General features: G+C 69.5%; 49 protein-coding genes and 3 pseudogenes (1 of these 52 cut by a window edge). 35 read left to right on the top strand and 17 right to left on the bottom strand.

Going from position 1 to position 55,072, the window contains the following annotated elements; all coding sequences use genetic code 11:
- Positions 1 to 1,062: the 5' portion of a DUF5666 domain-containing protein gene (locus tag AVAK2825_RS10185; protein ID WP_284397459.1), read on the bottom strand. It extends 177 nt beyond the left edge of the window; the window shows 1,062 of its 1,239 coding nt (coding positions 1-1,062); its start codon is at positions 1,060 to 1,062; its stop codon lies beyond the left edge, outside the window.
- A 487-nt stretch (positions 1,063 to 1,549) separates the two neighbouring features.
- Between AVAK2825_RS10185 and AVAK2825_RS10180 the strand changes: the two genes are divergently transcribed.
- Positions 1,550 to 1,855 (top strand): flagellar basal body rod protein FlgC, encoded by a 306-nt coding sequence (locus tag AVAK2825_RS10180; RefSeq protein ID WP_272566450.1) that lies wholly within the window; start codon positions 1,550 to 1,552, stop codon positions 1,853 to 1,855.
- A gap of 197 nt (positions 1,856 to 2,052) precedes the next feature.
- On the opposite strand, the gene AVAK2825_RS10175 is transcribed toward AVAK2825_RS10180, so the two are convergent.
- The gene (locus AVAK2825_RS10175) at positions 2,053 to 2,304 is read right to left on the bottom strand and encodes a DUF2061 domain-containing protein (RefSeq protein WP_272566451.1); all 252 of its coding nucleotides are present in this window, start codon (positions 2,302 to 2,304) and stop codon (positions 2,053 to 2,055) included.
- A 175-nt stretch (positions 2,305 to 2,479) separates the two neighbouring features.
- On the opposite strand from AVAK2825_RS10175, the gene AVAK2825_RS10170 reads away from it, so the two are divergent.
- The 6 genes from AVAK2825_RS10170 to AVAK2825_RS10145 all read left to right on the top strand — a co-directional run bounded on the left by AVAK2825_RS10170 (position 2,480) and on the right by AVAK2825_RS10145 (position 11,097).
- Positions 2,480 to 3,541, top strand: a complete 1,062-nt coding sequence (locus tag AVAK2825_RS10170) for an SPFH domain-containing protein (RefSeq protein WP_284397663.1) — start codon at positions 2,480 to 2,482, stop codon at positions 3,539 to 3,541.
- Positions 3,542 to 3,613: 72 nt separating this feature from the next.
- Entirely contained in the window at positions 3,614 to 5,110 is a 1,497-nt protein-coding gene (locus tag AVAK2825_RS10165) for a DUF4178 domain-containing protein (RefSeq protein ID WP_284397451.1), read from the top strand.
- Between the two features lie 64 nt (positions 5,111 to 5,174).
- Positions 5,175 to 5,399, top strand: a complete 225-nt coding sequence (locus tag AVAK2825_RS10160; RefSeq protein WP_284397450.1) for a DUF350 domain-containing protein — start codon at positions 5,175 to 5,177, stop codon at positions 5,397 to 5,399.
- A gap of 150 nt (positions 5,400 to 5,549) precedes the next feature.
- Positions 5,550 to 7,721: a TonB-dependent receptor gene (locus AVAK2825_RS10155; RefSeq protein WP_284397449.1), complete on the top strand. Its 2,172-nt coding sequence runs from the start codon at positions 5,550 to 5,552 to the stop codon at positions 7,719 to 7,721.
- A 97-nt stretch (positions 7,722 to 7,818) separates the two neighbouring features.
- A complete protein-coding gene (locus AVAK2825_RS10150; protein WP_284397446.1) occupies positions 7,819 to 9,396 on the top strand; it encodes a polyamine aminopropyltransferase in 1,578 nt (525 codons plus the stop codon).
- Between the two features lie 30 nt (positions 9,397 to 9,426).
- Positions 9,427 to 11,097, top strand: a complete 1,671-nt coding sequence (locus AVAK2825_RS10145; RefSeq protein WP_284397443.1) for an NAD(P)-binding protein — start codon at positions 9,427 to 9,429, stop codon at positions 11,095 to 11,097.
- 27 nt (positions 11,098 to 11,124) lie between these two features.
- Here the strand turns inward: AVAK2825_RS10145 and AVAK2825_RS10140 are convergent, their stop codons facing one another.
- Positions 11,125 to 11,883, bottom strand: coding sequence for a M91 family zinc metallopeptidase (locus tag AVAK2825_RS10140; protein ID WP_284397440.1), 759 nt, complete (start codon positions 11,881 to 11,883; stop codon positions 11,125 to 11,127).
- A 232-nt stretch (positions 11,884 to 12,115) separates the two neighbouring features.
- Here AVAK2825_RS10140 and AVAK2825_RS10135 point away from each other — a divergent pair, with 232 nt between their 5' ends.
- A complete protein-coding gene (locus AVAK2825_RS10135) occupies positions 12,116 to 12,634 on the top strand; it encodes a PadR family transcriptional regulator (RefSeq protein WP_284397437.1) in 519 nt (172 codons plus the stop codon).
- Positions 12,635 to 12,762: 128 nt separating this feature from the next.
- Positions 12,763 to 13,644 carry a siderophore-interacting protein gene (locus AVAK2825_RS10130; RefSeq protein WP_502870522.1) on the top strand — a complete coding sequence of 294 codons (882 nt, stop codon included), beginning with the start codon at positions 12,763 to 12,765 and terminating at the stop codon, positions 13,642 to 13,644.
- Between the two features lie 33 nt (positions 13,645 to 13,677).
- Here AVAK2825_RS10130 and AVAK2825_RS10125 read toward each other — a convergent pair whose 3' ends face one another.
- Positions 13,678 to 14,634: a LysR family transcriptional regulator gene (locus AVAK2825_RS10125; RefSeq protein WP_284397434.1), complete on the bottom strand. Its 957-nt coding sequence runs from the start codon at positions 14,632 to 14,634 to the stop codon at positions 13,678 to 13,680.
- Between the two features lie 65 nt (positions 14,635 to 14,699).
- Here AVAK2825_RS10125 and AVAK2825_RS10120 point away from each other — a divergent pair, with 65 nt between their 5' ends.
- From AVAK2825_RS10120 to AVAK2825_RS10105, 4 genes are all read left to right on the top strand, one after another.
- Positions 14,700 to 15,602: a DMT family transporter gene (locus AVAK2825_RS10120; protein WP_284397432.1), complete on the top strand. Its 903-nt coding sequence runs from the start codon at positions 14,700 to 14,702 to the stop codon at positions 15,600 to 15,602.
- A gap of 111 nt (positions 15,603 to 15,713) precedes the next feature.
- Positions 15,714 to 15,953, top strand: coding sequence for a hypothetical protein (locus tag AVAK2825_RS10115; RefSeq protein ID WP_284397429.1), 240 nt, complete (start codon positions 15,714 to 15,716; stop codon positions 15,951 to 15,953).
- A 75-nt stretch (positions 15,954 to 16,028) separates the two neighbouring features.
- Positions 16,029 to 17,390: an esterase-like activity of phytase family protein gene (locus AVAK2825_RS10110; RefSeq protein ID WP_284397426.1), complete on the top strand. Its 1,362-nt coding sequence runs from the start codon at positions 16,029 to 16,031 to the stop codon at positions 17,388 to 17,390.
- Between the two features lie 115 nt (positions 17,391 to 17,505).
- Positions 17,506 to 18,210 carry a riboflavin synthase subunit alpha gene (locus tag AVAK2825_RS10105; RefSeq protein ID WP_284397422.1) on the top strand — a complete coding sequence of 235 codons (705 nt, stop codon included), beginning with the start codon at positions 17,506 to 17,508 and terminating at the stop codon, positions 18,208 to 18,210.
- A gap of 105 nt (positions 18,211 to 18,315) precedes the next feature.
- Here the strand turns inward: AVAK2825_RS10105 and AVAK2825_RS10100 are convergent, their stop codons facing one another.
- The gene (locus tag AVAK2825_RS10100) at positions 18,316 to 20,091 is read right to left on the bottom strand and encodes a diguanylate cyclase (protein WP_284397418.1); all 1,776 of its coding nucleotides are present in this window, start codon (positions 20,089 to 20,091) and stop codon (positions 18,316 to 18,318) included.
- 219 nt (positions 20,092 to 20,310) lie between these two features.
- Between AVAK2825_RS10100 and AVAK2825_RS10095 the strand changes: the two genes are divergently transcribed.
- Positions 20,311 to 20,856, top strand: coding sequence for a GNAT family N-acetyltransferase (locus tag AVAK2825_RS10095; protein WP_284397415.1), 546 nt, complete (start codon positions 20,311 to 20,313; stop codon positions 20,854 to 20,856).
- 21 nt (positions 20,857 to 20,877) lie between these two features.
- Here the strand turns inward: AVAK2825_RS10095 and gcvA are convergent, their stop codons facing one another.
- On the bottom strand, positions 20,878 to 21,768 hold the full coding sequence (gcvA, locus tag AVAK2825_RS10090) for a transcriptional regulator GcvA (protein WP_284397412.1): 891 nt from the start codon (positions 21,766 to 21,768) through the stop codon (positions 20,878 to 20,880).
- A 181-nt stretch (positions 21,769 to 21,949) separates the two neighbouring features.
- On the opposite strand from gcvA, the gene AVAK2825_RS10085 reads away from it, so the two are divergent.
- Positions 21,950 to 22,861 carry a DMT family transporter gene (locus AVAK2825_RS10085; RefSeq protein WP_284397409.1) on the top strand — a complete coding sequence of 304 codons (912 nt, stop codon included), beginning with the start codon at positions 21,950 to 21,952 and terminating at the stop codon, positions 22,859 to 22,861.
- Here the strand turns inward: AVAK2825_RS10085 and AVAK2825_RS10080 are convergent.
- The gene (locus tag AVAK2825_RS10080) at positions 22,858 to 23,778 is read right to left on the bottom strand and encodes a LysR substrate-binding domain-containing protein (RefSeq protein ID WP_284397406.1); all 921 of its coding nucleotides are present in this window, start codon (positions 23,776 to 23,778) and stop codon (positions 22,858 to 22,860) included. The two genes, AVAK2825_RS10085 and AVAK2825_RS10080, sit on opposite strands and share 4 nt — an antisense overlap.
- A gap of 115 nt (positions 23,779 to 23,893) precedes the next feature.
- Here AVAK2825_RS10080 and AVAK2825_RS10075 point away from each other — a divergent pair, with 115 nt between their 5' ends.
- Together AVAK2825_RS10075 and chrA are read left to right on the top strand one after the other, a co-directional pair.
- Positions 23,894 to 24,598: an SDR family oxidoreductase gene (locus tag AVAK2825_RS10075; protein WP_284397403.1), complete on the top strand. Its 705-nt coding sequence runs from the start codon at positions 23,894 to 23,896 to the stop codon at positions 24,596 to 24,598.
- 114 nt (positions 24,599 to 24,712) lie between these two features.
- Positions 24,713 to 26,083, top strand: a complete 1,371-nt coding sequence (gene chrA, locus AVAK2825_RS10070; RefSeq protein ID WP_502870521.1) for a chromate efflux transporter — start codon at positions 24,713 to 24,715, stop codon at positions 26,081 to 26,083.
- 23 nt (positions 26,084 to 26,106) lie between these two features.
- Here the strand turns inward: chrA and AVAK2825_RS10065 are convergent, their stop codons facing one another.
- Positions 26,107 to 26,544, bottom strand: coding sequence for a winged helix-turn-helix transcriptional regulator (locus AVAK2825_RS10065; protein ID WP_272566480.1), 438 nt, complete (start codon positions 26,542 to 26,544; stop codon positions 26,107 to 26,109).
- 63 nt (positions 26,545 to 26,607) lie between these two features.
- Here AVAK2825_RS10065 and AVAK2825_RS10060 point away from each other — a divergent pair, with 63 nt between their 5' ends.
- The gene (locus AVAK2825_RS10060; protein WP_284397394.1) at positions 26,608 to 26,991 is read left to right on the top strand and encodes a DUF4148 domain-containing protein; all 384 of its coding nucleotides are present in this window, start codon (positions 26,608 to 26,610) and stop codon (positions 26,989 to 26,991) included.
- A gap of 46 nt (positions 26,992 to 27,037) precedes the next feature.
- Here the strand turns inward: AVAK2825_RS10060 and AVAK2825_RS10055 are convergent, their stop codons facing one another.
- Genes AVAK2825_RS10055 through paoA form a run of 4 tightly spaced genes read right to left on the bottom strand, consistent with a single transcriptional unit; the run spans position 27,038 to position 31,898 of the window.
- Positions 27,038 to 28,051, bottom strand: coding sequence for an XdhC family protein (locus tag AVAK2825_RS10055; protein WP_284397391.1), 1,014 nt, complete (start codon positions 28,049 to 28,051; stop codon positions 27,038 to 27,040).
- An 18-nt stretch (positions 28,052 to 28,069) separates the two neighbouring features.
- Positions 28,070 to 30,268, bottom strand: coding sequence for an aldehyde oxidoreductase molybdenum-binding subunit PaoC (gene paoC, locus AVAK2825_RS10050; RefSeq protein WP_284397390.1), 2,199 nt, complete (start codon positions 30,266 to 30,268; stop codon positions 28,070 to 28,072).
- Positions 30,265 to 31,221, bottom strand: a complete 957-nt coding sequence (locus tag AVAK2825_RS10045; RefSeq protein WP_284397388.1) for an FAD binding domain-containing protein — start codon at positions 31,219 to 31,221, stop codon at positions 30,265 to 30,267. The genes paoC and AVAK2825_RS10045 overlap by 4 nt, the downstream gene beginning before the upstream one ends.
- Entirely contained in the window at positions 31,218 to 31,898 is a 681-nt protein-coding gene (gene paoA, locus AVAK2825_RS10040; RefSeq protein ID WP_284397385.1) for an aldehyde dehydrogenase iron-sulfur subunit PaoA, read from the bottom strand. Before paoA ends, AVAK2825_RS10045 begins: the two co-directional genes overlap by 4 nt.
- Positions 31,899 to 32,276: 378 nt before the next feature.
- On the opposite strand from paoA, the gene AVAK2825_RS10035 reads away from it, so the two are divergent.
- From AVAK2825_RS10035 to AVAK2825_RS10010, 6 genes are all read left to right on the top strand, one after another.
- Positions 32,277 to 33,092, top strand: coding sequence for a type 1 glutamine amidotransferase domain-containing protein (locus AVAK2825_RS10035; RefSeq protein WP_284397383.1), 816 nt, complete (start codon positions 32,277 to 32,279; stop codon positions 33,090 to 33,092).
- A 119-nt stretch (positions 33,093 to 33,211) separates the two neighbouring features.
- On the top strand, positions 33,212 to 34,150 hold the full coding sequence (locus AVAK2825_RS10030; RefSeq protein WP_284397380.1) for a LysR substrate-binding domain-containing protein: 939 nt from the start codon (positions 33,212 to 33,214) through the stop codon (positions 34,148 to 34,150).
- A gap of 78 nt (positions 34,151 to 34,228) precedes the next feature.
- Positions 34,229 to 34,711, top strand: a complete 483-nt coding sequence (locus AVAK2825_RS10025) for an NUDIX hydrolase (RefSeq protein ID WP_272566313.1) — start codon at positions 34,229 to 34,231, stop codon at positions 34,709 to 34,711.
- 193 nt (positions 34,712 to 34,904) lie between these two features.
- Positions 34,905 to 36,032 carry a tRNA 2-thiouridine(34) synthase MnmA gene (mnmA, locus tag AVAK2825_RS10020; RefSeq protein ID WP_284397375.1) on the top strand — a complete coding sequence of 376 codons (1,128 nt, stop codon included), beginning with the start codon at positions 34,905 to 34,907 and terminating at the stop codon, positions 36,030 to 36,032.
- A gap of 16 nt (positions 36,033 to 36,048) precedes the next feature.
- Positions 36,049 to 36,939, top strand: coding sequence for a LysR substrate-binding domain-containing protein (locus tag AVAK2825_RS10015; RefSeq protein WP_284397372.1), 891 nt, complete (start codon positions 36,049 to 36,051; stop codon positions 36,937 to 36,939).
- 217 nt (positions 36,940 to 37,156) lie between these two features.
- Entirely contained in the window at positions 37,157 to 38,818 is a 1,662-nt protein-coding gene (locus tag AVAK2825_RS10010) for an L-lactate permease (RefSeq protein WP_284397369.1), read from the top strand.
- 159 nt (positions 38,819 to 38,977) lie between these two features.
- Here the strand turns inward: AVAK2825_RS10010 and AVAK2825_RS10005 are convergent, their stop codons facing one another.
- Positions 38,978 to 39,316, bottom strand: coding sequence for a serine/threonine protein kinase (locus tag AVAK2825_RS10005; protein WP_284397368.1), 339 nt, complete (start codon positions 39,314 to 39,316; stop codon positions 38,978 to 38,980).
- A gap of 150 nt (positions 39,317 to 39,466) precedes the next feature.
- On the bottom strand, positions 39,467 to 40,348 hold the full coding sequence (locus AVAK2825_RS10000) for an MBL fold metallo-hydrolase (protein WP_284397366.1): 882 nt from the start codon (positions 40,346 to 40,348) through the stop codon (positions 39,467 to 39,469).
- Positions 40,349 to 40,472: 124 nt separating this feature from the next.
- Between AVAK2825_RS10000 and AVAK2825_RS09995 the strand changes: the two genes are divergently transcribed.
- From AVAK2825_RS09995 to AVAK2825_RS09975, 5 genes are all read left to right on the top strand, one after another.
- Positions 40,473 to 40,787: an ArsR/SmtB family transcription factor gene (locus AVAK2825_RS09995; protein ID WP_284397363.1), complete on the top strand. Its 315-nt coding sequence runs from the start codon at positions 40,473 to 40,475 to the stop codon at positions 40,785 to 40,787.
- Between the two features lie 5 nt (positions 40,788 to 40,792).
- A complete protein-coding gene (locus AVAK2825_RS09990; RefSeq protein WP_284397362.1) occupies positions 40,793 to 41,221 on the top strand; it encodes a YeeE/YedE family protein in 429 nt (142 codons plus the stop codon).
- Positions 41,222 to 41,237: 16 nt separating this feature from the next.
- Positions 41,238 to 41,660, top strand: a complete 423-nt coding sequence (locus tag AVAK2825_RS09985) for a DUF6691 family protein (protein ID WP_284397360.1) — start codon at positions 41,238 to 41,240, stop codon at positions 41,658 to 41,660.
- A gap of 102 nt (positions 41,661 to 41,762) precedes the next feature.
- Positions 41,763 to 42,311, top strand: a complete 549-nt coding sequence (locus AVAK2825_RS09980; protein WP_284397355.1) for a type 1 glutamine amidotransferase domain-containing protein — start codon at positions 41,763 to 41,765, stop codon at positions 42,309 to 42,311.
- Positions 42,312 to 42,316: 5 nt separating this feature from the next.
- Complete coding sequence (locus AVAK2825_RS09975) at positions 42,317 to 42,589, top strand: hypothetical protein (protein ID WP_272566324.1); 273 nt, start codon at positions 42,317 to 42,319, stop codon at positions 42,587 to 42,589.
- A 106-nt stretch (positions 42,590 to 42,695) separates the two neighbouring features.
- Here the strand turns inward: AVAK2825_RS09975 and ssb are convergent, their stop codons facing one another.
- Positions 42,696 to 43,271, bottom strand: coding sequence for a single-stranded DNA-binding protein (gene ssb, locus AVAK2825_RS09970; protein WP_284397352.1), 576 nt, complete (start codon positions 43,269 to 43,271; stop codon positions 42,696 to 42,698).
- Between the two features lie 175 nt (positions 43,272 to 43,446).
- Here ssb and AVAK2825_RS09965 point away from each other — a divergent pair.
- The 3 genes and pseudogenes from AVAK2825_RS09965 to AVAK2825_RS09955 all read left to right on the top strand — a co-directional run.
- A pseudogene (locus tag AVAK2825_RS09965) lies at positions 43,447 to 44,793 on the top strand (chloride channel protein).
- A gap of 50 nt (positions 44,794 to 44,843) precedes the next feature.
- Positions 44,844 to 45,326, top strand: a complete 483-nt coding sequence (locus AVAK2825_RS09960) for a C40 family peptidase (RefSeq protein ID WP_284397350.1) — start codon at positions 44,844 to 44,846, stop codon at positions 45,324 to 45,326.
- A gap of 45 nt (positions 45,327 to 45,371) precedes the next feature.
- Positions 45,372 to 45,719, top strand: a pseudogene (locus AVAK2825_RS09955) (3-deoxy-7-phosphoheptulonate synthase); the annotation flags it as partial.
- A 3-nt stretch (positions 45,720 to 45,722) separates the two neighbouring features.
- On the opposite strand, the gene AVAK2825_RS09950 reads toward AVAK2825_RS09955, so the two are convergent.
- Complete coding sequence (locus tag AVAK2825_RS09950) at positions 45,723 to 46,982, bottom strand: S1 family peptidase (protein ID WP_284397347.1); 1,260 nt, start codon at positions 46,980 to 46,982, stop codon at positions 45,723 to 45,725.
- A gap of 364 nt (positions 46,983 to 47,346) precedes the next feature.
- Here AVAK2825_RS09950 and AVAK2825_RS09945 point away from each other — a divergent pair.
- The 3 genes and pseudogenes from AVAK2825_RS09945 to AVAK2825_RS09935 all read left to right on the top strand — a co-directional run.
- Positions 47,347 to 47,622, top strand: a pseudogene (locus AVAK2825_RS09945) (C40 family peptidase); the annotation flags it as partial.
- A 45-nt stretch (positions 47,623 to 47,667) separates the two neighbouring features.
- Positions 47,668 to 48,783: a 3-deoxy-7-phosphoheptulonate synthase gene (locus AVAK2825_RS09940; protein WP_284397344.1), complete on the top strand. Its 1,116-nt coding sequence runs from the start codon at positions 47,668 to 47,670 to the stop codon at positions 48,781 to 48,783.
- A gap of 123 nt (positions 48,784 to 48,906) precedes the next feature.
- Positions 48,907 to 53,409: an EAL domain-containing protein gene (locus AVAK2825_RS09935; RefSeq protein WP_284397341.1), complete on the top strand. Its 4,503-nt coding sequence runs from the start codon at positions 48,907 to 48,909 to the stop codon at positions 53,407 to 53,409.
- A gap of 962 nt (positions 53,410 to 54,371) precedes the next feature.
- On the opposite strand, the gene AVAK2825_RS09930 is transcribed toward AVAK2825_RS09935, so the two are convergent.
- Positions 54,372 to 54,953 (bottom strand): acyloxyacyl hydrolase, encoded by a 582-nt coding sequence (locus AVAK2825_RS09930; RefSeq protein ID WP_284397338.1) that lies wholly within the window; start codon positions 54,951 to 54,953, stop codon positions 54,372 to 54,374.
- Positions 54,954 to 55,072 lie beyond the last annotated feature (119 nt).

Genomic DNA, 55,072 nt, shown 5'->3' with positions numbered 1-55,072 from the left:
GCGCTGGATCGATCCCTTCACGTCGAAGCTGCGGCTGGCCAGGCTGCCGGCCTCTTCCAGCGCGATCTCGCTCGCGTTGAACTGCCCGCTCACGAACACGCCCTTCACGTCCACGCGCCGGCCCAGCGCCAGGCCCGCAGGCGGGTTGGCCACGCCGCTGGCGTTCACCGGCACGCCGTTCACGCTGAAGGCCGTGTTGCTGGTGAACGCGGTGATGTAGCCCTTGAGTTCGACCGCCACGTTGTTGCCGCTGGGCAGCGTCACGCTGCTGGCGGTGGTGCGCAGGGCCGAGGCCACCCAGCGGCCGGACGCGTCGGGCGCCGTCTGCAGCTCCACGCGGGCGTACTGCCCGTTGGCGATGCCGGGGGCCTGCGACGCGACGGCGCCGTAGGCGATCACCGCGCCGCCGATGCGGAAGGTCTGCGCCGTGCCGTCCAGCGCGGCGACCACGCCGCGCAGCTTGTAGCGGGTGGGCACGGGCTCGTCGCGCACCACCAGCGTGGCGCTGTACAGCCCGTCGGGGTTGCGCAGGCCGAACACCTGCACCACCTGGCCCACCGCCAGGCTGGCCGCGCCATTGGGCAGGTTGTCGCTGTAGAGCGTGGCATCGGCCCACTGCACGCTCTGGCCCAGCACGGCGAAGGTGCGGGCGGCGGTGTCGATGGCGGTGATGGGCCCCTCGATCTCGCTGCGCAGGCTGATGGTCGAGGCCACGGAGCGGCGCAGCCCGCTGGCGTCCACCGCGATGCCCGAGCCGTTCACCTCCACCACCATGCCCAGCCGCAGGGCGGCGGTGGTGACGGCCTGGCCGGCATCGTCCAGGATGCGCGCGGCGGTGTCGTCGTAACGCAGGTTGTTGACGATGATGGAGCCGAAGCCGCTGATGGGGCCGCTGGAGAACGACGCATCGGCCGTGCTGCCGACGCCGGAGACATCGCCACCGCCGCCGCCGCCTCCGCCGCAACCGAACAGCACCAGGGTGGCGGAAGCCGCGCCACCGGCCAGCAGGCGGCGGCGCGCGGGGGATGACGGGTGGACGGCGGGGAGCAAGGTGGACTGCATGGAAACCTCCGAAGGCGATGGGAATGTTGAAACGGCGAGGCCGGGCGGCGCTGGCGGGTGCGCGGCCAGAACCGATGCCGCACGCCACGCCAGCGCCTGAGGGCATCTTGGAATCACCGGTCGCGCCGATGATTTCAATATGTGTACTTGCGTGTTCAGTTTTAGAAGGGATTCGGCCACCACGCCGACCGGGCGTTGGCGGGGCGCCTGTCTCGATACCGCGCCTGGCATGCGCTGCGGCACGCAGCCGAACGCCGAGCCAGCCGTGCGGCCAACACCATTTCATTTCGAAACACTTGTGTACGCTTTAGCGTTTCGCGCCACGCCGGGCCTTGCGTGCCGTGGTGAAAAAACCAACGCCTCAGCCATGCCGAGGCCAGCGCAGGGGCCTGCGATCGTTCCAAGCCGTTTGCACGGCCGGGCTGGTCATTCGTGCACCTGCGGCGGATAATCCAGCCACTTCCTCGCCCTCCACCGGAGCATTCCCATGGCCTCTGTTTCCTCGATCGCCGCCTCCGGCCTGCGCGCCGCCCAGGTGCGCATGGATGTCTCCGCCAACAACGTCGCCAACATGAACACGCCCGGGTTCAAGCGCCAGACGGTGGACCAGGAGGCCGTGGCCTCGCAAGGCGGCGTGGCCACCACCAATGTGGGCCGTGCGGCGCAGGAAGGCGCCTCGCTCGAGGCCGATGCGGTCGACCAGATCTCGGCCACCTATGCGTTCAAGGCCAATCTGCAGGTGTTGCGCACCGAAGACCGCATGATGGGCTCGCTGCTCGACACGCGGGCCTGACCCGCCGACGACGCCTCTTACCCGTCGCTGGGCCACCCTGGGCCGACGGCAGCCCGGCGGCCCCCTTTCCTTTCCCTTCCTCGCTCAGACCATCACAGCGCGCCGGCCAGACCGGCCAGCCGCTCGATCAGCCAGTGATGAAACGGCCCGCCCGTCTGCCGGGCGCGTGAATCCGAGGTGGTACTCATGGCCGTGCCTCAAGCCGCCAGGGGCGCATCGCCGGCCGCTGCCGCGCGGCGGCGGGCCGCCCGCTCCCAGGCCTTTTCGTGGAAGAAGAACGCCACCGCCTGCACCGTGGGCTCCAGCAGGCTCAGCGTGATCGAGGCGATCAGGTTGCCGGTGACCGCGTAGGCCACCAGGGCCGCCACGCAGATGTGGATGAGGTAGTAGCTGCCCGTCTTCATGAGGGTGGGCAGGTTGCGGAGCGTGGCTTGGCGGATGCGGGACATGGCGGACTCCTGTGGGGCGATCTCGGATGGGGAACGAACGACTGCACGAATGCTAGTGATTCGCATTGGCGAGCGCCAATTGATCGTGTCCAACGCCGCGATAGCCAAGCCCCGGGGCGCCGCTATGATGGCCGCACTTTCCAACCCCTCCGCACACCTCGAACGGGAGCACCGCATGGCCCTCATGGACTTCATCAAGAAACAGTTCATCGACATCATCCAGTGGACCGAGGACAGCGACGGCACGCTGGCCTGGCGCTTCCCGATGCGGGACATGGAAATCCAGAACGGCGGCACGCTCGTGGTGCGCGAGTCGCAGATGGCGGTCTTCGTGAACGAAGGCCAGGTGGCCGACGTGTTCGGCCCCGGCACCTACAAGCTCACCACGCAGACGCTGCCGGTACTCACTTACCTGAAGAACTGGGACAAGCTCTTCGAGTCCCCGTTCAAGAGCGACGTGTACTTCTTCAGCACGCGCCAGCAGGTGGACCAGAAGTGGGGCACGCCGCAGCCCATCACCATCCGCGACAAGGATTTCGGCGCCGTGCGCCTGCGCGCCTTCGGCAACTACGCCTTCCGCGTGGCCGACCCCAAGCTGTTCCACACCGAGATCTCGGGCACGCGCGCCGAGTACACCGTCTCCGAGATCGACGGCCAGCTGCGCGGCCTGGTGTTGCAGAACATCAGCAACGCCATCGCGGGCAGCGGCCTGCCGTTCCTCGACCTGGCGGCCAACCAGGTGATGTTCGCCGAGGCCCTGGCCAAGGAGCTGCAGCCCGCGTTCGCCAAGATCGGCCTGCTGCTGGAAGGCATGACGGTGCAGAACGTCTCGCTGCCCGAAGAGCTGCAGAAGATCCTGGACCAGAAGATCGGCATGGGCATGGTCGGCAACGACATGGGCAAGTTCATGCAGTACCAGACGGCGCAGGCGATCCCGAAGTTCGCCGAAGGCTCGGGCAACGGCGGCGGCGGCATTGCCGGCGACGCCATGGGCCTGGGCGCCGGCGTGGCGCTGGGCCAGGTGCTGGCGCAGAACCTGCAGCAGGGCCTGCAGGGCCAGAACCCCGGCGCGGCCCAGCAGGCCGCCGCCGCGGTGGCGGCCGCGCCCGTGGGGGGCGTCAAGCCCGAGGACGTGATGGCCACGCTGGAGAAGCTGGGCGAGCTCAAGGCCAAGGGCATCCTCACGCAGGAGGAGTTCGACGCCAAGAAGGCCGAACTGCTCAAGAAGCTGGTCTAGATTTCGCTATCGATTGAATAGCATCCTGCCCAATCGATACTAGGGCAGGAGGCCAAAAACACTCCAAAAAACATGGCCGAGAGCGGCACCCAGCGTACCTACCGCGCGCCCTGCCCCGGCTGCGGCGCGCCGGTCGAATTCAAGAGCGCGCAGTCCACCCACGCCGTCTGCCCTTACTGCCAGAGCACGGTGGTGCGCAGCGGCGAGGTGCTCACGCGCGTGGGCAAGATGGCCGAGGTCTTCGACGACCACAGCCCCCTGCAGCTCATGGCCAGCGGCCGCATCGTGCTGGACGGGAAGGACCTGCCCTTCACGCTGATCGGGCGCCTGCAATACAAGGGCGACGCCGGCACCTGGACCGAGTGGAACGCCTTCCTCGAAGACGGCAGCACCGCCACGCTGGGCGAGGACAACGGCGCCTACGTGTTCACGCGGCCGGCCGCGGCGGGGCGCGAGCTGCCCGCGGCCGAGCAGTTCCGCGTCGGCATGACCACGGCGGTGGCCGGCAAGCCCTACAGCGTGGCCGCCAACGTGCAGGCGCTGCTCATCTCCGCGCAGGGCGAGCTGCCCAAGCTGCCGCCGCTGGGCCACCCGTTCAGCATGGTGGAGCTGCGCAGCGCGGACGGCGAGGTGCTGTCGATCGACTACGGCAGCACGCCCCCGGAGGTGGACCGCGGCCGGGCCGTGCAGCTCGACGATTTGAAGCTGCAGGGCCTGAAAGACGCGTCCGCCAAGGACGAGACCGGCCGCCAGTTCAACTGCCCGAACTGCGGCGCGCCGGTGCCCGTGAAGCTGGGCAGCACCAAGAGCCTGACCTGCCCGTCGTGCCACAGCCTCATCGACCTGTCCAGCGGCCTGGGGGCCGAACTGCGCCACGCGGTGCAGGACGAGCCGGTGAACCCGCTCATCCCGCTGGGCCAGACCGGGCAGCTGGAGGGCGTGCACTGGCAGGTGGTGGGCTTTCAGCACCGCATGGGCGTGGAGCCGGGCGACGACGAGCATTTCGGCTGGGACGAATACCTGCTCTACCACCAAAAGCGCGGCTTCGCCTTCCTGGTGGACGCGACCGACGGCTGGAGCCTGGTGCGGCCCACCACGGGCGCGCCGCAGATGACCGGCGGTGGCCAGAGCGCGACCTACCTGGGCACCACCTACCGCCTGTCGAGCCAGTACGACGCCGAGACCACCTACGTGGCCGGCGAGTTCTACTGGCCCGTGGAGCGCGGCCAGAAAAGCGCCAACCGCGACTTCGCCAGCAGCACCGGCCGCGGCCTGCTGTCGATGGAGCAGACCCCGCGCGAGATCACCTGGTCCAGCGGCAGCAAGATCGACAGCGCGGTCGTGGCCCAGGCCTTCAAGCTCGGCGGCCAGCAGGACATGTTCAAGCGCGAGGACGCCGCGCCCCTGGCCAGCGCCACCAGCCTGGGCTGCGGGACCATCATCGTCATTGCGATCGTGCTCATCATCCTGCTGCTGCTCATGAGCAACTGCTCGGGATCGTCGGGCGGCGGCTACCGCAGCTCGGGCGGCTCCTTCGGCGGGTATTCCAGCGGGGGCGGGCACAAATGACGAAACGGCGACGCCCCCGCGCTCCCTTGTTGCAACCCCTTTTCATCTGACGGAGGTCATCATCATGGCTCTTGAATGGCTGCGGCCCGCCGCGTTTTTCGGCTCCATCCTGTTCGCGCTCATCGGCGTGCTGGTGTTCTGGGTGAGCTTCATCATCATCGACAAGATCACGCCCTACGACCTGTGGGCCGAGATCGTCGAGAAGCAGAACAAGGCCCTCGCCATGGTGGTGGCGGCCATGTGCCTGGGGATCAGCATCATCGTGGCGGCGGCGATGCACGGGGGGTGAGGGTGGGGCAGGGGGCGGATGGCCGCCCGAATGCCCTTTTTTTGGCCAGATTCCAAATACGAATCGTTATCAGTAACGTTACAATTTTGTTCTTTCCGATACAAACGGCTGCCCCTGCCGGGCGGCCGTTTTCTTTTCCAGAGAGAGCGAATGACACATCCGGACCATGTACCAGCGGCCGCCGCCCTGGCCTTCTTCCATCCCCGGGCCACGGCCACCGCGGCGGCGCTGCTCGCCGGCATGGCGGGCCTGCCGGCCACCGCCCTGTCCCAGCCGCAGGCCGAAGCCGCGCCCCAGGCGGCCCTGCCCACCGTGCACGTCACGTCGGAGTACGACGTCGACGATGTGCGCCCCGAAGGCGTGACCACGGCCACCAAGACCTACATGGCGCCCAAGGACATCCCGCAGACCATCGACACGCTGGAGGTCAACAAGTACAAGAGCTACGGCATCAACGACCTGGCCGTCATGCTGGACGGCGTGCCCGGCGTGAACACCAAGTACGACATGCGGGGCGAAGGCGTGATGATCCGCGGCTTCAACGCCGACTCGGGCGACATCTACCGCGACGGCGTGCGCGAAAGCGGCCAGGTGCGCCGCAGCACCGCCAACGTGGAGCGCATCGAGATCCTCAAGGGCCCGGCGTCGGTGCTGTACGGCCGCAGCAGCGGCGGCGGCATCATCAACATGGTGAGCAAGCAGGCCCGCTTCGATGCCAAGAGCAGCATCAACCTGCGCGGCGGCTCGTGGGACAACGTGGGCGGCACGCTGGACATCAACCGCGTGCTGAACGAGAACGTGGCCGTGCGGCTGACGGCCGACCGCGAGCAGGCGAACAGTTTTCGCAGCGGCATCCGCAACCGCAATGAAATGGTCTCGCCCAGCATCCTCGTGGACACGCGCACCGGCCTGCGCTGGACGGGGCAATACACGTACGACACGGTGTGGCGCGTGCCCGACCGTGGCCCGGCGTACGACCAACTGCCTGCCGGCGTTTCGATCCGCACCGGTTTCGCGCACCCCGACGACATGGTGGAAGACCGGCTGCGCGTGCTGCGTTCGGACCTGAGCTACGACTTCAACCCGGCCTGGAGCGTGCGCTGGGTGGCCAGCAAGCGCGAGGCCAGCCAGGACTTCGACCACTACTTCGCCGGCACCTACTGCAACGCCCGGGGCCGCACCTCCACGGGCGCCAGCTGCGACTACGCCGGCCGCGTACGGCCCAACTACGCCTGGCAGCAGACGCGCAACGAGACGCTTTCCAACACCGTGGACCTCACCGGCAAATTCACGCTGGCCGGCCTGCAGCACGACCTGCTCGTGGGCATGGAAGCCAGCGAGGAAGAGCGCCAGCCGCGCCTGTCCAGCGGCGCGGCCAGCTTCACCTACGACCCGCTGCGCCCCATTCCCTGGGCCCCGAAGCCCGCCCAGGGCGCGCCCACCCAGTACAACCTGCACGAGGCGCAGAGCCGCGCGCTCTACCTGCAGGACCTCGTGAGCCTGGGCACGCAGTGGAAGCTGCTGGCCGGGCTGCGCTACGACCGGTTCGACTTCCACAGCACCAATCTGCTCACGTCCGCCGGGCGCGGCTATGACGGCGACTCGGTCAGCCCCCGCCTGGGCGTGGTCTGGCAGCCGGTGCGCGAGCACAGCATCTATGCCTCGTGGAACAAGAGCTACTCGCCCTACGGCGGGCGCGGCATGATCACCGTGGACACCTCGGCCAGCGCCGTGTACGACGACGAGCCCCAGCATTCGCGCCAGTTCGAAATCGGCGCCAAGAGCGACTGGCTGGACGGAAAGCTGTCCACGCAGGTGTCGGTCTACCAGCTGGAGCACTACAACATCCGGTACCGTCCCGATGCGGTCAACGACCCGTTCACCTGGGCCGTGCGCGGCAAAGAGCGCTCGCGCGGCATCGAGTTCAGCGCGGCCGGCCGCGTGGCGCCCTCGTGGTACGTGCGCGGCGGCGTGGGCCTCATGAGCGCCAAGGTCACCGAGGACCGCAGCGCGCCCGCGAACGTCGGCAAGTACCTGCAGGACACGGCCCAGCGCAATGGCAACGTCTTCCTGCGCTATGCGCCGCAGAGCCCGTGGTACGGCGAGATCGGCGTGACGCACACCAGCGCCCGCTGGCTCAACGCGGCCAACACCTCGCGCCTGCCGGCCTACACCCGCTGGGATGCCATGGTGGGCTGGCGCGCCGCGCCCTGGACCGTGACCGTCGCGGTCACCAACCTGCTGGACAAGGAATACTGGCGCTCCGTCGACATGCCCGGTGCGCCGCGCGGCGTGCTGGTGAGCGCCACCTACCAGTTCTGACCCGGGGGCCCGGGCGATGCCGGGCGGGCGAAGAAGGCGCCTTCGCCCGGCGGGCCTGCGGCGGCCGCCGCCGGGGCCCATCCCGCAAAATAGCGGCTTGACCGCCGCTGCCCACCCCACCCCTTCCGCCGCGCCCGCGCCCCGCCCCATCGACATCGCGCTGCTCGCCAGCGTCTTCGTCGTCGCCGCCTGCGGCCTGCTCTACGAGCTGGCCGCAGGCGCGCTCGCCTCGTACGTGCTGGGCGATTCGGTGCTGCAGTTCTCCACCATCATCGGCACCTACCTCTTCGCCATGGGCGTGGGATCGTGGCTGTCGCGCTACTTCGAGCGGCAATTGCCCGCGCACTTCCTGCGCATCGAACTGCTGGTGGCGCTGGTGGGCGGAGCGCTTCCGGCCACGCTGTTCCTGGCCAACGCCTATGCGCCGGGCGCGTTCCGCGTGCTGCTGTACGGCATGGTGCTGCTGGTGGGCACGCTGGTGGGGCTGGAGATTCCGCTGGTGATGCGCATCCTCAAGCGCAACGCGGTGCTGAAGGACCTGGTCTCGCAGGTGCTGACGTTCGACTACCTCGGGGCGCTGGCGGTGTCGCTCGCGTTCCCGCTGCTGCTGGTGCCGCACCTGGGGCTGATCCGCACGGGGCTGCTGTTCGGCCTGATGAACGCGGCGGTGGCACTGTGGGCGGTCTGGCTGTTTCGCCACGAGTTGCGGCGCCTGCGCGCGCACGTGCTGGCCTGCGTGGCCGTGTTCGGCGTGCTGCTGGCGGGGTTGGTGGGCGCGGAGCACATCACGCGCTTTGCCGAGGACAAGTTCTACCAGGACCGCATCGTGGTGAGCCGTGCCACGCCCTACCAGCGCATCGTGGTCACCGAGGGCAAGGCGGGGCATCGGCTGTACCTCAACGGCAACCTGCAGTTCGCCGAGCGCGACGAGTACCGCTACCACGAGGCCCTGGTGCACCCGGCGATGGCGGCGTTCGCCTCGGGCGGCGCCGGGCCGCGGCGCGTGGCGGTGCTGGGCGGCGGCGACGGCATGGCGGTGCGCGAGATCCTCAAGTACCCCTCGGTCGAGTCGGTCACGCTGGTCGAGCTGGACCCGGCGATGACGCGCCTGTTCACCGACGACCCCACGCTCGCGCGGCTGAACGGTGGGGCGCTGTCCAACCCCAAGGTGCATGTCGTGAACACCGACGCGTTCCAGTGGATGCAGCAGGGGAGCGTGGGGGCGCAAGACGCTTTCGACGTGATCGTGGTGGATTTCCCCGACCCGACCAACTTCGCCATCGGCAAGCTCTACACCAACAGCTTCTACGCCTTGCTGGCGCAGCGGCTGTCCGCGAGCGGCTATGCCGTGGTGCAGACCACCTCGCCCCTGGTGGCGCGCCAGAGCTTCTGGACGGTGGTGCAGACCATCGAGTCGCTGGGCCTGCGCACCGCCCCCTACCACGCCCATGTGCCCAGCTTCGGCGAATGGGGCTTCGTGATCGCCAGCCGCCGGCCCTGGCACCTGCCGCAGGCGCTGCCCGAGGGGCTGCGATTCCTGTCGGTGCCCACGCTGGCGCTGCTGTTCGACTTTCCGCGCGACATGGCGCGCGTGCCGGCCGAGGTCAACCGCCTGTCCAACCAGGTGCTGGTGCACACCTACGAGCAGGAGTGGGGTAAGGTGGCGGCCCACTGACCGCGCTGGCCGCCCGGCCGCACCGCCCACATGCAACGCCGCCAATTCCTCGCCGCCTCGGCCACCTCGGCCGCTGCCGCCGCCCTTGCCGGGTGCGGCGCCCCGCCCGAACTGGAGGGCGGCTTTGCCGGCATCGACATGGCGCGCGGCCATGCGCTGCGCGACCGGCTCCAGAAGGGCGGGCCGATCGAGCCCGACATCGTCCGGCGCACCCAGGTGGTGATCGCGGGCGGGGGCGTGGCCGGGCTGGCGGCCGCGCGCTCGCTGCGGCTGGCCGGCACCGACGACTTCGTGGTGCTGGAGCTGGAGGACACCGCCGGCGGCAACAGCCGCGCCGGCAGCGTGGCCGGGATGGCCTGCCCGCTGGGCGCGCACTACCTGCCCGTGCCGGGCGACAGCGCGCGCGAGGTGCAGGACCTGCTGGAAGAGCTGGGCCTGCGCCAGCGCGTGGCCGGGCGCTGGCGCTACGACGAGCGCCACCTGTGCCACAGCCCGCAGGAGCGCCTGTTCTTCCAGGGCCAGTGGCAGGACGGGCTGCTGCCCGTGCAGGGCGTGGGCGCCGAGACGCTGGCGCAGTACCGGCGCTTTTCCACCCGCGTGGCCGAACTGGGCCGCGCGGCGCCCTTCACCATGCCGGTGGTCAAAGGATGGAAGCCCAATCAGCCCCTGGCGCAAATTCATCTAGGGCTTGACGCTATCACTTTCATAGCATGGCTGGAGCAGGAGGGTTTCGACGACACGCACCTGCGCTGGTACCTGGACTACTGCTGCCGCGACGACTACGGCGCCGGCACGGCGCGCGTGTCGGCCTGGGCGGGCATCCACTACTTCGCCAGCCGCCACGGCTTCCATGCCCCCGGCGATGCGGCCACCGAAGACCGCGAGGGCGTGCTCACCTGGCCCGAGGGCAACGGCTGGCTCACCCAGCGCCTGGCCGCGCCGCTGCAGGCCGGCGGGCAGCTGCGCACTGGCAGCTCGGTGCTGCGCATCGAGGAAACGCGCCAGGGCGTGGAGGTGGACGTGTTCCACCACGCGAGCGAAAGCGTGGAGCGCTGGCAGGCGCGCCGCTGCATCGTGGCGCTGCCGGTCTTCATCGCGGCGCGCGTGGTGCGCAACCCGCCCGGCTTCCTGCAGCAGGCGGCGCAGCGCCTGTCGTGGGCGCCCTGGCTGGTGGCCAACATCCACATCGACGCCCCGCTGGCCGACCGCGAAGGCGCGGCCCCCGCCTGGGACAACGTGCTCTACGCCGACCCCACGCCCGGCGGCCTGGGCTACGTGAACGCCGGCCACCAGCGGCTGGACCCGCGCCCGGCCGCCACCGTGCTCACCTACTACCAGGCGCTGGGCGACGTGGCCGATGGCCGCCGGCAGTTGGCGGAGCAACCCTGGGCGCACTGGCGCGACGCCATCCTCGCCGGGCTGGCCGCGCCGCACCCCGACCTGGCCCGGCACGCCCGGCGCATGGAGATCACGCGCTACGGCCACGCCATGTCGATCCCGGTGCCCGGCACCCAGGCGTTCCTGGGCAAGATCGCCCCCCAGCGCCCGTCCAGCAAGCGCTACCAGCTATCGAACGGAGAGCGCGTACCCGTGCCGCCCACGCCCGGCACCGCGCGGCTGGCGTTCGCGCATGCGGACTGGTCGGGCTATTCGGTGTTCGAAGAGGCTTTCACGCGCGGGCACGCGGCGGCACTGGCCTGAGCGCTTTTCTCTGGCCCCCTCTGTCCATCAATGGTCATCGGTAAAGCCGTGATAGCTCCTGCGCGGCGTCAGCCCATGCTCTCTTCGAATGGAGTTTTCTGAAGGGACTTCGTCGGCATAGGGTCCGACGCCGATCGTGCGCAACTCCACGGGCAGCAGCGCTTTCTCCAAAGGACGGTCCGAGCCCTGATGACCAGAGGTCGAAGTGTCTTCCGAGCGGTGTGGCTGAATGCCGTGCAGGCTGTCACGCGCATGAATCATTTCGTGGCCGAGCGTTGCCACGTAATGGTCTGCGCTCAACTCGTACTCATCCGAGTCCTCGGATGAAAACTTCATGCCGATGTCTGGGTCGGTGTGGATCCAGACTTCGTCTGCGCCGGGAGTCTCCCTGCCGGGCATCGGGGCGGCCGCCACTTCGGGCATGAACGAATCGCCCGACGGACGGCGGCTCATGTAGCTGTCGATGTCGTCCCAATTGTCCATGGGCCGCAACTGCGTGTTGCCAGCGCTCTGCTGGCAGGAAAGCGCGTGCGGCCAACCCCCTTGCGAAGGCGTCAGCACCACGCGCTTTCGGGGCGCCATGGTGGTGATGGATTCGATCTGCCGCAGCAGAGTGCGGCCGGAAGATTGGGACGCCAGTTGCGCCAGGGTTCCCTCGTTGCGGTGCAAGAAATCCTGGTTCTTGGCTTCAAGGGCTTCCACCTGCTGGAGGGTGCGAGCGCCCGCTTCCTGCGGCCGGGGCGTATGGATGTAGACACCGGGAAAATCCGTGCGGTGGATGGGCATGGGACACCTCCTGACGGCGTTTGCCGAAAAGGGAAAGACGCTACCGGCATCTCGGTCACGCGGCGGCCCGCGACGCGAAGGAAGTGACCAGGTTCCGAACGGCATCCCGGGAAGGGGTTGGGCACTGGCGAGCTCTCGCAAACCATGGAGCCAGCAGGGATACCCCAGGCAGCCACCCAGCCCGCGTCCGAAATAGATATATCTTCTGTTTTTTAGATATATCTAATTCCTCATGAAACATGAATTCCTGGATGTGCGCCAGCCCCCTCTCGAGCGGCGCGGTGGCGGCCGCGTGTTCGGCCACGGCGGCCTGCGCCTCGTGCTGCTGCAGCTCATCGCCGACAAGCCGCGCCACGGCTACGAACTCATCAAGGCCATCGAAGACCGGCTGAACGGTGCCTATAGCCCCAGCCCCGGCGTGATCTACCCCACGCTCACCCTGCTGGAAGAGATGGGCCATGTCACCGTCACCGCCGATGGCGGCCGCAAGCTGCACACGCTGACCGATGCGGGGCGCGACCACCTGGCCGAACACCGCACCGAGGTGGACGCGCTGCTGGCCCGCATGGCCAGCGGCCTGCCGATGCGCGGCGGCGGTCACGGCGAGCGCCCGGCGCCGGTCGAGCGCGCCGTGCACAACCTGCGCCATGCGCTGCACCTTCGCCTGGCCCGCGAGCCGCTGGCCGAGGCGCAGATCCATGCCATCGCCGATGCGCTGGACGCCGCGGCGCGGCAGATCGAGCGCCTTTAGCACCTGTTCCCCGCCGGCCTGCAGGACGCCCCAGAGCGACCGCCCCGGCCCCCGTTGCCCGGAGTGCGCCCCCACGACGCCCTGGCCTCCCTCCGCAACGCCGGCATCGCCCCGGCAGAAAGCCTGAAATGACCACACTGTCCGCTTCGACCACCACCCCAGCCACCTCTGCCGCCGCCGCAGCGCAGCCTTCCCCCGAACTGCTGGCGGCGCGCGCGCCCCAGCGCATGCGCCACGAACTGCGCCGGCGCATCCTCACCGTGCAAAGCGCCGAGCGCGTCACGCCGCACTGCGTGCGCATCGTCCTCACCGGCCCCGACCTGGAGGGCTTCGACAGCGCGGGCTTCGACGACCACGTGAAGCTCATCCTGCCCGACCCCGCCACGGGCCGGATCGACTTTCCCGTGCCGGCAGAAACCGGGGGCCTTGCGCCCGACTCGCCCCGGCCCACCATGCGCGACTACACGCCGCGCCACCACGACATCGCCGCGCGCACCCTCACCATCGATTTCGCGCTGCACGACGCCGGCCCGGCCACGCAATGGGCGCTGCAGGCCGCGCCCGGGCAGACCGTCGGCGTGGGGGGCCCGCGCGGCTCCATGGTCATTCCCACCACCTTCGACGGCTACGTGCTGATCGGGGACGACACGGCCCTGCCCGCCATCGCCCGCCGCCTCACCGAACTGCCCGCCGGCGCGCCCGTGCTGGTGCTGGCCGAGGTGGACGGCCCGGCCGACGAGCAGCCCCTGCCCACCGCCGCCGATGCCCGCATCGTCTGGGTGCACCGCCAGGGCGCCGAGGCCGGCACCGCCGAGCCCCTGCTGCAGGCGCTGCGCGCGCAGACCCTGCCCGCGGGCGACTTCCACGCCTGGGTGGCCTGCGAATCGGCCGTGGCCAAGGCCCTGCGCGCGCACCTGGTGGGTGAGCGCGGCGCCTACCCCAAGTGGGTCAAGGCCTCGGGCTACTGGCGCCGGGGCAGCGCGGCCACGCACGACACGCACGAGGACTGACCGGCAGGGATCGGCAGGCGCCGCGCGGGCCCCTCATGCGGGCTGCGCGGCCAGCCCCTGCGCCACATGGTCGATCCAGGCCCGCACCCGCGCCGGCAGAAAGCGGTTGGGCGGGTACAGCAGCCAGGCCGTGCCGGAATACGCCGTGGTGTGGCGCCAGCCGGGCAGCACGCGCACCAGCGTGCCGGCCGCCAGGGCCGCCTGCGCCGTGAAGCCCGGCAGCGAGGCGATGCCCAGGCCGCCCAGGGCGGCCTCGCACCGCACCTCGCTGTGGTTGGCCACGTAGCGGCCGCGCACCTTCACCACGGCGGATTCCGCCGGGCCGCCACCGCCTGCCCCTCCGGCCCCGCCACCCGGCCGCTCGAAGCGCCAGTGCCGGTCGCGCTCGTCCTCGCCCAGGGGCAGGCAGTCGTGCTGCGCCAGATCGCGCGGGTGCTCCGGCAGGCCGCGCTGCGCCAGGTAGGCCGGGCTGGCGCACACCAGGTGTTCCACCGGCTCCAGCGGGCGGCCCGCCAGCCCCGGGGGCGGCGCGTCGGTGATGCGCACCGCCACGTCGATGTGTTCGGTGAACAAGTCCACGGTGCGGTCGGTGATGACCAGCTGCACGTCCACCTGCGGATGCGCGGCCAGGAAGGACGGCACCAGCGGGTGCAGCCGCTGGCGTCCATAGGCCTTGGGCGCGCTCATGCACACCAGGCCGCTGGGCACGTCGGCATGGTGGCCGGCCAGCGCCAGCACCTCGCGCGCGCACGATTCCAGCCCCTGGCAGCGCGCGAACGCCGCGTGGCCCGCCTCGGTCAGGCGCAGGCGCCGGGTGGTGCGCTCCAGCAGCCGCACGCGCAGCACGCCTTCCAGCCGCGCCACCTGGCGGCTCACGGCCGACGGGGTCAGGCCCAGCTCGCGCGCCGCCGCGGAAAAGCTGCCCGCCGCCGCCACGCGGGCGAACACCGCCATGTCGGGCAGGCAGTCCAGGGCGTCATTTGTGCGCATGGGGAACCAATGTTGTTCTTTGAAGGGCCATTATCGATGGCATGGCATGAATCTACGATCGCCGCATGACCACGCTGCCCCTCGCCCGCCCCGCCACGCTGCTGCGCAGCGCCGACCTCGTCCTGCTGCTGGTGGCCGTGGTCTGGGGCACCAGCTACGGCGTGGCCAAGGGGGCGCTGGCGTTCTACCCGGTGCTGGGTTTCCTGGCCGTGCGGTTTTTGCTCACGGCGGCGCTGCTGGCCCCGGCGTGCCTGCGGGCGACGCGGGCGCAATGGCAGGGCGCCCTGCGCGCCGGCCTGCCGCTGGGCGCGCTGCTGATGGCGATCTTCGTGTGCGAGACCTATGGCGTGGCGCACACGCAGGCCAGCCAGGCGGCGTTCCTCATCAGCCTGTGCGTGGTGTTCACCCCGTTCGCCGAATGGTGGATGCTGGGCCGGCGGCCGGCCGGCGCCGTGTTCGGCTTTGCGGCCGTTTCGCTGCTGGGCGCGGCGCTGCTGGCGGGCGGCGGCCTGCAGATTCGATGGGGCCTGGGCGACGGACTGATGCTGGCCGCCGCTGCGCTGCGCGCCGTGACCGTGTGCACCACCAGCCGCCTCACCCGGCGGCATGCCCAGGCGCCCATGCTGCTGCTCACCGCCGTGCAGTCCGCCGTGGTGGGGCTGGGGTGCCTGCTGGTGGCCGTGTCGCTGCCGGGCGGGCTGCCCGCCCTGCCGGCCGAGGGCGCCTTCTGGGCCGCGAGCCTGTACCTGGTGCTGGGCTGCACGGTGTTCGCCTTCATCGCGCAGAACTGGGCGCTGAAACACACCGCCCCCAGCCGCGTGGGCCTGCTGATGGGCACCGAGCCGGCCTGGGGCGCGTTGTTCGCCGTGCTGTGGCTGGGGGAGAGTCTGGGCCCGGTGCAATGGCTGGGCGGGGCGCTGATCGTGGGGGCAGCGTGGTGGACGCTCGCGCGCCAGCGCGCGGGCTGATCACCGGCTCGAAGCTCCCATTGCACCGCGACACTGCACGGCGATACTCCGGCAGACAACGCGCCCGCCCGAGCCGCAGTGACGGCGCCGACGCCCACAAGGAGCTTTCCGATGACCGACCTTCGCGACATCCTGGCGCACCTGCGCGCAGGGCGCTGGAACGAGGCCCACCAGCAGGTGCAGGACGATGCGACGCCGCTGGGCGCCTGGCTGCACGGCATCGTGCATCTGCAGGAAGGCGACCTGGAAGACGCCGAATACTGGTACGACCAGGCCCAGCGCCACTTTCGCAGCCGCGGCACGCTGGAGGAAGAGATGCAGCGGCTGGAAGCAGCCCTGTCGCAGAAGTAGCGCTGGAAAGCGCCGTCATGGCCCTGTAACGGCGCGCCGGCATCGTTGCGTTTTTCGTTCGCCACAAGCCATCGCATGCTGCCCTCTTTCCGCCTCGCGCCCCTCGCTCTTCTGGCATTCGCCGCCGCCGTGCTGCCCGCCCACGCCCAGCAGGCTTTTCCCGCCACGCTCGCCGGCCATGCGGTGCTGCCGGCGCAGACCTTCATTCCCGCGCCCAAGCATGCCCCGGCCGATCTGCAGACCAGCGGCAAGTTCACCACGCCGCAGCGCGTGGACAAGCTGGGCAGTGTGGAAGGCACCTCCGCCGGCCGGCCCACGGGCGTGTCGCTGCCGTTCAAGGGCCAGCCCGCGCAGGGCCATTCGGGCATCAAGCGCATGGCCGACGGATCGTTCTGGATCCTGACCGACAACGGCGCGGGGGCCAAGGCCAATTCGCCGGACTTCATGCTGTACCTGAACCACTACACGGTGGACTTCCAAAGCGGCCAGTTCAAGCGCCAGAAGACGGTGTTCCTGCACGACCCGGACAAGAAGGTACCGTTTCGCATCGCCGAAGAGGGCACGAAGGAACGCTACCTGACCGGCTCGGACTTCGATCCCGAGAGCTTCCAGTTCGCCGGCGGCGCGCTGTGGATCGGCGAGGAGTTCGGCCCCTACCTCATCAAGGCCGATCTGTCCGGCCGCGTGCTGGCCGTGTTCGAGACGCAGGTGGACGGCAAGGTCGTGCGCTCGCCAGACCACCCGGCCATCACCGCCGCGGGCGCGCCCGATGCCAAGGCGCCGGCCTTCGAGATCAAGCGCTCCAAGGGCTTCGAAGGCATGGCATCGTCCAGGGACGGCAGCAAGCTCTACGCGCTGCTGGAAGGCCCGGTGTGGAACGAATCGGCCAAGGCCTACGAAGCGGTGGAAGGCGGCAAACAATACCTGCGCGTGCTGGAATTCGACGTGAAGCAGGAAAAGTGGACGGGCCGCCACTGGAAGTACGTGCTGGAGGCCAACCACCACGCCATCGGCGACTTCAACATGATCGACGAGAACACCGGCCTGATCATCGAACGCGACAACGGCGAGGGCACGGCCGACAAGGCCTGCCCCGAAGGCCAGAAGCGCACCGACTGCTTCCACGACCTGGCGAAGTTCAAGCGCGTGTACAAGGTGGAGCTGACCGATGCCAACGCGGGCGCCGAGCTGCGCAAGGTGGGCTACATCGACCTGCTGAACATCCAGGACCCGCAGCGCCTGGCGAAGAAGCCCTTGAACAACGGCGTGCTCACCTTCCCGTTCTTCACCATCGAGAACGTGGACGTGGTGGACGCCACGCACATCGTGGTGGGCAACGACAACAACCTGCCGTTCAGCTCCAGCCGCGAGCCCAACCGGGCGGACGACAACGAGTTGGTGCTGCTGGAAGTGGGCGAGCTGCTGCGCGCGCGCTGAAACCCTGCAGGCGGCGGGCCCCGACCCGGGTGGCAAAATCGCCGCACCCTCGGGGCACCCGGTTGCGCGGCGCTGCCCCCGGCGGCCTTTTTCCACGCACCGGGAATCCACACGCATGTTCACTGGCATCGTCCAAGCCACGGCGGCCCTCGCCGCCATCCATGACCGCGAAGGCCTCAGGACCTTCATCATCGATTTTCCGCCCGGCTTCTGCCAGGACCTCGCCGTGGGCGCGAGCGTGGCGGTGGATGGCGTGTGCCTCACGGTGACCGAGCTGCTGCCGCCCCACGCGGCGGCGTTCGACGTGGTGCTGCAGAGCCTGAACGTGACCACCCTGGGCAGCTATGCCGTGGGCGACCGGGTGAACGTGGAGCGCGCGGCCAAGGACGGCGCCGAGATCGGCGGGCACCCGCTGTCGGGCCACATCGACTTCGCCACCACGCTGCAGTCGGTGCGCGAGTCGGACAACAACCGCGTGTGGCGCGTGGACATTCCGCCCGCCTTCCGCAAGTACATCTTCGCCAAGGGCTACATCGCCATCCACGGGGCGAGCCTGACGGTCTCCGAGGTGAACCGCGCCGAGGGCTGGTTCGAGGTGTGGCTGATCCCCGAGACGCGCCGCGCCACGGTGTTCGAGCACAAGCAGGCGGGCGACCGCCTCAACATCGAGATCGAGCGCAGCACGCAGGTGGTGGTGGATACCGTGCGCGAGGCGGTGCAGGAAAGCCTGGGGGCCCTGCAGCCGGTGCTGGAGGCGCTGCTGCGCGACAAGGGCCTGTCGCTCGAAGACTTCGTGCAGCCGCCCGTGCTGCCGCGCTGAAGGGCCACCGGGCTCCGGGTGTGGCAGCCCGGCATCAAAACGGGCTCCAGCACATATTCCACTAGGGCGTATCGCTATTAATTCAATAGCAAACGCCTGGACACGTCAAAGAATGACCAGCTCCCCGGCGCCCGTGTCCGCCCGGGGCTCCGCCAGCACCACGCGGTTGCGGCCCGTTTCCTTGGCGCGGTACATCGCCGCGTCGGCCTCGGACAGCAATTGGTCCAGCACCAGGCCGTGGCGGCCGGAATCGGCCACGCCGAAGCTCGCCGTCACGCGCAGCGGCTCGGGCGATGCCGGCAGCAGCAGCTGCAGATTCGCCACCACCTCGCGCAGGCGCTCGGCCAGCCGCACGCCGTGCGCGGGGTCGCAGTGGCTCAGCAGCACCACGAACTCCTCGCCACCGAAGCGGCCCACCAGATCGCCCAGCCGCAGTTCGGCCCGCAGCGCGCGCGCCACCGACACGAGCGCCTGGTCGCCCACCGCATGGCCCCACTGGTCGTTGAGCATCTTGAAGCGGTCCACGTCCAGGATGACGATGACCACGCCGAAGCCGTGGCGCCGGGCCTGCGCGAGCACGCTTTCCGCCGCGTCGAAGAAGGCGCGCCGGTTGGGCAGGCCGGTGAGGAAGTCGGTGTTGGACTGCTCGCGCAGCTGCGCGATCAGGCTGTTGCGCTCGCGCTCCAGGGCCTCGCGCTGGCGGGTCTGCAGCTGCAGCTCGCGCGCAGCGCGGATCACCGCGGCCATTTCGTCGTTGGCGGCGGGCTGGGGCAGGGGCGCATCCAGGTCGTTGTTGGCCAGCGCCTTCAGCGCCCGCGCGGTCTGCACCAGCGGGCGCAGGACGCGCCGGTCCACCATCGACAGCGCCACCAGCAGCAGCGCCAGCAGCACCACCGAGCCCGCGGCCACCAGGCCCAGCATGCGCACGGCCCGGGTGTATTCGGCGCTGGCGCGCTCGCGCAGCTGGTTGAGCAGCGTGTCGCGCACATCGAAGATGGTGTTCATGTCGGGCACGTAGAGCGCCGCGAAGCCCGCGGCGTCCAGCCCGTAGCGGCCGTTGCCCTCCCCGGCGGCGATCATGCGGTCGATGAGCGGCCCGGTATCGCGGAAGTAGCGCTGCTGCACCGTCTGCCACGCCTGGGCGATGGGGCGCGGCTGCTCGGGCACCGAAAGCCGCAGCTCGATCAGGAAGCGCAGCTGCGCGATGCGCCCGCGCGTTTGCTCGATGGCCCGGCGTTCCTCGGCCGTGAACGGCTGCTGGCGCGCCAGCGCCGCCGTGAAATGCGAACCCAGCAGCCCCGCGAACTCCCGCAGTTCGGCCGTGAGGCGCGCGACCTGCACGTCATCGGCCAGGGCCGGGTAGTGCTGCCGCGCGGCATTGGCCAGGCTGCTCGTGACCGGGGCCAGCAGCGGCACGATCGCCACCATGCCGTAGACTGCCGAACGGATCGACTCCGGCGCCCGCGCCTCGCGCGGCTGTGCCACCACCTGGTCCACTGCCGCACGGGCCGTGGCCAGCGCCATCTTGGCGGCGAGCACGCGCCGCGCGCTGTCGGCCAGCGTGGGATCGCCATTGCGCGCTGCCAGCACGCCATGCAGCGCGTCGAAAGCGCGGTCGGTGCGGGCGCGGGCCTGCGCCAGCGGCTGCTGCAGCTCCTGCGGCAGGGGCGACGGGCCGCCCAACACCCCGTTGGTGGGGCCGCGCTCGCGCGACACCATCTCGGCGGCGAGCAGCCCCGCGCGCAGCTGGTCGATGGCCTCCACGCTGGCCGCCGACGCTCGCACCGACTGGTACTCCGTCGTGGCGATGCGGCCGACCAGCAGCATCGTGGCCAACACCACGAGGGCCCCGAAAAGGCGAAGGAATCGGCTTAAAGACATGGTGGTCTGGCATCAGTACGGCAGGGCAGCGGTGTGGAAATTCTCTCACCTGCATCCGATCGGGGCGCTCCGGCCGCGAACGGATGGGCCAAATGGCGACGGTTTTCGGGGAATTGGCAACGAAAGGATGCAAGAAATGCGCCTGCACGGGCCGGCAGGCACCGGCCGTAGGATGGAGGCCTTCGCTGCCCGTGCCGCCCCCTCGCACCGCCCACGCCCATGCCCGCCCACGCCCGATCCCACCCCCTGCCATCCGCACCGCTCCGGGCGCGCCCGCTGGCCGCGGCCGATCTGCCCGGCCTGCTGCAGGTGCAGCGCGCCTGCTATGGCGAGGGGCTCGAGGAAAGCCATGCGGTCTTCCTGCGCCGCCTGGCGAGCCCGGCGCAGTGCTCGCTGGCCCTGGAGCGGGACGGCCACCTGGGCGCCTATCTGGCGGCCTACCGCTCGCTGCGGGGCAAGGTCACGCCGCTGCACGGCGACTTCGAGGCCGCTCAGGCCCCCGACACGCTGTACCTGCACGACATGGCCGTGGCGCCCGCGCTGGCGGGACAGGGCCTGGCGCAGGTGCTGCTGGCCGCGGCCTGGGCCACGGCACGCAGCGAAGGGCTGCGCCACAGCGCGCTGGTCTCGGTGCAGGGCTCGCAGGGCTACTGGGCACGGCACGGCTATGCCCCCGCACCGCTGCAGGACGCTGCGCAGCGCACGCGGCTGGCCACCTACGGCGAGGGCGCGGTGTACATGGTGCGGGACCTGCCGGGGGATTGAGCGCCCCGCCCGCAGCAGGGCTCAAGCGCCGCCGCCGCGCTCCTGCCCGGCCTGCGCCACGATCCAGTCGCGGAAACGCCGCAGCTCCGGATCGATGAGCGCGGGCGCCGCATAGACCAGGTGGTACGCCAGCGGCGTGGCCAGCGCACCCGCCTGCACGCCGATCAAGGCGCGCGTGGCCAGCTCGCGCCCGATGAGCGCGCGGCGCACCAGCGCGAAGCCCCGGCCGGCCACGGCGGCTTCGATGGCGCCGTTGGAATCGGCGAACACCACGCCTTGTTCGGTGTTTACCCGGGGCATACGGTGCGCCTCGCACCACAGCCGCCAGTCGCCCCGGTGCTCGTCGTGCAGCAGGCGGTGGCCGTCGATGTCGCGGGCGCGCGCGATGCGCCGCGGCGCGATGAGGCGGGGGCTGCACACGGGCACGAGATCGTCGGCCAGCAGCGCTTCCGCCCGCAGGCCCGGGTACTTTCCCATGCCGTGGCGCACCGCGAAATGCACGCCCTCGCCGGCCAGATCGACCGTGCGGTTGGTGGTGCTCACGTGCACGTCCAGGCCGGTCACGTGCTGCTGGAAGTCCTGCAGGCGCGGCACGAGCCACTGCACGGCGAAGCCAGGCGTGCAGCTCACCAGCACGACGCGCCGCGCGCCGGCGGCCACCCGCGAGGTGGCGTGGCCGATGACCGCGAGCGCATCGCTGCAGGCCGACTGGTATTCGGCACCCGCCCGCGTGAGCGCCAGGCCGCGCGGCAGGCGCTCAAACAGCGTGCAGCCCAGGAACTCCTCCAGCTTGCGCACCTGCTGCGACACCGCGCCCGGCGTGACGTGCAGCTCGGCGGCGGCGCGGCGCACGCTCAGATGGCGCGCAGTGGCTTCGAAAAATCGCACGGCGATGAGGGGAGGCAGGCGCATGACCGTTCAGTCAAAATAAACAGTCGCGCAGCATAAATGGTTTGCGCGAACCCACCGGATTTCGAAGAATGGGCCTCCAGCGCCGGGGGCGTCCCGGGCCCGCCAGGGCTTGGCGAAAGCCTTCGGTTTCGTCGTTTCGTTTTGCCGATTCGGCGGGGTCCGCGCCCCGCCGGCGCCGCCCATGACCCTCGCCAGCCTGATCCGCCTGTTCGCCCTGGCCGCCCTGTGGGGCGGCAGTTTTCTGTTCATGCGCATCGCTGTGCCGGTACTGGGCGCGGTGCCCACGGCCTTCGGGCGCGTGGCGCTGGCGGCGGCCGGGCTGATGGCGTTGCTGGCGTTCGCGCGGCTGCGGCCGGCTTTTCACGGCAAGCTGGGCGCGGCGCTGGTGCTGGGCGTGGTCAATTCGGGGGTGCCGTTCCTGATGTTCGCGCTCGCGGCCCGCACGCTGCCGGCGGGCTACAGCGCCATCCTGAACGCGACCACGCCGCTCATGGGCGTGCTGATCGGCGCCGCGGCCTTCGGCGAGCGGATCACCGCCGCGCGCACGGCCGGCGTGCTGCTGGGCATGGCCGGGGTGGCCGTGCTGGCGCAGACGGGCCCCGTGGCCCTGTCACCGCAGGTGCTGGCAGGCATGGGCGCCTGCCTGGTGGCCACGGCCTGCTACGGCGCGGCGGGCTTTCTCACGCGCCGCTGGATCACCGCGCGCGGCGGGCTCGACAGCCGCCTGGTGGCGGTGGGCAGCCAGTGGGGCGCCGTGCTGGTGCTGGCGCCGTTCGCGGCCTGGGAGGTGTGGCGCCAGCCCGGCCTGCCCGCCACCTGGATGGCCGCGCCGCCCACGGTGTGGGCCGCCATGCTCGCCATGGGGCTGCTGTGCACGGCCCTGGCCTATGTGCTGTATTTCCGGCTCATCGCCGACGTGGGGCCGCTCAAGGCGCTGTCGGTGACGTTCCTGGTGCCGCTGTTCGGCGTGGCCTGGGGCTGGCTGGTACTGGGCGAGGCCGCCACCGCCGCGCATGCGGCCGGCGGCGGGCTGATCGCCGCGGCGCTGTGGCTGGTGCTGCGGCCGACGCCAGTGGCGAAACCTGGACGTTAGCCCGGCAGCGAGGGTGGGGCGGTCGGCAGTCCGCCCGCACCGTCCAGCAGCCAGCGCCGCACCTGTGCGACCGATTCGGGGTGCCGCTGCTTGCGGGGGTGCACGAGGTAGTAGCCCGCGCCGGTGCGCAAGGCCTCGGGAAAGGCCAGCACCAGCCGCCCGGCCGCCAGATCGGGCGCCACGAATTCCTGCTGGGCCAGCGCCAGGCCCTGCCCCATGACGGCGGCATCAATGGCGAGCGTGGTCTGGTTGAAATGCAGGGCGCGCGCCGCAGGCGCCCTGGCCTGCGGCGCGCACTGCTCGAAGTAGGTCTCCCATGGCGACTGGGCATCGTGCAGCAGCGCCTGCGCGATGCCCTCGCCGGCCCGCCCGGCCTGCGCGCTCCGTTCTCGCCACCGCGGGCTGCAGACGGCGACCAGGCATTCCTCGAACAGCAGATCGGCCGACAGCCCGGGACCGAACGGCGGGCAGCCGTAGCGCACGGCCAGGTCCACCGCCTCGTTGTGGAAGTGCGCCAGCCGCTCCGTGGCCAGGATGCGCAGATCGACGCCTGGGTGCCGGCGCGTGTAGCCGTCGAGCCGCGGGATGAGCCATTTGGTGGCGAAGGTGGGCGTCACGCTCACGGTCAGTCGCAGGGGCTGGGGGACCAGGCTCTCCGTGGCCTGCGCCAGCAGTTCGAAGGCCCGCCGCACGCCGACGATGTAGCGCTGGCCGTTGGACGTGAGCGCCAGCGCGCGGGGCAGGCGCTCGAAGAGCTTCAGGCCCAGCTCCGCCTCCAGGGCCCGGACCTGCTGCGCCACCGCGCCTTGCGTCACCCCCAGTTCCAGCCCGGCCAGCCGGAAGTTGAGGTGGCGGCTCGTGGCCTCGAAGGCACGCAGGGCATTGAGCGAGGGCATGCGCCCGAGGGGTTGCGTCATGGGTGCAGATTTTCTACTGATTCGAGGCAGGCGATCTGCCGGGCTCCATGCCCCTAAAACGCCTGGGCTGTCGAACAATCTCCAGGTGCCACTAGCGGCACGCAAGGACCGATAAATGGCAGTAGAAAAAGTGGCGCTCATCACCGCCGGCGGCAGTGGCATGGGGGCGGCGGCCGCACGCCGGCTGGCCGCCGACGGCTTTCGCATCGGCATCCTTTCCTCCTCCGGGAAAGGGCAGGCGCTCGCCGAGGCGCTCGGGGGCGTGGGGGTCACCGGCTCAAACCAGTCGGTGGAGGACATCGGGCGGCTGGTGGACCGGACCCACCGGCGCTGGGGCCGCATCGACGTGCTGGTCAACAGCGCCGGCCACGGGCCTCGGGCGCCATTGCTGGACCTGTCCGACGAACAGTGGCTCGAGGGCATGAACACCTACCTGCTGAACGTGGTCCGGCCCACCCGCCTGGTGGCGCCCCTCATGCAGAGGCAGGGCGGCGGGGCGATCGTCAACATCTCCTCGGCCTGGGCACTGGAGCCCAGCGCGCTGTTCCCGGCGTCGTCCGTCATGCGCGCCGGCCTGGCCTCGTTCACGCGCATCTTCGTGGACAGCTTCTCAGCCGACAACGTGCGGATGAACAACGTGCTGCCCGGCTGGATCGACAGCCTGCCCGTGTGGGAAGAGCGGCGCACCGCCGTGCCGCTGCAGCGCTACGGCACCGTGGAGGAAGTGGCCGCCACGGTCGCCTTCCTGGCCTCCGACGGGGCGGCCTACATCACGGGGCAGAGCCTGCGGGTGGACGGCGGGCTCATGCGCACGCCGTGATCCGTCCGGACCCTTCCACCGCCTCGGCGGCGGGCCTATGATCCGCGCACCGGGAACACAGCCTCCCGTCCCGCCCCGGGTAGACGGTGTCCCGTCCCAGTGCTGGAAGCGCTCATGGAATCGATCATGGACACCGCCTTGCCCGACGACGCCGCATCGGCACGCCCCCACCCGCTGCCACTCTCCGAGGCCCTGCTTTTCTGGCTGAAGCTCGGCTTCATCAGCTTCGGCGGCCCGGCCGGGCAGATCGCCCTCATGCATGCGGAACTGGTGGAGCGCCGCCGGTGGATCTCGGAAAAGCGCTTTCTCCACGCCCTGAACTACTGCATGCTGCTGCCCGGGCCCGAGGCCCAGCAGCTGGCCACCTACCTCGGCTGGCTGCTGCACCGGACCGGGGGCGGCATCCTCGCCGGCACGCTGTTCGTGCTGCCGTCGCTGTGCCTCCTCATCGGCCTGTCCTGGCTCTACATGGCCCATGGAGACGTGCCGGTGATCGCCGGGGTGTTCTACGGCATCAAGCCGGCCGTCACGGCGCTGGTGGTGCAGGCGGCCTGGCGGATCGGTGGCAGGACGCTGAAGAACCGCTGGCTGTGGGGCATCGCGGTGGCCGCGTTCGCGGCCATCTTCGCGCTGCAGGTGCCGTTTCCCGCGATCGTGCTGCTCGCGGCGTTGGCCGGCCATGTGGGCGGCCGGGTGTCGCCACAGGCTTTTTCCGCCGGCGGCGCCCATGGCGCGGCAGCGGCATCGGCCGGGCGGGCACTGATCGACGACGACACACCCGCGCCGCCCCACGCCTTGTTTTCGTGGGCGCGTTTCGCCAAGGTGCTGCTGGTGGGCGGGGGGTTGTGGCTGCTGGCGCTGGGAGGGCTCTGGGCGCTGTTCGGATGGCATGGGGTACTGACCCAGATGGGGTGGTTCTTCACCAAGGCCGCGCTGATGACCTTCGGTGGCGCCTACGCCGTGCTCCCCTACGTCTACCAGGGCGCCGTCGACCACCACCACTGGCTGAGCGCCACGCAGATGATCGACGGCCTGGCGCTGGGCGAGACCACGCCCGGCCCGCTCATCATGGTGGTGTCGTTCGTGGCCTTCGTCGGGGGATGGACCCATGCTCTCTTCGGGCCCGGATCGCTGTTCCTGGCAGGCGCCGTGGCCGCCACCGCAGTGGCGTTCTTCACCTTCCTGCCTTCGTTCGTCTTCATCCTGCTGGGCGGTCCGTTCATCGAATCCACCCACGGCAACCTGAAGTTCACCGCGCCGCTGACCGGCATCACCGCCGCCGTGGTCGGCGTGATCGCCAACCTGGCGGTGTTCTTCGCCTATCACGTGCTGTGGCCGAAGGGCCTGGGAGGCCGCTTCGACGCCGCCTCGGCCGCCATCGGCGTGCTGGCCGCGGCGGCCCTGTTCCGGCTCCGATGGGGTGTGATTCCGGTGCTGGCGCTCTGCGGACTGCTCGGCGTGGCGTGCCGGCTGTCAGGGGTGTGAGCCGCTGCAGCGCGCAGCCACCGTCACTCCGGATTCACCAGCTTGATGGCGCGCGTTCCGATCTCCGCGCCCGTCACCGCATCGATCGCGATGGGCTGGATGTCGGTTCCCCGCTCGGCGTCCTGAAAGCGCACCAGCGGGCCGGTGCCCCGGTGCTTTCGCCCCCACGCGCCGATCATGAAAAGCACCGGCAGGTAGTCGCGCCCCGCCTGGGTCAGGACGTATTCCTCGCGCGGCGGACGTTCGGAGTACTGGCGCTTTTCGAGCAGCTTTTCCTCGGTCATGGCGGCCAGCCGCTTGGTCAGCATGGTGGGCGCGATCCCGAGGCTTTTCTTGAACTGATCGAAGCGCGTGAGGCCGGCATGCGCATCCCGAAGGATCAGCATGGTCCAGGCATCGCCCAGAACCTGCAGGCTGCGCGCGATGGGGCAGGGGCTGTCGCCCGATTTTTCAGCGTTCATATCGTTTCGGTATTGACTAACTATTAAATCGATACTAACATGCGGACCTCTGCCAGTCCACCCATGGAAACCATCCCAATGCCCTATTTCACCCTGAATTCCTCGCCGTCGATCAAGACCCCGTTGCCTGCTTCGCCCGCCGCCCCGGTACGCCTTCGGGCCACGGTGGCCGCGGCACTGGCGCTGGCGAGTGCCTTCGCGATGCCCGCCCAGGCACAGGAGCGCACCGCGACACAGCAGCAACAGCCCACGCTGTCCCGTGCCGAGGTGATCGCCGACCTCGCCCTGTGGCGCCGCGCGGGCGCCGACCGGTACGAAGGGCTGTCGCGTTCGTACGGCCTGGAAACGAAGGCCTACGACGCGGCCCAGCAGGAGTACCTGCGCCTTCGCCAGAGCGAGGCATTCCCGGCGGAAGTCCGCAAACAGCAGGCAGCGGACGGCCAGTGAGCCCGCGCACGGTGGGACACGGCGGCGCTCGCGGGCGGCCGCCGCCTCACCCTGCGAGCAAGGCCTTGGCCGGCGCCACCTGCATCTGCGGCGGGATCGCCACCCCGTTGCGGACACCCAGCACCTCGGCCATGACGCTCACGGCGATCTCCGCCGGCGTCTTGCTGCCGATGAACAGGCCGATGGGCCCCTTCAATCGCGCCAGCGCCGGTGCGTCCAGGTCGAAGTGCTCGGCCAGCCGCTGGCGCCGCGCTGCGTTGTTGCGCCGGCTGCCGATGGCGCCGACATAGAACGCATCCGTCTTCAGCGCCTCCAGCAGGGCGAGGTCGTCCAGCTTGGGGTCGTGCGTCAGCGCGATCACGGCGCTGCGTCGGTCGGGGCGGAAGGCCAGCACCACGTCGTCGGGCATGCCGTCGGCCAACGCGGCGCTGGGCACCGACCACGCACTGCGGTACTCCACCCGCGGGTCGCACACCGTCACCGCGAAGCCGTTGAAGCCGGCCATGGTGGCCAGGTATTCGGCCAGTTGCCCCGCGCCGATCAGCAGCATGCGGAACTGCGGACCGAAGGTGCTGGCCACCGTCTGCGCATCCGCATGGAAGGCCTGCGCGCCGCGGGCCTCGGACAGGGTGACCGCCCCATCGGAGAGCCGCACGCTGCGGCGCACCAGGCAGCCCTCGGCCAGCGACTCGACCAGGGCCTGCAGCGAGTCGAGCGCCGGATCGCGCTCCACCAGCAGCTCCAGCGTGCCGCCGCAGGGCAGTCCGAATCGGTGCGCCTCGTCGGCGGATACCCCGTACTTCAGGAGCACCGGCTTCGCCGGGTCCCGGGGCAGGGCGTCGTCCCGGCCGGGCGTGCAGCACCGGGCGATCAGGTCGTCCTCGATGCAGCCGCCACTGACGGAGCCCACGACCGCGCCGCGGTCCGACAGCGCGAGGATGGAGCCCACGGGCCGCGGCGACGAGCCCCACGTCCGCACCACGGTGACGAGCCAGCCGTGCACCCCCGCGCGGCGCCAGTCGAGCAGGGTGTGCAGCACCCGGAAATCGAGGTTGTCCACGGCGCGTTCCCTCCGGCGTCAGGCCTGGGCCGGCAGGTGCGGCAGCAGCTTGTCCAGGGTGATGGGGTAGTCGCGCACCCGCGCACCCGTGGCGTTGTAGACCGCGTTGGCCACGGCGGCGCCGACGCCGCACAGGCCCAGCTCGCCCACGCCCTTGGCTTTCATGGGTGAGGAGATGGGGTCGGTCTCCGGCAGGAAGATGACCTCCTGGTGCGGGATGTCGGCATGCACCGGTACTTCATAGCCGGCCAGGTCGTGGTTAACGAAGAAGCCCCGGCGCTTGTCCACGGCCAGCTCTTCCATGAGCGCCGAGCCCACGCCCATGGTCATCGCGCCGATGACCTGGCTGCGGGCAGTCTTGGGGTTGAGGATGCGGCCCGCCGCGCACACGGCCAGCATGCGGCGCACCCGCACTTCGCCCGTGTCCACCGCCACGCCCACCTCGACGAAATGCCCGGCGAAGGTGGACTGCTGGTACTGCTTGTCGAGGTCGCCGTATTCGATGGCGTCCTCGGCCACCAGGCCGGCCTCGCCCGCCGCCTCGCCCAGGGGCACCGAACGCCCCGCCGCGCGCACCATGCCATCGGCGAACACGGCCTCGGCCGGCGCCACGCCGAGCTTGCGCGCGATCGTCTCGCGCAGCTTCATGCAGGCCGCGTACACGCCGGCCGTCGCATTGTTGGCGCCCCACTGGCCGCCCGAGCCGGCCGAGGCCGGAAAGGCGGAATCGCCCAGGTGCACGTCCACCTGCTGGAGCGCGACGCCCATCACCTCGGCGGCCGTCTGGCCCATGATGGTGTAGCTGCCGGTGCCGATGTCGGTCATGTCGCTCTCCACGGTCACGCGCCCCGTGCGGTCCAGGCGCACGCGCGCGGCCGACTTCATCAGCAGGTTGTTGCGAAAACCCGCGGCCACGCCCATGCCCACCAGCCACCGGCCCTCGCGCCGCTGGCCCGGTGCCGCGCTGCGCTGGCTCCAGCCGAAGCGCTCCGCGCCCAGGCGCAGGCACTCGACCAGCTGGCGCTGCGAGAACTTGCGGCCCGGCTTCTCGGGGTCGGTCTGGGTGTCGTTGAGGACGCGGAATTCGATGGGGTCGATGCCCAGCCGCTCGGCCATTTCGTCCATGGCGATCTCCAGCGCCATCAGCCCGGGCGCCTCGCCGGGCGCGCGCATGGCATTGCCCTCGGGCAGGTCCAGCGGCGAGATGCGCAGCGCCGTGTAGCGGTGGGCACCGGCATACAGAAGCCGTGTCTGCGCGATGGCGTCCTCGGGGTCGCCGCCGGGCAGATTGCCGGACCAGCTTTCATGGCCGATGGCGGTGATGCGCCCATCCTGGCCCGCACCGATGCGGATGCGCTGGATGGTCGCAGGCCGGTGCGTGCCGTTGTTGGCCATGAGCGGGCGCTGCATCGCCACCTTGACCGGCCGGCCTGCCGCGCGCGCGCCCAGCGCGGCCAGCACGGTGTCGGCCCGCAGGAAGAGCTTGCCGCCGAAGCCGCCGCCGATGTAGGGCGACACCAGCCGCACCTTGTCCGGCGCCAGGCCCAGGGTCTTGGCCAGGTCGCCCGCGGTCCAGGCGATCATCTGGTTGGACAGCCACACCGTGAGGTGGTCGCCCTCCCAGGCCGCGAGCGAGGCGAAGGGCTCCATCATCGCGTGGGTGTGGTCGGGCGTGGTGTAGGTGACATCCAGCCGCACCGGGGCCTCGGGATAGCGGCCGGCGAAGTTGCCGAACGCGCTCTCGGGCTTGGAGGACTTGGGCACGGTGGCGGAACCACGCTCGGCCGCCAGGTCGAACGCGCCAGGCGTGCTGACGTAGTCGATCTTCAGCAGATGCGCCGCGGCGCGGGCCTGCTCGAAGGTCTCGGCCACGACCAGCGCGACGGCCTGGTGGTAGTGCTCGATGCCGCTGCCGCCCAGCAGGCGGGCGACGTTCATCTTGCCCTTGCCGAGCTTGCCGGCGTTCTGGGCGTTGACGATGGCCAGCACGCCCGGCGCGGCACGCGCGGCGGACAGGTCCATCGAGGCGATCCGCCCCTTGGCGATGGACGATCCCACGATGTAGCCATACGCCTGGCGCGCCACGACGTCGTGCTGCTCGTAGGCGTAGCGCGCCTGCCCGCTGGTCTTGAGCGGGCCGTCGATGCGGTCCAGCGGCTGGCCGACCACCTTGAGCTGGTCGATGGCATTGTGCGAAGCCGGGGTGTCGAATTTCATGATTGGCTTTTCGCCTCGGCCAGCACGCCGGCGAGCGTGCGCTCGACCAGGGCCACCTTGAATGCGTTTTCGTGGGTGGGGCGCGCCGCGCCCAGCAACTGCGCCGCGGCGGCCTGCGCGCCTTGCGGCAGGGCCGCGTCCGCCGACGCCATGCGCCAGGGCTTGTGCGCCACGCCGCCCAGGGCGACGCGGCCCGTGCCGTCCTTTTGCAGCACGGCCGCCACGGAGATGAGCGCGAAGGCGTACGAGGAGCGGTCGCGCACCTTGCGGTAGATGTGGGTGCCGCCCGCGAGCGCGGGCAGCCTCACGGCGGTGATGAATTCGCCGGCGTCGAGCGCGGTCTCGATGTGCGGGGTGTTGCCCGGCAGCCGGTGGAAGTCGGCAATGGGAATGCGGCGTGGCTGGCCGTCCGCCCGCACCGTCTCGACCACCGCATCCAGCGCCCGCATGGCCACGGCCATGTCGCTCGGGTGGGTGGCGATGCAGGCCTCGCTCGCGCCCACCACCGCATGCTGGCGCGTGACGCCGCCGATGGCCGCGCAGCCCGCGCCCGGCTGGCGCTTGTTGCACGGCATGTTGGTGTCGTAGAAGTAGGGGCAGCGCGTGCGCTGCAGCAGGTTGCCGGCGGTGGTCGCCTTGTTGCGCAACTGGCCCGACGCACCGGCCAGCAGGGCGCGCGACAGCAGGCCGTAGTCGCGCCGCACGCCGGCATGCGCCGCCAGGTCGGTGTTGCGCACCAGCGCACCGATCCGCAGGCCGCCCTCCGGCACGGGCTCGATGCGGTCCAGGCCCAGGCCGTTGATGTCGATGAGGTGCGTGGGCGCCTCGATCTGCAGCTTCATCAGGTCCAGCAGGTTCGTGCCGCCGGCGATGAAACGGGCCTGCGGGTTGCCTGCGGCAGCGGCTGCGGCGGCCTGCACCGAGGCCGCGCGTTCGTAGGTGAATGGCTTCATGCGGCACCCCCGTTGGTGGCGGCCACTTCGGTGATCGCATCCAGGATGTTGGAATAGGCGCCGCAGCGGCAGAGGTTGCCGCTCATGCGCTCGCGGATCTCGTCGGCCGAGAGCAGCGGCTGCGCCGTGAGGTCGCCGCTCACATGGCTGGGAATGCCGGCCTTGATTTCCTGCAGCATGCCCACGGCCGAGCAGATCTGGCCCGGCGTGCAGTAGCCGCACTGGTAGCCGTCATGTTTGACGAAAGCGGCCTGCAGCGGGTGCAGCTTCTGCGGCTGGCCCAGGCCTTCGATGGTGGTGACCTGCGCACCCTCGTGCATCACTGCCAGGGTCAGGCAGGCATTGATGCGGCGGCCATCGACGATGACCGTGCAGGCGCCGCACTGCCCGTGGTCGCAGCCCTTCTTGGTGCCGGTGAGGTGCAGGTGCTCGCGCAGGGCGTCGAGCAGCGTCGTGCGGGTGTCCAGCGACAGGGTCTGCTGTTGGCCGTTGATGGTCATGCGCACCGGCATGGCCGTCTCGCCCTGGGGCGCCAGCGCGCCGGGCTTTGGCGACGGTGGAGCGGCCTGCGCCGTGGTTCGGGCGGCGGCCCCGGTGGCGGCCACCGCCGAAGCCGAGGCGGCCCCCACGACGAACAGGTCTCGCCGGGTCAGCGCTGGGTCGGTGAAGTTTTGCATCGTGGGATCCTTTTTTGGGGGCAGGGCAGGGGAGCCCTTTGACCACTCGCCAGGGTGCGGGAGTGCGTGCGCAGGCATGTCTTTGCAAGCCTCTCCCGATCCATCTTGCGCAGAGGGCGGGGAAAAGGTTTAGAGGCCAATGCCGCGTCTGCCTGTCAGCCACGCGAAGCCACGCCAAGAGAGCGGTCCTCTTCATTCTGCGCTGCGCCACGCCCAAAAACAGGGCCCTGCCATCCCCAAAACGGATGGCATGCGTTCTCCAACCGGCATCGGTTCGCGCTGTCTTTCGGCATCCAATCGGTGCCTGAGGCCGGTCACCCGGCACACCGACCACACCGCCGAACGGCGGATCCACCAGCCCATCGGAAAGGAAACCCCATGAACCCATTCAACTTCAACCGGCGCGGGGCCGTCCAGGCGATGGGCCTGGCCCTCGCCGCAGCCGCCGCGGGCGGCGGTGCTGCGCGCGCGAGGGCGGCGCCCCCCGCCACGACGCCCTCCGCCTCGGGGGCCAACGCGAGCATCCTGATCGTGGTGTCGAGCCATGACCGAAAAGGCCAGGACCTGGTGGCGGGCTTCTGGTTTCCGGAACTGACGCACCCGGTCCAGGCGTTTGCGCAGGCCGGCCTCGCCTACGACATCGCCAGCCCCCGGGGCGGGATGCCGCCGTTAGACGGCTTCGACCTCCAGGACGAGGGCAACCGCTGGTTCTGGATCCAGCCGGAACTGAGGAACCGGCTGGCCAACAGCCTTCCCCTGTCCCAGGTCGATCCCTCCCGCTACGCCGCCGTGGTGCTCGTGGGCGGCCACGGCCCGATGTGGGACTTCGCGGGGAACGCCGGCCTGCAGGCGATCGTTCGCTCGGTCTACGAGCGCGGGGGCATCGTGGGCGCGGTGTGCCACGGCCCGGCGGGCTTGCTGGACCTCAAGCTGTCCGACGGAACGCCGTTGATCGCCGGCCGCCGGCTGACGGCGTTCACCAACGAGGAAGAGGCCTCGCGCCAATACGACCGACTGGTCCCCTTCGTGCTGGAGTCGGCCCTGAAGGCGGGACGGACCGTGTTCGAGGAAGCCGGCATCTTCCAGAGCCATGTGGTGGTCGACGGGCGATTGATCACAGGCCAGAACCCCGCTTCGGCCCGGCCGTTCGGCGAAGCGGTGGTCGCTGCGTTGGCGGCCCGAGGCCGGCCGTAGCAGGCCCGGGGCGATGCGTTTTCGGCATGGGAGCGCGACAATCCATGCCGATCACCGGGGCGCATGCCGCATCGTCCATGCGCGCCCGGCCCATGCCAACGGAAGGAGGGGCGCAGCCCATGAACGACCTGCCGATCTCGGCTTTGCGGACCTTCCGCGCGCTCGCGCGCTGCGGCAGCTTCACGGCCACGGCCCGCGACCTGGGCGTGGCGCAGTCGGCCGTCAGCCGGCACATCGCGGCCCTGGAAGCGCATCTGCGCCAGACGCTGGTGCTGCGCGGCCACCGCCGTGTGCAGCTCACGCCGGCGGGCGAGCTGTACCTGGACACCGTGCAGCGGGTGCTGGACGAACTGGACCAGGGCGCCGTGCGGGCCGCCCGCTCGGGGGGCCGGCCGGTGGTCAAGATCCTGGCCATGCCGTCGTTCGCGGCCCGCTGGCTCGTGCCGCGGCTCGCCCGGCTGCCCGCCCGCATCGATGCCGAGATCGAGCTGGCGACGTCGATCTGGGATGCCGACTTCCACAAGGAGCGGTTCGACATCGCCATCCACTATGGGGACGGGGCATGGCCCGGCGCCCGCCTGCTCATGCACGACAGCCTCGTTCCCGTCGTCTCGCCGCGCCTGCTGGCCGGACCGGGGCTGCAGCGGATCGAAGACCTCGCCCGATTCTGCTGGCTGCACGACAGCCTGCGCAGCAGCAAATGGCCCCAGTGGCTCGCGGCGTTCCACCTCGGCGACCTCGCGAGCGAGCGGCACATGAAGCTGCAGGACACCGAGGCGACCCTCACCGCCGCCGTGGCGGGCCTGGGGATCGCGGTGGGCCACGCGGTCCTGATCGAGCACGACGTGCGCGAGGGCCGGCTGGCCGAGGCGTGGCCCGGGCACATGCCGCTGGCGGCGGGCTACCACCTGCTGCAGTCCAAGCGGTCGGCACGCAATGCCGCCGCACAGGCGCTCGTCGCCTGGCTGTTCGACGAGGCCGAAGCGTTCCGCCGCACGCAACAGATCCCGGACGCCCGGCGGGGGGCTCCGCCCGGCCAGCCCTTCGCGAGGGGTTGAACCGGCTGCGGAAAATCAGCGCCCCCTGTCGCGCATCCCCTACACGGCCTGACATGCCCTCTCGTCATAATGGCCGCCATGCCGAACCGCTGGAAACCCAACGTCACCGTGGCCGCCGTCATCGAACAGGACGGCCGCTTCCTGCTGGTGGAAGAAGACACGGCCGACGGCCTGCGGCTGAACAACCCGGCGGGGCACCTGGACCCGGGCGAGTCGCCCATCGACGGCTGCGTGCGCGAGGTGCTGGAGGAAACCGCCTGCGATTTCACCCCCACGGCGCTGGTGGGCGTGTACCTCAACCGCTTCACGCGCACCCGCACGGGCGACGACATCACCTACCTGCGCTTCGCCTTCGCCGGCTCGGTGGGGCCGGTGCATGCCTGGCGCACGCTGGACGACGGCATCGTGCGCACCGTGTGGATGACGCTCGACGAGATCCGCTGCTGCGCGGACCGCCACCGCAGCCCGCTGGTGATGGAGTGCATCGAGGACTACCTGGCCGGCAAGCGCTACCCGCTGGAGCTGATCCACACGGACGCCAGCGTGCTGCAGCCGCGCTGACCCCGGCGGGCCGCACGGCGCCCGCCACCGCCGCGTTTTGGCCCGTATCGCCTCCATGCCGGCGGATTGATTGCCCTCATTGCTATTAATTCAATAGCACCACAGATCCGGCCGGATCGCATGCCCCGCGGCGCACGCGGCGTTCTGCCGGCATGCCCCCGGCCGCGGCGGCATAAAAAATACAATCCCGGCCATGACAGCAACCCCCAAGCACCGCGTCGTCGTCGGCCTGTCCGGCGGCGTGGATTCCGCGGTCACCGCCCATCTGCTGAAAGCCATGGGCCATGAGGTCGTCGGCATCTTCATGAAGAATTGGGAAGACGACGACGACAGCGAATACTGCGCCTCCAACATCGACTTCGTGGATGCGGCCGCCGTGGCCGACGTGATCGGCATCGAGATCGAGCACGTGAATTTCGCCGCCGAGTACAAGGACCGCGTGTTCGCCGAGTTCCTGCGCGAGTACCAGGCCGGCCGCACGCCCAACCCCGACGTGCTGTGCAATGCCGAGATCAAGTTCAAGGCTTTCCTGGACCACGCCATGCGCCTGGGCGCCGAGAAGATCGCGACCGGCCACTACGCGCGGGTGCGGCAGAACGCGGCGAGCGGCCTGTTCGAACTGCTCAAGGGCCTGGACCCGTCCAAGGACCAGAGCTATTTCCTGCACCGCCTGAACCAGGCGCAGCTGTCGAAGACGCTGTTTCCCGTGGGCGAGCTGCACAAGACCGAGGTGCGCCGCATCGCCGAAGAGATCGGCCTGCCCAATGCCAAAAAGAAGGATTCCACCGGCATCTGCTTCATCGGGGAGCGGCCGTTCCGCGAGTTCCTGAACCGCTACATCGCCCATGCGGCGGGGCCGATCCAGGACGAGCGCGGGCGCACGCTGGGCCGCCACCAGGGCCTGAGCTTCTACACGCTGGGCCAGCGCCAGGGCCTGGGCATCGGCGGCGTGAAGGAAAAGGGCGCGCAGCGGGGCAGCGGAGACCACGCCCCCTGGTTCGTCGCGCGCAAGGACCTGGACAAGAACGTGCTGCGCGTGGTGCAGGGCCATGACCACCCCTGGCTGCAGTCGCACACGCTGCAGGCGGGCGATGCGAGCTGGGTGGCCGGCGCGCCGCCCGCCGCCGGCCTGCTGGCGGCCAAGACGCGCTACCGGCAGGCCGATGCGCCCTGCCGCATCGAGCCGATGGCGGACGGCGGCTTCGCGCTGGAATTTCCCGACGCGCAGTGGGCCGTCACCCCGGGTCAGTCCGCCGTGCTGTACGACGGCGAGGTGTGCCTCGGGGGCGGCGTGATCGCGTCGGCCACCACCGTCGCCTGACGGGCCCGCCGCACGCATGGCCCCGCCGCGCATTCCGCCGATCCAGGGCCTGCTGGCATTCGAGGCGCTGGCGCGGCTGCGCAGCGTGACGCACGCGGCCGAGGAGATGAGCGTGACGCCGAGCGCGGTGAGCCACCGCATCCGCCAGATGGAGACGCTGCTGGCCGTCAAGCTCTTCGCGCGCGGCGATTTCAGCCTGACGCCCGCCGGCGCTGCCTACCTGGAGCGGGTGCGCGAGGCCATCGCCGCGCTGCAGCACGTGCCCGGCACCCTGGGCGTGGGCCAGGCGACGCGCCTGCGCCTGGGCGTGACGCCGACCTTCGCGCGCCAGGTGCTGCTGCCGCGCATCGCACAGTTCCGCCACGCCTATCCGGACATCGAGCTGCAGCTGCAGGTGTCGCTGCCGGTGCACCACGTGATGGCCGAGGAGGCCGACGTGGAGGTGCGCTTCGGCACCGGGCACTTTCCCGACCGCGAATCGGTGCAGCTCTTCGCCGACCGCATCACGCCGGTGTGCAGCCCCGAATACCTGGCCGAGACCGGTCCGCTGGACGGCCTAGCGACGGAAGAGGCGGCGGCGCGCGTGCGCTTCATCCGCTGCGCGCTGGAGCCCTGGCGCACCTGGTTCAAGGCCGTGGGCATCGCCCAGCCCGAGCCGGTGGTGGGCAGCCAGTTCAACGACCTGGGCATGGCCTGGGATGCGGCGGTGGCCGGCTTCGGCGTGGCGCTGCTGCGCCTGCGCGCGGGGCAGCCCTGGCTGGAGAGCGGCCAGCTCGTGCGCCTGTCGCGCGACAGCCTGCCGTCGCCGCACGACTATTTCCTGTGCTGGAAGGCCGGCGCGCTCGAGCGCTGGGAGTGCGCGGCCTTCGTGGACTGGCTGCGCCAGGCGCTGCACGACGGCCCCTGACGGGCGCCGGGCGCTCCGGGACGGCGGGGCGCAGCCCCTGCGGGCGCAGCGGCTGACACGGAACTGACACGGTTTGAAAAGCCTTCACGCGGGCCGCGAAGGTTTTTCACGCCGCGCGCTCCGCAAATTTCTACAGTGGGCCGGCGCAGGTCCCGGCAGAGGGCCGCGGCACGGGGCCCCGCGGTCCGCACACCGATAGAACACCGGAGACAAATCCATGACCTGGCAGCAAATCTACGACCCGTTCGGCAACATGATCATTTCCACCGCGCTGGCCGCGATCCCGGTGGTCGTGATGCTCGCCGCGCTGGGCTTCTTTCACATCAAGGCGCACATCGCGGCCGGGCTGGGCCTGGTCGCGGCGCTGCTGGTGGCGATCTTCGCCTACGGCATGCCGGCCGACATGGCCGGGCGGGCGGCGCTGTACGGCGGCTTCACCGGCCTGCTGCCCATCGGCTGGATCGTGCTGAACATCATCTTCCTGCACCAGCTGACCGAGCAGAACGGCAGCTTCAAGGTGCTGCAGGATTCGCTCTCGGGCATCACCGGCGACCGGCGCATCCAACTGCTGCTGATCGCCTTCAGCTTCGGCGCGTTCTTCGAGGGCGCGGCCGGCTTCGGCACCCCGGTGGCGGTGACGGCGGCCATCCTGATCGGGCTGGGCTTCTCGCCGCTGGCCGCCTCGGGCCTGTCGCTCATCGCCAATACGGCGCCGGTGGCGTTCGGGGCGCTGGGCACCCCGGTCATCACGCTGGCCAAGGTGCACGGCTACGACCTGATGGAGGTGACGGCGATGGTGGGGCGGCAGCTGCCGTTCTTCTCGCTGCTGGTGCCGTTCTGGCTGATCTGGGCCTTCGCGGGCCGCAAGGGCATGTGGGAGATCTGGCCCGCCATCCTGGTGACGGCGGTGTCCTTCGCCGTGCCCCAGTACCTGGTGTCCAACTTCATCGGTCCCGAGCTGGTGGACATCATCGCCGCCATCGTTTCCATGGCTTCGCTGGTGGCGTTCCTGCGCGTGTGGAAGCCCAAGACGGTGTGGACCTCGGCCTCGCTGCGCGGGCGCGACATGAGCGCCTCGGAGGCCAAGCCGCCCCAGCCCGTCACCGCGCACAGCCGCGCCGCGCTGGTGGCCGCCTGGACGCCCTGGGTCATCCTGTCGGTGTTCGTGTTCATCTGGGGCCTGCCGCCGGTCAAGGCCTGGCTCAACGGCCTGTTCGCGCCCGCCTTCCCCATGGCCGGCCTGCACAACCTGATCGAGAAGGTGCCGCCCGTGGTGCCCACGCCCACCAAGGAGGGCGCGGTGTACACGCTGAACCTGCTGTCGGCCACCGGCACCGCCATCCTGCTGTCGGCGGTGGTGAGCGCATTCTTCATGAAATACAACCCGGTCGCCATCGCGCGCACGTTCTTCAAGACGGTGTGGCTGGTGCGCTTTTCGCTGCTGACCATCGTGCTCATGCTGGCCCTGGGCACGCTCACGCGCTATTCGGGCACCGACACCACGCTGGGGCTGGCGTTCGCCAACACCGGCGTGTTCTACCCGTTCTTCGGCACGCTGATGGGCTGGCTGGGCGTGGCGCTCACCGGCTCGGACACGGCCTCGAACGTGCTGTTCGGCGGCATGCAGAAGGTCGCCGCCGAGCAGTTGGGCCTGTCGCCCAACCTCATGGGCGCGGCCAACAGCTCGGGCGGCGTGATGGGCAAGATGATCGATGCGCAGTCGATCGTGGTGGCATCGACGGCCACCCGCTGGTTCAACCACGAGGGCGACATCCTGCGCTACGTGTTCTTCCACTCGATCGCGCTGGCCTGCCTGGTGGGGCTGTACGTGACGCTGCAGGCGTACGTGTGGCCCTTCCACCTGATGGTGGTGCACTGAGGGGGCTGTGGAACCGGCGGCGGCCTCCACGTCAGGCGCTTGAAGCCTTTTTGGCCGCGACCGCATGTTCCACTAGGGCATATCGCTATATTTTCAATAGCAAAAAAAAGGGGCGCACGGGCGCCCCTTTTTGTTTTTTTGCTGCGCTGCCGCGCCGCGTCAGCCGGTGCGCTTGGCGTCCGGGTCGCTCGGGCCGTTGCGGTCGGAGAGCATCTCGGCCGGTGGCTCCAGGTCGCCGCTGTCGCTGCCCTCGGCCTCCCAGGTGCCGCCGTCGCGGCCGGTCTTGCCGCGGGGGTGGGCCATGTCGGTGCCGTCGTCGAAGTTCAGCGGGCCGCCGCTGCGCGGGTCGTCGAAGGCCTGCACCGAGATGTCCTCGATGCCGTCCGAAACGTCCTGCTCGGCTTCCAGGTGGTCGTTGATGTCGTCGCCTTCCGGCATTTCGGCCGTGGGATCGTCGGTGGGGTCGATGGCGGTGTCGGGAACGATGGGGGTGCGCATGGCGGGCTCCTTGGGTCGGTCGGTGGGGACGCGGTCCGTGAAACGGTGCGCCGGATGCCCACAGCTTCGCCCCGTGCCAGCGCCGGGGCAGTGGGCGCGGCACCTGTTACCGGGTAGGAGCGATCCCGCACGGCCCGACAACGCCCGGGCTCAGGCGGCCGGCGGCGTCCCGAACGCGTTCAGCGGAATGCGCAGGTAGGCGATGCCGTTCACCTCGGGGGGCGGCAGCTGCCCGGCGCGCACGTTGACCTGCAGGGAGGGCAGCAGCAGCGCCGGCGCGCCCAGCGTGGCGTCGCGCGCACGGCGCAGGGCGACGAAATCCGCCTCGGCCACGCCGCCGCCCACGTGGATGTTGTGTTCGCGCTGCGCCTGCACCGTGGTCTCCCATTGCGGCGCGCGCCCGGCCGGAGGGTAGTCGTGGCACACGAACAGGCGCGTGTCGCCCGGCAGCGCCAGCAGCCGCTGGATGGAGCGGTAGAGCGTGGCCGCATCGCCCCCGGGAAAGTCCGCCCGCGCCGTGCCCACGTCGGGCATGAAGAGCGTGTCGCCCACGAAGGCCGCGCCGTCCACGAGGTAGGCCATGTCGGCCGGCGTGTGCCCCGGCACCCACAGGGCCGTGACGGGCGTGTCGCCCAGCCGCAGCGTTTCGCCATCGCGCACCAGATGGTCGAACGGGCTGCCGTCCGCGGCGCCGGTTTCGGCGGGAAAGAGCCGGCCGAAAGCGGCCTGCACCGCGCGGATGTGCTCGCCCACCGCGATGCGGCCCCCCGCCTGCGCCTTCAGGTACGGCGCGGCCGACAGGTGGTCGGCATGCACGTGGGTCTCCAGGATCCACTGCACCGTGAGCCCCCGCTCGCGCACGCAGGCCAGCACCGCATCGGCCGAGCGGGTGGCGGTGCGGCCCGCGGCGGCATCGAAGTCGAGCACCGGATCGATGATGGCCGCGCACCGCGTCGCCAGATCCCACACGAGGTGGGTCACCGTGCCCGTGGCGGGATCGAAGAACGACTGGAGGGAAGTGGTGCGTGGCATGGCGGGCGGCCTTTCGAACGGTTCAGCGGACAACAATCTTTTCACAGATATTATGTGATTTGATATATTGAATCCAACACCGACTTTTCGGTGGCCTTGTGACGGCTTTTGCATCGATCTTCCCATGGACCCCACACCTATCGACCCCGAACGCCTGCGCCAGGCGGCCAGCCAGGCCGTCTCGGCCCTGAAGGCCCTGGCCAACGAAGACCGGCTGCTGCTGCTGTGCCAGCTGTCGCAGGGCGAGCAGTGCGTGAGCGACCTGCAGGCGCGCCTGGGCATCCAGCAGCCCACGCTGTCGCAACAGCTCGGCGTGCTGCGCACCCAGGGCGTGGTGGAGACCCGGCGCGAGGGCAAGAACATCCACTACCGCGTGGCCGACGCCGCGCTGCTCGAGATCCTGGCGGTGCTGTACCGCCTGTACTGCCCCAAGGAGTGAACCCCATGGCCATCGACTGGAACGCCTTCACCCCCGGCACCGCGTTGGCGGGCGGCGCGCTCATCGGCCTGGCGGCCGGGGGCTTTTTCCTGCTGGCGGGGCGCATCGCCGGCATCAGCGGCGTGGTGGGCGGCCTGCTGCGGCCCCGGCGCGGCGACCGGGCCTGGCGCGTGGCCTTCGTGGCGGGCCTGATCGCGGCGCCGCTGGCCTATGTGCTGGCCGCGCCGCTGCCGGCGGTGCGCATCGACGCCGGCCCGGGCCTGCTCATCGCCGCAGGCCTGCTGGTGGGCGTGGGCACGCGCTACGGGGCGGGGTGCACCAGCGGCCACGGCGTGTGCGGACTGTCGCGCTGGTCGATGCGCTCGCTGGTGGCCACGCTGGTTTTCATGGCGGCCGGCATGGGCACGGTCCTCGTGCTGCGGCACCTGGCCTGAACGAAGGGAACGCGGCATGACCGTTCTGATCGCTTTCGCCGCGGGCCTGGTCTTCGGGCTGGGGCTGCTGGTGTCCGGCATGGCCGACCCGGCCAAGGTGCTGGGGTTCCTGGACATCGCGGGGCCCTGGGACCCATCACTCGCCCTGGTGATGGCCGGCGCCGTGGGCGTGGCCCTGGTGGCGTTTGCGCTCGCGCGCCGCCGTGGCACCACGCTGCGCGGCACACCGCTGCATTGGCCCGCCGCGCACGGCATCGACGCGCGGCTGGTGGGCGGCAGCGTGCTGTTCGGCATCGGCTGGGGGCTGGCCGGCATCTGCCCGGGCCCGGCCCTGGTGCTGCTGGGCATGGGGGTGCCGGACGGCGTGTGGTTCGTGGCCGCCCTGCTGGCCGGCATGGCGGTGTTCGAGGGCATCGAGCGCTGGCGCGGTCGCGGCTGACGACCGCCGTGCAGGCCGATGTCCTGCGCCGCGATGGCAGTTGGCCGACACGCCGCGGGCACCACGGCCCCTAGATTGGTGGCCTTTGAAAGGAGCCCACCCATGACCGCATCCTCTCCTGCCGCCGGCACCCGCACCGTCGCCATCCTCGTGACCGACGGCTTCGAACAGGTCGAGTTGACCGGCCCGCGCGACGCGCTGCAAAAGGCCGGCATCGCCACCCGGATCATCGCCCCGAAGGCCGGCCAGGTGCAGGGCTTCAACCACGACGAAAAGGCCGACACCTTCGCAGTGGACGGCACGCTCGACCAGGCCGATCCCGCCCGGTTCGATGCCGTGCTGCTGCCCGGCGGCGTGCTCAACGCCGACACCCTCCGCACGGACGCGAAGGCCCAGGCCTTCGTGCAGGCCATCGACCAGGCCGGCAAGCCCATCGCCGTGATCTGCCATGGGGCGTGGCTGCTGGTGGACGCAGGCCTGGTGCGCGGCAAGACCCTGACCAGCTGGCGCAGCCTGGCCACCGACCTGCGCAACGCCGGCGCCACCTGGGTGGACGAAACCGTGCATGTCGAGGGGCACTGGGTCAGCAGCCGCAAGCCCGACGACATTCCGGCGTTCAACCAGAAGCTGCTGCAGGCCGTGGGCGCCTGAGTGCGATGGACGACTGGCTCGGCCTTTTGCAATGGCCGGCATTCGCGGCCTCGGTGCTGGCGGCTTGGCTGGTCGCCTCCACGCACCCAGCGCGGCGCAATACCGGCTTCTGGGTCTTTCTTGGCAGCAACGTGCTGTGGCTGGCCTGGGGATGGCACACCCGCGCCTGGGCGCTCATGGCGCTGCAGTGCTGCCTGGCGGCGATGAACGTGCGGGGCCTGTGGAAAACGGAGCCGGCCGGCGAGGAAAAGGAAGGCGCGGGCAAGGAAGCCGCCTGAAGAAAGCGGCCCGTCGGTGGCCCGGCACCCCGCGCGAAAAAGGTGCGAAAAAGGCCTGTCTCCTTGCGAAGACAGGCCTTCCATGGGCCACGACGGCGCGACGGCTTCAGAACGGAATGTCGTCGTCCATGTCGTCGAAGCCCGAGGCCGCGCGCGGCGCCTGGGCGGCGGGCGCTGGTGCCGGGCGCGGTGCGGGCGCGGCAGGGCGCTGGACCGGTGCCGGTGCCGGTGCCGGGCGGCGTGCCGGAGCGGGCGGGGCGCTGTTGTCGTAGCCGCCGTCGTTGCCACCGCCGCCGTAGCCGCTGTCTTCGTAGCCGCCACCGCCGCCCTGGCCGCCGCCCATGCCCTGGCGGCTGCCCAGCATCTGCATGGTGTCGGCGCGGATTTCGGTGGTGAATTTTTCCTGGCCGGCCTGGTCGGTCCACTTGCGGGTGCGCAGGCTGCCTTCCACATAGACCTGCGAGCCCTTGCGCAGGTACTGGCCGACGATTTCGGCCAGGCGGCCGTTGAACACCACGCGGTGCCACTCGGTGGCTTCCTTGTTCTCGCCGGTGTTCTTGTCGCGCCAGCGGTCGGTGGTGGCGATGGTGACGTTGGCGACCTGGTCGCCGCTGGGGAAGGTGCGCATTTCGGGATCGCGCCCGAGATTGCCCACGATGATGACTTTGTTGACGGATGCCATGGTGTAAGGGCCTGTAGAGAATGGTGGAGAGAAGGCACTACGGCCTGCGCGGCCTGTCAGGGGCCGCGGGGAGCCGTCGATTGTGCCCGATTCGCTCCGTGAGCGGACCGGCCGTGCGACAAGCCCGTGCCACAATCAAAACGCCTTGTTCCACCGCCTGCCCTGGCCATTTCCCATGCATCGCGAACCCGACTTTCTTCACAACCTGCGGCAGGAGTTCGCGGACGGCTGGCGGTGGGTGGAGCGCGCGATCGTGCTGGCCTACGCCGCGGCGGCCGGGCTCTTCGTGGTGGCGTTCACGGTCCTGGGGGAATGGGCGTTCGCACGCTTCGAGCAGGTGCTGCACTGGCAGGGCGGCTGGGGCGTGCTGTTGTGGACCCCGGCGCTCACGGCCGCCATCGTGTGGGCCACGCGCCGCTTCGTCCCCGGGGCCGCGGGCTCGGGCATTCCGCAGGTGATGGCGGCGCTGGAGCCGGGCCTGCCGCCCGGCCAGCGCGGCTACTTCGTCTCGCTGCGCATGTCGCTGGGCAAGGTGCTGCTGGGCAGCGCGGGCTTTCTGGCAGGGCTTTCCATGGGCCGCGAGGGCCCGTCGGTGTAGGTCGCGGCGGGCGTGATGCAGCACGCGCAGCGCTGGCTCGGGCCGCGCTCGGGCATCACCAGCCATGCGCTGCTGGTGGCGGGCGGGGCCGCCGGCATCGCCGCGGCGTTCAATGCGCCGCTGGCGGGCGTGGTGTTCGCGATCGAGGAGCTGTCGCGCAAGCTCGAATCGCGCAGCAGCGGGCTCATCATCGCGGCCATCGTGCTGGCCGGACTGATGGGCGTGTCCTTCTTCGGCAATCTGACGTATTTCGGGGTGATCCGCGTGCCCCGCCTGGGCTGGGACGCGCTGCTGCCCGGCCTGGGCGTGGCCCTGGTGTGCGGCGTGCTGGGCGGCCTGTTCGCCAAGCTCATCACCGCCTCGCTCACCGGTGCGCCGGGCCGGCTCAACCAGTGGCGCGCCCGGTTCCCGGTGCGCTTCGCGGCGGCGGGCGGGCTGGCGGTGGCGGTGATCGGCCTGGCCACGGGCGGCGCCACGTTCGGCGCCGGCTCCGAGGCGGTCAAGCACATGCTGGCGGGGCAGGCCGATGTCCCGGCGTTCTATGTCACGCTGAAATTCATCGCCACCTGGCTCACGGCCTGGTGCGGCGTGCCCGGCGGCTTCTTCGCGCCGGCGCTGTCGATCGGCGCGGGGGTGGGGCACAACATCTCGCTGCTGACCGGCGCGGACATCGCCCCGGCCCTGATCGCCATGGGCATGGCGGCCTTCCTGGCGGCGGTCACGCAGGCGCCGCTCACGGCCTTCATCATCGTGATGGAGATGGTGGACGGCCATGCCATGGTGCTGAGCCTGATGGCCTCGGCCATGCTGGCCAGCCTGGTGTCGCGCATGCTGGTGCGCCCGCTGTACGAAACGCTGGCGGAACACCTTCTGCACAAGGTGGGCGCGGCGCCGGCGGCACCGGCGGACGCATCGCCCCGCTGACATCCACACTCGCGCGCATGGTGCCGCAGCACATCCGTTACCCTCGGCGCATGCGTGCCTCCCTCTGCCTTGCACTGTTGTCCGCCGCCTTGCTGCTGGCCGGCTGCGGCACCACGCCACAGCCGCGTTCGCCGCGCACCAGCGTGACGTATTCGCAGCTGTCGCCCGACCAGTCGAGCGACATCGCCATCCATGCGCTGGGGCTGGTGGGCACGCCGTACCGCTATGGCGGCAACACGCCCGAGGGCGGGTTCGACTGCAGCGGCCTCATCGGCTACGTGTACAAGAGCCGCGCAGGCATCGCCCCGCCGCGCACCGTGGCGCAGCTGAGCGACTTCGGGCTGCCGGTGGACAGCGGCGACCTGCGCACGGGCGACCTGGTGGTGTTCGGCGCGGGCCGGCCGACGCATGCGGGCATCTACGTGGGCGAGGGCCGCTTCGTGCACGCGCCCTCCACCGGCGGCGAGGTGCGGATGGACCGGCTCGATTCGCGCTACTGGTCGCGGCAGAAAACCGCCTTCCGCCGGCCCTGAGCGGGGCCGAGGGGCAGCGGCGGGCGGCGCGCGACAATCGCCGCCATGACGACCCCAGCCACCCCCCACGTGCATCGCACCGCCACCCCGCTCTCCACCCACGACACGACGCGCATCGACGACACACGCATCAGGGCCGTGCGCCCGCTGATCACGCCTGCGCTGCTGCAGGAATGGCTGCCCACGCCGCCCGGCGCGCTGCAACTGGTCGAGACCAGCCGCGCAGCGATCTCGCGCGTGCTGCACGGCCAGGACGACCGGCTCGTCGTGGTGGTGGGACCCTGCTCGATCCACGACCACGGGCAGGCCATGGAATACGCCCACCAGCTCAAAACGCAGGCCGACGCGCTGTCGCAGGACCTGCTGGCCAGCATGCGCGTGTATTCAAAGAAATTATTACTGCGCCATTAACTTGACGTTGCTGTATTTTGCAAGATAAGGTGCCAGAGCCTGAAATATGGCATTAGGTCTTGGGCCACCACCAAATACAGAACCGCAAGTGCCTGTGCCGCCGCTTGTAAGTCCTCCCGTCAGTATTCCGATAGCATTCCCATTAGGGCCTGCGGCGATAACAGGACCACCAGAATCCCCAGGGCCTCCACAGAGATCAACTTCCACCATCTCCATAATGGTATTGCTTCCCATATTAACTCTTCTGCTGACTGCTTTAATGGGGCCACATCGCCAACCGTTAGTGCCTCCGTACGTGCAGACGTTCTGATTGAGTGTCGGACTAATTAAAGGCTTCACGGATTGGAAGCCGTTCTGTGAAATGACTTGTGGATAAAGCGTATGGACAAAGTTGGTATTTCCAAAGATTGCAGCATCCATCTTGTCAGGCCAACCAACTGCAAAGAACTCACCAATAATTGGCCCTACTGCAAAACTATCAGGACTACTTGCGTCAAAGTAGGAATTTTTTGCATTGCCATTTCTGACAGTACAATGTGCGGCAGTTATCGTTCCGGGATATATATTATCAATAACTACATTGAATCCTGCTGTACAAGCGGCTATTTGTGAGGTGGGTGAGTTGCCTGTGAGTATTTTGGTCCCCCCATAGAGGCTTCGATACAAGGTTGCAGGCCCATCTTGGTTTTCAAGATGAATTGCTGACATGTCAAAACCTGCGGATTGCAATCGACTAGTAATTTCTGGAAAATACTTTTTCCTTCCACTGACTAATACTTTATTATTTTGTTCGTCAATTGCCGTGCCAAATACCATTGGCTCATCCCCATCGCCCTTGATACCATCAAACAGCAAGAGTGATTTTTCCGCGATCGTATCTAACTGCGAGAATCTGAATTTGACTCGCACTATTTTAGTCTCGTAAGAGAGATTATTTTTTGGGAAATTCAAATTTGCAGGCCCGGCCAAGGCTATCACTTGGACTACATTGTTTTTGTCATCGTACTCAATCCAAGATCCGCCAAAATCGTTCCCTGCAGACTTTTTAATCTCTTCTATATTTTTTGAAATGTCGTTTAGAATCTGTGAATTTCTTTCTGTTGCGTATTTTTCTAATCCGGACGCTTTTAAAGCATCTTCTTTTGTCTCGTGAAAGACAGATGCCTTTTCTTCTGCAACCGCTTTGGAATGCTCCCCCACGATCACAGAAATCATGAGCATGACAGCTACTGACGTATATTTCATATTGCTACACCTTTTCAATTTTTAATATTGAAAATATTAATTATTAGAGTGGAAAACAAACCAACTCAACTAACTAATAAATCTCCCTTTTGTACGCTGCAGCCCACTGGCATTGGGAAAGCGGACGCTGGATATGGTAACTCGGCTTGGTGGCACAAAACCAGAAACAGGCCGAGATAGCCCCTTACATCAGACGCAGCTACGCCACAGCAACCGTGGGCACCGTTGTCGGGCGTCCCAACTGCTTGAAGCGGTAGCAGAGCCACCCGCACATGCAATTCAGTCATCTGGCGCTCCAAACTTGCGTGCCATTCATTACCAGCTCGCCCAAGCGCTTGAAGCAGTACATCTTGGTCTCCACCAATGCAGCGGCCTCATCGGCTACGTGTACAAGAGCCGCGCAGGCATCGCCCCGCCGCGCACCGTGGCGCAGCTGAGCGACTTCGGGCTGCCGGTGGACAGCGGCGACCTGCGCACGGGCGACCTGGTGGTGTTCGGCGCGGGCCGGCCGACGCATGCGGGCATCTACGTGGGCGAGGGCCGCTTCGTGCACGCGCCCTCCACCGGCGGCGAGGTGCGGATGGACCGGCTCGATTCGCGCTACTGGTCGCGGCAGAAAACCGCTTTCCGCCGGCCCTGAGCGGGGCCGAGGGGCAGCGGCGGGCGGCGCGCGACAATCGCCGCCATGACGACCCCAGCCACCCCCCACGTGCACCGCACCGCCACCCCGCTCTCCACCCACGACACGACCCGCATCGACGACACGCGCATCAAGGCCGTGCGCCCGCTGATCACGCCTGCGCTGCTGCAGGAATGGCTGCCCACGCCGCCCGACGCGCTGCAGCTGGTCGAGACCAGCCGCGCGGCGATCTCGCGCGTGCTGCACGGCCAGGACGACCGGCTCGTCGTGGTGGTGGGACCCTGCTCGATCCACGACCACGGGCAGGCCATGGAATACGCCCGCCAGCTCAAAACGCAGGCCGATGCGCTGTCGCAGGACCTGCTGGTCGTGATGCGCGTGTATTTCGAGAAGCCCCGCACCACCGTCGGCTGGAAGGGCTACATCAACGACCCGCACCTGGACGGCAGCTTCGCCATCAACGAGGGGCTGGAGATGGCCCGCGCGCTGCTCCTGGACATCCTGGCGCTGGGCCTGCCGGTGGGCACCGAATTCCTCGACCTGCTCAGCCCGCAGTTCATCAGCGACCTGGTGAGCTGGGGCGCGATCGGGGCGCGCACCACCGAAAGCCAGAGCCACCGCCAGCTGGCCAGCGGCCTGTCGTGCCCGGTGGGCTTCAAGAACGGCACCGACGGCGGCGTGAAGGTGGCCAGCGACGCCATCCTGGCGGCCCAGGCGCCGCATGCCTTCATGGGCATGACCAAGATGGGCCAGTCCGCCATCTTCGAGACGCGCGGCAACAACGACTGCCACGTGATCCTGCGCGGCGGCAAGCAGCCCAACTACGCGGCGCCGTCCGTGGACGCCGCCTGCCAGCTGCTGCAGGCGGCGGGGCTGCGCGCGCAGGTGATGGTCGACGTCTCGCACGCCAACAGCAGCAAGCAGCACAGCCGCCAGATCGACGTGGCGGCCGATGTTGCCGGGCAGGTGGCCGGCGGCGACCGCCGCATCGTGGGCCTGATGATCGAGAGCCACCTGCAGGAAGGCCGGCAGGACATCGTCGCTGGCCAGCCCCTGGCGCAGGGCGTGTCGGTGACCGACGCCTGCATCAGCATGGCGCAGACAGTGCCGGTGCTACAGGCCCTGGCCCAGGCGGTGCGCGAACGGCGGCAGGCCCGATAGGCCAGGAAGCAACACCGGCCGGCGCAGCGCCGGTGTAGCATTCACCGTTACTTTTTGTAGTCATTTGCCGCCGCAGATCCCGATCCGCCCGAATCCCATGCAGGTGCTGTCACCTACCGACCCATGCCCACGGTCACTTTCCCGTCCGCTGGCCTTTTGAGCGTGCCGCCCAAGGTTGCGCCCGTGGGCAAACGCCTGGAGGCGCTGCGTGCCTGCGCGGTGCTGGACACCCCGGCGGAGGAGGCGTTCGATCAGCTGACCCGGCTGGCCGCCCGCCTGTGCGGCATGCCCATGGCGGCGATCGGTTTCATCGACCAGGGGCGCGAGTGGTTCAAGGCCAGCACCGGCATCGAACTGCAGTCGCTGGATGCGGCCCACCCGCTGTGCGCCCTGGCGGTGGACGGCCGGGTGGTGCAGGTGCAGGACACCCACGCCCATTCCACGCTGCGCCGCCATCCGCTGGTGATCGCCGGGCCGCGCGTGCGCGCCGTGGCCTGCATGCCGCTGATCACCGCGGAGAAATGGGTGCTGGGCGCCGTGGTGGTGATGTCCACCGAGCCGTGCGTGCTGCAACCGCCCCAGCTCGAATCGTTGCGCGCGGTGGCCGGGCAGGCCATCGCCCTGCTGGAGTTGCGCCGCAGCCAGCGCAACCAGGCGCGCATGGCCACCGAGCGGGCCGCCAGCGACGAGCGCTTTCACCTGGTGGCGCGCGCCACGGCCGACGCCATCTGGGACTGGAACCTGCACGACGACTCCATGTGGTGGAACGAGGGCATGCAGACGCTGTTCGGTGTGCCCATGCAGACCCTGCCGCACGACAGCACGTCGTGGACGCTGCGCCTGCACCCGGAAGACAGCGACGCGGTGCTGGAGAGCATCCACGCGGCGATCGAGGGCACGGCCAAGCACTGGGCCGAGGAATACCGCTTTCGCCGCTACGACGGCAGCTACGCCTGGGTGCAGGACCGCGGCTTCGTGATCCGCGACGCCGAAGGCCATGCGATCCGCATGGTGGGCGGCATGACCGACATCAGCGCGCAAAAGGACAGCGCGCTGCAGGCCAAGGACGAGGCCCGCACCCACGCCGAGCTGGTGCGCGTGCAGCAGAAGATTTCGTCGCTCGAACTGTCCATGGACGAGGTGCTGCAGCTGGTGGCCCGCACCGCGATGGAACTGTCCGATGCCGGCGGTGCGATGGTGGTGATGCGCGAAGGCGACAAAGCCCGGGTGCAGGCCAGCACCGGCATGCGCGCCGTGCCGCTGAACGACGTGCGCCCGCTGGAAGGCTACGAGCTGTGGCACCGCATCGACGCGGGCGAGACCGTCTGCAGCCAGCCGGCCGTCGCGCAGGCCATGCCCTCGGCCGCCCTGTGCGAGCCGGGGCCGGTGGCCTTCATCGCGGCGCCGGTGCGCGCGGGCGACGCGGTGGTGGGCATGCTCAAGGTCAACGGCGACCCGCTGGCGTCGTTCTCGCAGCGCCACCTGGCGCACGTGCAGATCCTGGCCGAGTCGCTGGGCGCCGTGGTGCAGCTGCGGCGCTATGCCGCGCAGCTGCACGCGTCAGAGCAGCAGTACCGCCTGCTGTTCGATGCGCACCCGCAGCCCATGTGGGTGTACGAGCTGGGCACCCTGCGCATCCTGGCCGTCAACCGGGCCATGGTGCGCCAGTACGGGTACAGCGAGGCGGAACTGCTGTGCATGACCACGCCTGACCTGTGGCCCCAGGACAACCGCGAAGCCCGCATACGGGAAGCGCACACCATTCCCCACAATGCCCGGCGTGACGCCGTGCACCGGCGCCACCGCAAGAAGGACGGCACGGTGATCGACACCGAGGTGTATGCCGGGGGCATCGAATTCAACGGCGTGCCCGCACGCCAGGTGCTGGCCACCGACGTCACGCAGCGCATGCGCCTCGAACGGGAGCTGGCGCGGGTGGGCAGCATCCAGCGGCTGCTGGCCGCCTGCAACGAATCCCTTGTGCGCGCGACCTCCGAGGCCGACCTGCTGCGCGAGGTCTGCCGCATCGCCACGGACGTGGGCGGCTACCGGATGGCCTGGGTCGGCATGGTGCGCGACGATGCGCGCCAGAGCATCGAGCCCGTGGCCTGGAGCGGCCACCACAGCGACCACTATGCGGAGACACTGCAGCTGAGCTGGTCGGCCGACCAGCCGGGCGGCCAGGGCCCGGCCGGGCTGGCGGTGCGCAGCGGCCGCCCGGTGATCGTGCGCGACATCCGGCTCGACCCGACGTTCGCCAGCTGGACCGAGCGCATGCTGCGGCAAGGCCTGCATTCGGTGATCAGCCTGCCGCTGCGCAACGCCGAGCGCTCGTTCGGCCTGCTGTACCTCTACCCGCCCGAAGTGCTGGAGATCGGCTCCGAGGAGACCGAACTGCTGCAGCAGCTGGCCAACGACCTGGCCTTCGGCATCGAGAGCCTGCGCACCCGCCAGGACCAGCAGCGCCTGCAGAGCGTGGTGCTCAAGGCCGCCGCTGCCATCTCGGCCAGCACCGGGACCGAATTCTTCAAGCAGCTGGCCAGCAACATGGCGGATGCGCTGGGCGCACAGGCCGGCTGCGTGACGCGGCTGCTGCCGCCGGTGGAGGGACAGCCGCCGCGCGCCATCACGCTCTCGCGCGTGCAGGATGGCGTGGTGCAGCCCAATGCCGAGTATTCGCTGGAGGGCACGCCCAGCCTGCGGCTGGCGACCGAGGCGGAATACGTGGTCACATCCGGCGTCTGCGAGCTGTACCCGCGCTCACCCGTCGCGGCGCTGGGCGCCCAAAGCTACGTGGGCCAGCAGCTGCGCGACGCCGAGGGGCGGCCCATCGGGCTGATCTTCGTGATCTTCCGCGAGCCGCTGGAGCGGCCGGCGCTGGTCTCCTCGACCTTGCGCATCTTCGCGGCGCGCGCCACCGCCGAAATGGCCCGCCAGGCATCGGACGCCCACATCCGGCGCCAGGCCTCGCTGCTGGACAAGGCCCGCGACGCGATCATCGTGCGCGACCTGGAGCACCGCATCACGTTCTGGAACCAGGGCGCCGAGCGCATGTACGGCTGGTCGCAGGCGCAGGTGCTGGGCCGCACCATCGACACGCTGCTCTACCAGAACGCCACCGAATTCCTGCGTGCCACCGAGGCCACCCTGGCCCAGGGCGAGTGGACGGGCGAGATCGTGCAGTTCCATCAGGACGGGCATGCGATCGACGTGGAAGGCCGCTGGACCCTGGTGCGCGACGAGGGCGGCCAGCCCGAATCCATCCTGGCCATCCACACCGACATCGGCCACCGCAAGGCCACCGAGCGCGAGATCCAGCGCCTGGCGTTCTTCGACTCGCTCACCGGCCTGCCCAACCGCATGCTGCTCATGGACCGCATGCACCAGGCCCTGGCCACGGCGCAGCGCCAGCGCCAGGGCGGGGCGCTGCTGTTCATCGACCTGGACAACTTCAAGACGCTGAACGACACGCTGGGCCACGACAAGGGCGACCTGCTGCTGCAGCAGGTGGCGCAGCGCCTGAACACCTGCGTGCGCACCGTCGATACCGTGGCGCGGCTGGGCGGCGACGAGTTCGTGGTGATGATCGAGGCGCTCAGCCCCCGGCCCGACGAACTGGCCGTGAGCGCCCGCGTGGTGGGCGAGAAGATCCTGTCGGTGCTGAGCGCCCCCTATGCCCTGGACGGCTACCAGTACCGCAGCACGCCCAGCATCGGCGTCGCCCCGTTCACCGACGGCCAGTCCACCGTGGGCGAGCTGCTCAAGCAGGCGGACCTGGCCATGTACCAGGCCAAGACCGCCGGCCGCAACACCCTGCGCTTTTTCGACCCCGGCATGCAGGCCGTGGTGACCGCCCGGGCCGCACTGGAAGACGACCTGCGCACGGCGATCGCCCGCGAGGAATTCCTGCTGCACTACCAGCCCCAGGTGGACACGATGAACCGCGTGGTCGGGGTGGAGGCGCTGGTGCGCTGGCCGCACGCCAAGCGGGGCATGGTGCCGCCGGGCGATTTCATCCCGCTGGCCGAGGAAACCGGCCTCGTGCTGCCCCTGGGCCGCTGGGTGCTGCACACCGCCTGCACCTTGCTGGCCAGCTGGCAGGACGAGCCCTCCCTGTCGCACCTCACCATGGCGGTGAACGTGAGCTCGCGCCAGTTCCACCACGCGGGCTTCGTGGACGACGTGGTGCGTGCGCTGGTGTTCACCGGGGCGCCGGCCGACCAGCTCAAGCTGGAGCTGACCGAAAGCCTCTTCGTGGACGACATGGAGACCACCATCGCCACCATGTCGGCGCTGCGCGCCCATGGGGTGGGTTTCTCGCTGGACGACTTCGGCACCGGCTACTCGTCCCTGAGCTACCTCAAGCGCATGCCGCTGGACCAGCTCAAGATCGACCAGAGCTTCGTGCGCGACCTGCTCAGCGATCCCAACGATGCGGCCATCGTGGACACCATCATCGCGCTCTCGCGCAGCCTGGGCCTGAACGTCATCGCCGAAGGCGTCGAGACCGGCGCCCAGCGCAACCGCCTGGCCCAGGCGGGCTGCCAGCTCTACCAGGGCTATTTCTTCAGCCGGCCGCTGCCGGCCGACGTGCTCGAGCGCTTCCTGCGGAACGCGCCCGTCTGATCTCTTTCCTCTGACAGCCCCTGGCAGGCCCCTGCCGGGCGGCTGGGCGGCCCTCCACGCGCCGGGTGACCCCTCCCCCTGCCTCCGCTGTACCGAAGGCCCCTGACGCCTTCCTGCGCCACGAGCGTCTCGTTCTGCCACACCTCCTCGCCATCCGGGGCGGGCTGCGGGCGACGGTTTTTTCTGTCTTCTCCTTAATGTCTTTATCAATCCATAGTAGTCGTAGTAAGCACGGCCTCCCTCTGTGGACAACTGCATTTTTCCGTTGCGGATCAACGGACTTGCGATGCCGTGAACCTTGTGGGCGGCACCCGGCTCCCGCTGTCGCGGCGGCGGGGACAAAACCGGCGTATCGCCATTCGCTGTGGACAAGTGGCCGGTTGTGCGGGAAATATCCACAGACTTGTTCCCGTGGCCGCCATTTTTCGCCCGTTGGCGCGAAAGCGGCCCCCTTCCAGGCGGTGCCGCCAGGTCCGACACACCTGCCGGCCATGGATCGGGCGCAGCCTGTCGATCGGACGGTGAGGCGTGAGCCCTTTCCTTTTCCCTTTCCCTTTTTTCTTTTCCCACGGCGGGCGGGACACCTTCGTCTTGCGCCGGCCCGGGTGACCTCGGGCAAGGAGCGCGGCGGTCGGTTTTTCGGCGGTCCGGAGGTTCCTTGTTATTCCATTAAAGGTTCTATCAATACATAGCAGTAGTAGTAGAGAAGGCCTGTTTCTGTGGACAAGGCCGATTTCCTCAACGCTGCCAAGCACTTGGATGGCCGTAAACCCTGTGGCGCTGACCGGGTGAACCGGCATGCCGGGCGACAACAACTTCGGCGCATCGGCGCCTTCTGTGGATAACCCATGGGTTGCTCTGGAAATGTCCCCAGGCTTGTCCACAATGCGCCCCGGATCGGCATCGGCCAAAGAAAAAGGGCCCCGAAGGGCCCTTGTTGGCATGGATGAAACAGGCAGGGATCAGAAGTGGTACGCGTAGCGCAGCTGCACGAAGTTCTCGCCCGGGTTGGGCTTCTTGATGCCCGCGTTGGACAGGTGCTGCACCCGCAGCACGATCTCGTGCTGGCGCTGCGCGCCCAGGCTGTAGCCCACCCCCAGGTGGGAACCGAAGTTGTAGCGGGTGCTGAACTCCTTGTCGGGGGTGTGGTACTTGCGGTCGGCATACGTGATGCCGACGCCCCCTTCCCAGAACCAGTTGGCGCGGCCGTTGTCCGGGCGCAGGCGGAAGGTGGGGGTGAAGCCGACCACGGTCAGGTCGCCCGAGCCATTGACCCCGTTGTACGACCAGCGGCTGGCGGAAATGTCCCAGTAGCCGCGCACTTCATGGCCCCACAGCTCGCTCTGCCAGTTCCAGGGCAGCGTCACACCCACGGCAGCGGAATCGGTCTGGTGTTCTGCCCAGCCGCCTTGCACGTAGACGGACGGGCTGGTGCCCGAAGGCTGGGCGTGAACGGCGCCTGCGCCGGCGACGCAGGCCAGCGCCAGGAAAAAAGCGTTCCCGCGCAGCAGGGCGCGGGAACGCAGGAGGTGGGTGATCGGCATGGAAATTCCCTCGATGGAATGACTGTGGGTTTGCACAACGTGTGTAACCCACTGTATTCCGCCCATCGGGGGGTGCGTTGTAGGCAGTGGCCTCAACCGTACTGATCGGTCGGGATCTG

Origin of the sequence: Acidovorax sp. SUPP2825 (assembly GCF_030158995.1) — a bacterium.
GTDB lineage: Bacteria > Pseudomonadota > Gammaproteobacteria > Burkholderiales > Burkholderiaceae_C > Paracidovorax.
The sequence above is the reverse complement of the archived record's forward strand: the minus strand, read 5'-3'. Positions and strand labels throughout refer to the sequence as shown.

Excerpts from the sequence above, each read along its gene's own strand:
- AVAK2825_RS10180 (WP_272566450.1), top strand. The coding sequence starts at position 1,550 with ATGGCCTCTGTTTCCTCGATCGCCGCCTCCGGCCTGCGCGCCGCCCAG.
- AVAK2825_RS10175 (WP_272566451.1), bottom strand. The coding sequence starts at position 2,304 with ATGTCCCGCATCCGCCAAGCCACGCTCCGCAACCTGCCCACCCTCATG.
- AVAK2825_RS10170 (WP_284397663.1), top strand. The coding sequence starts at position 2,480 with ATGGCCCTCATGGACTTCATCAAGAAACAGTTCATCGACATCATCCAG.
- AVAK2825_RS10165 (WP_284397451.1), top strand. The coding sequence starts at position 3,614 with ATGGCCGAGAGCGGCACCCAGCGTACCTACCGCGCGCCCTGCCCCGGC.
- AVAK2825_RS10160 (WP_284397450.1), top strand. The coding sequence starts at position 5,175 with ATGGCTCTTGAATGGCTGCGGCCCGCCGCGTTTTTCGGCTCCATCCTG.
- AVAK2825_RS10155 (WP_284397449.1), top strand. The coding sequence starts at position 5,550 with ATGACACATCCGGACCATGTACCAGCGGCCGCCGCCCTGGCCTTCTTC.
- AVAK2825_RS10145 (WP_284397443.1), top strand. The coding sequence starts at position 9,427 with ATGCAACGCCGCCAATTCCTCGCCGCCTCGGCCACCTCGGCCGCTGCC.
- AVAK2825_RS10140 (WP_284397440.1), bottom strand. The coding sequence starts at position 11,883 with ATGCCCATCCACCGCACGGATTTTCCCGGTGTCTACATCCATACGCCC.
- AVAK2825_RS10135 (WP_284397437.1), top strand. The coding sequence starts at position 12,116 with ATGAAACATGAATTCCTGGATGTGCGCCAGCCCCCTCTCGAGCGGCGC.
- AVAK2825_RS10130 (WP_502870522.1), top strand. The coding sequence starts at position 12,763 with ATGACCACACTGTCCGCTTCGACCACCACCCCAGCCACCTCTGCCGCC.
- AVAK2825_RS10125 (WP_284397434.1), bottom strand. The coding sequence starts at position 14,634 with ATGCGCACAAATGACGCCCTGGACTGCCTGCCCGACATGGCGGTGTTC.
- AVAK2825_RS10120 (WP_284397432.1), top strand. The coding sequence starts at position 14,700 with ATGACCACGCTGCCCCTCGCCCGCCCCGCCACGCTGCTGCGCAGCGCC.
- AVAK2825_RS10115 (WP_284397429.1), top strand. The coding sequence starts at position 15,714 with ATGACCGACCTTCGCGACATCCTGGCGCACCTGCGCGCAGGGCGCTGG.
- AVAK2825_RS10110 (WP_284397426.1), top strand. The coding sequence starts at position 16,029 with ATGCTGCCCTCTTTCCGCCTCGCGCCCCTCGCTCTTCTGGCATTCGCC.
- AVAK2825_RS10105 (WP_284397422.1), top strand. The coding sequence starts at position 17,506 with ATGTTCACTGGCATCGTCCAAGCCACGGCGGCCCTCGCCGCCATCCAT.
- AVAK2825_RS10100 (WP_284397418.1), bottom strand. The coding sequence starts at position 20,091 with ATGTCTTTAAGCCGATTCCTTCGCCTTTTCGGGGCCCTCGTGGTGTTG.
- AVAK2825_RS10095 (WP_284397415.1), top strand. The coding sequence starts at position 20,311 with ATGCCCGCCCACGCCCGATCCCACCCCCTGCCATCCGCACCGCTCCGG.
- gcvA (WP_284397412.1), bottom strand. The coding sequence starts at position 21,768 with ATGCGCCTGCCTCCCCTCATCGCCGTGCGATTTTTCGAAGCCACTGCG.
- AVAK2825_RS10085 (WP_284397409.1), top strand. The coding sequence starts at position 21,950 with ATGACCCTCGCCAGCCTGATCCGCCTGTTCGCCCTGGCCGCCCTGTGG.
- AVAK2825_RS10080 (WP_284397406.1), bottom strand. The coding sequence starts at position 23,778 with ATGACGCAACCCCTCGGGCGCATGCCCTCGCTCAATGCCCTGCGTGCC.
- AVAK2825_RS10075 (WP_284397403.1), top strand. The coding sequence starts at position 23,894 with ATGGCAGTAGAAAAAGTGGCGCTCATCACCGCCGGCGGCAGTGGCATG.
- chrA (WP_502870521.1), top strand. The coding sequence starts at position 24,713 with ATGGAATCGATCATGGACACCGCCTTGCCCGACGACGCCGCATCGGCA.
- AVAK2825_RS10065 (WP_272566480.1), bottom strand. The coding sequence starts at position 26,544 with ATGAACGCTGAAAAATCGGGCGACAGCCCCTGCCCCATCGCGCGCAGC.
- AVAK2825_RS10060 (WP_284397394.1), top strand. The coding sequence starts at position 26,608 with ATGGAAACCATCCCAATGCCCTATTTCACCCTGAATTCCTCGCCGTCG.
- paoC (WP_284397390.1), bottom strand. The coding sequence starts at position 30,268 with ATGAAATTCGACACCCCGGCTTCGCACAATGCCATCGACCAGCTCAAG.
- AVAK2825_RS10045 (WP_284397388.1), bottom strand. The coding sequence starts at position 31,221 with ATGAAGCCATTCACCTACGAACGCGCGGCCTCGGTGCAGGCCGCCGCA.
- paoA (WP_284397385.1), bottom strand. The coding sequence starts at position 31,898 with ATGCAAAACTTCACCGACCCAGCGCTGACCCGGCGAGACCTGTTCGTC.
- AVAK2825_RS10035 (WP_284397383.1), top strand. The coding sequence starts at position 32,277 with ATGAACCCATTCAACTTCAACCGGCGCGGGGCCGTCCAGGCGATGGGC.
- AVAK2825_RS10030 (WP_284397380.1), top strand. The coding sequence starts at position 33,212 with ATGAACGACCTGCCGATCTCGGCTTTGCGGACCTTCCGCGCGCTCGCG.
- AVAK2825_RS10025 (WP_272566313.1), top strand. The coding sequence starts at position 34,229 with ATGCCGAACCGCTGGAAACCCAACGTCACCGTGGCCGCCGTCATCGAA.
- mnmA (WP_284397375.1), top strand. The coding sequence starts at position 34,905 with ATGACAGCAACCCCCAAGCACCGCGTCGTCGTCGGCCTGTCCGGCGGC.
- AVAK2825_RS10015 (WP_284397372.1), top strand. The coding sequence starts at position 36,049 with ATGGCCCCGCCGCGCATTCCGCCGATCCAGGGCCTGCTGGCATTCGAG.
- AVAK2825_RS10010 (WP_284397369.1), top strand. The coding sequence starts at position 37,157 with ATGACCTGGCAGCAAATCTACGACCCGTTCGGCAACATGATCATTTCC.
- AVAK2825_RS10005 (WP_284397368.1), bottom strand. The coding sequence starts at position 39,316 with ATGCGCACCCCCATCGTTCCCGACACCGCCATCGACCCCACCGACGAT.
- AVAK2825_RS10000 (WP_284397366.1), bottom strand. The coding sequence starts at position 40,348 with ATGCCACGCACCACTTCCCTCCAGTCGTTCTTCGATCCCGCCACGGGC.
- AVAK2825_RS09995 (WP_284397363.1), top strand. The coding sequence starts at position 40,473 with ATGGACCCCACACCTATCGACCCCGAACGCCTGCGCCAGGCGGCCAGC.
- AVAK2825_RS09990 (WP_284397362.1), top strand. The coding sequence starts at position 40,793 with ATGGCCATCGACTGGAACGCCTTCACCCCCGGCACCGCGTTGGCGGGC.
- AVAK2825_RS09985 (WP_284397360.1), top strand. The coding sequence starts at position 41,238 with ATGACCGTTCTGATCGCTTTCGCCGCGGGCCTGGTCTTCGGGCTGGGG.
- AVAK2825_RS09980 (WP_284397355.1), top strand. The coding sequence starts at position 41,763 with ATGACCGCATCCTCTCCTGCCGCCGGCACCCGCACCGTCGCCATCCTC.
- AVAK2825_RS09975 (WP_272566324.1), top strand. The coding sequence starts at position 42,317 with ATGGACGACTGGCTCGGCCTTTTGCAATGGCCGGCATTCGCGGCCTCG.
- ssb (WP_284397352.1), bottom strand. The coding sequence starts at position 43,271 with ATGGCATCCGTCAACAAAGTCATCATCGTGGGCAATCTCGGGCGCGAT.
- AVAK2825_RS09960 (WP_284397350.1), top strand. The coding sequence starts at position 44,844 with ATGCGTGCCTCCCTCTGCCTTGCACTGTTGTCCGCCGCCTTGCTGCTG.
- AVAK2825_RS09950 (WP_284397347.1), bottom strand. The coding sequence starts at position 46,982 with ATGAAATATACGTCAGTAGCTGTCATGCTCATGATTTCTGTGATCGTG.
- AVAK2825_RS09940 (WP_284397344.1), top strand. The coding sequence starts at position 47,668 with ATGACGACCCCAGCCACCCCCCACGTGCACCGCACCGCCACCCCGCTC.
- AVAK2825_RS09935 (WP_284397341.1), top strand. The coding sequence starts at position 48,907 with ATGCCCACGGTCACTTTCCCGTCCGCTGGCCTTTTGAGCGTGCCGCCC.
- AVAK2825_RS09930 (WP_284397338.1), bottom strand. The coding sequence starts at position 54,953 with ATGCCGATCACCCACCTCCTGCGTTCCCGCGCCCTGCTGCGCGGGAAC.